Genomic DNA, 57061 nt, shown 5'->3' with positions numbered 1-57061 from the left:
GGTCGGTGCGGACTTCGCCGACTACCGCTCCTGGCTGGAGCGGCACGGCGTCGACTGCGGCTCGGTCTACACCAGCGAGGTCGCGCACACCGCGCGCTTCGTCTGCACCACGGACACCGAGATGAACCAGATCGCCTCGTTCTACGCGGGCGCGATGGCCGAGGCGCGCAACATCGAGCTGGCCCCGGTCGCGGAGCGCAACGGCGGCATCGACCTGGTGCTGGTCGGCGCGAACGACCCGGCCGCGATGGTCCGGCACTCCGAGGAGTGCCGGGAGCGCGGCATCCGGTTCGCCGCGGACCCGTCCCAGCAGCTCGCCCGGGTCGAGGGCGGCGACGTGCTGAAGCTGATCGAGGGCGCCGAGTTCCTCTTCACCAACGAGTACGAGAAGTCGCTGCTGGAGAGCAAGACCGGCCTCAGCGAGGCGCAGGTCCTGGACCACGTCAAGATCCAGGTCACCACGCTCGGCAAGGACGGCGCCCGGATCACCGGCCGCGACATCGCGCCGATCCACGTGCCGGTCGCCCGTGAGGTCGCGGCGTACGACCCGACCGGCGGCGGCGACGCGTTCCGGTCCGGCTTCTTCGCGGGTCTCACCTGGGGCCTCGGCCTGGAGCGGTCCGCGCAGATCGGCTCGCTGGTCGCCACCTACGTGCTGGAGACCGTCGGCACCCAGGAGTACGAGATCCGCCCCGACCAGTTCGTCAAGGCGCTCGGCGAGGCCTACGGCGACGCGGCGGCCGAGGACGTACGCCCGCACCTGATCCCGTGAGCACCGGCCCGGTGCTGATCGTCTTCGCCGGGCTGCCGGGGGTCGGCAAGAGCACGCTCGCCCGCCGGGTGGGCGCCGCGCTGCCGGCCCCGGTTCTTCCGGTCGACCCGATCGAGCGTGCCTACGGCTCCACCGGCCCCGAGGCCTACCGGGCGGTGGCCGCGCTGGCCGAACTGCAACTGGACCTCGGCCTCCCGGTGATCGTCGACGCGGTCAACCCGGTCGCCGAGTCCCGCGAGCTGTGGCTCGACCTCGCCGACCGGGCCACGGTGCCGCTGCGCGTGGTCGAGGTCTGGTGCGCGGACGAGGACGAGCACCGCCGCCGGATCGAGGCCCGGCAGGCCGCCGACCCGGCGTACGCGGACATCGACTGGATCCGGGTCCTGGAGCGCCGCGCCGAGTACCAGCCCTACGTCGGCCGCCGCGTGGTGGTCGACACCACGGTCCCGGGCGATCCGCTGGGATCCCTGCTCGACTACCTGCGCCCCTGAGGGTGCCGGGCCGGGCGCGTAGCGCACCGGGCGTAGCGCGCCGGTCTGCGCGAGCGGCGGAGCGACACGAGCGCGCGAGGCACGATGCGGCCTCGCGCGCCGTTCCGTTTCCCAGGCGGTCGGGCACCGACCGGGCTTCCGCACCGGTGATCTCTGGCTTCTCGTGTCTCGCTGCCTTCCTGCCGCAGGGCGTGGCTAACCCGCTGGATCCGGCTGGCCCACGCGGCTCGGCCGGCTTGCGGGACGTGGCTGGTCGGCGTGGCTCGGCTGACCAACGGGACGTGGCTGGTCTGCGCGGCGCGGCTGGCCCGCGGGGCGCCGCTGGCTTGCGGGGCCCGGCTCTCCCGCGGGACCGCGCTCTCCCGCGGGGCCCGGCTCTCCCGCGGGACCGCGCTCACCCGCGGGGACCGCGCTCACCCGCGGGGACCGGCTCATCCGCGGGACCGGGCTCGCCCGCGGGGCCCGGTGCGGTGACCGGGGGAGTGTGGCGGGCCGCGAGGTAGCAGAGCGCGGCCGCGGCCAGCGGGATCGCGCCGGCCAGGATCGCGGTGCGGACGCTGGTGGCGTCCGCGATCGCGGCGAGCACGATGCTGCCGGCCGCCCCGGCGGGCTGGGCGGCCATCGAGGCGAGCGACGCCACCGTGGTCCGGTTGCCCGCGTCCGACTGCCGGTGCAGCAGCCCCTTGAAGACCGGGTTCACGGCGCCGTGCAGCGCGTAGCAGACCAGGTAGGCCCCGAGCGCACCGGCCGGGCCGGCGAACAGGCCCATCGCCACCACCGCGAGCGCCTGGCCCAGCTGCAGCGTGACGCCGGACCGGGCCGGGCCGAGGCGCCGGACCAGCAGCGGCACCAGCGCGGCGCCGGCCGCGGACGCCAGCCACGCCACCGAGCCTGCCGGTCCCATGATCGTGCCGGCCGTGTCCGCCGAGCCGACCAGCTGGGCGAGCCGTACCGGGAAGAAGATCTCGAAGGTCATCATCCCGAACGCCCAGAACAGCTCGACCGCGACCAGCGCGGTCAGCACCCGGGAGCGGCGCAGCAACCGGGTCGCGTCCGCGATCACCGCGGGCACGGCGCGCAGCGAGGCGGCGACCGGCGGCCGGTCCGCCGTGGCCGTCCGCGGCTCGCGGAGCAGCAGCAGGATCGCGGCCACGGTCACCGCCTGCAGCGCCACGGCCGCCACCATCGGCGCGGTGAGCGCGCTCACCGCCGGGAACGGGTCCAGCGCGACCAGGCCGCCGGCGAGCAGCGCGCCGCCGCCGATAGCGCAGCCGACCACCACACCGGCCCGGCCCAGTCCGGTCTCGAAGCGCGCGTCCGGGTCCTCGGCCAGCACGGCGTCCACGTACCAGGAGTCGAGCGGCCCGCTGTCCAGCGCGCGGAACACCCCTTGCAGCGCGAAGACCAGCACGAACATCCAGAACGAGGTCGCGCCCACGAGCAGCGCCAGCGAGATCAGGTTGATCACGGCGGCGAGCAGCAGCACCGGGCGGCGGCCGAGCGTGTCGGCCAGGCCGCCGGTGGGCAGTTCCAGGCCCAGCACGACGAACCCCTGCGCTGCCGTGACCAGGCCGATCTGGGCGAGCGAGAGCCCGCGTTCCTGCGCCAGCAGCACGGTCACCGGGATCATCAGCCCGACCGGCAGCCAGCGCAGGCCGTTGAGGGTGAGGTAGCGCGTGGTGATCGTCATCGCCGGTCCCGCGGCATCGGGTGGTTCTCGTAGAAGACGATCACGGTCTCCGCGCCCTCCTCGGCCGGCAGCGACCGGTATCGCGCCATCAGCTCGTCGACCTCGCGGTTGAGCGCGCGGACCTGTTCCGGTGTCAGCTCCAGCAGGTAGTCGTTGGTGGTGACCGCGTCCCGCCACTCGGCCGGCCACTCCCTCTCCTCGGCCCTCCAGCGCGCGGTCCACCGGGCGTGCTCGGTGCGGTAGAACTCGCCCAGCCACTCCAGCGCGGCCTGCGCGTCCGCGTCGTCCGGCCCGAAGTCGCCGGCGACGATGCTGTGCCGGTCCTGGGCGGCCCGCCACCAGCGCTGCTTGCCGGAGCCGGGCCGGTCCTCCTCGATCACCAGCCCGGCCTCGGCGAGTTGCCGCAGGTGATAGCTGGTCGCGCCGGTGTTGGTGCCGAGCCGCTCGGCGAGCCGGGTCGCGGTCGCGGCGCCGTCCACCCGCAGCGCGGCCAGCAGCCGGGCCCGCAGCGGGTGGGCCAGCACGGTCAGCTGTCGCGCGTCGATCCGCACGCCGGTCCAGGGAGCATCGTCCATAGTTGCACAATAAGTGTGCATAGGAGTTGTGCACAAGAATTGTGTACGCGAAAGCCGGATTCGGCGGACGGGCTGGCAGATACTGAGGCCGCAAATCCGACGAAAGGCTCTCAAATGCGAAAGATGGTGCTTGTCGCGATCGCGGCGGCGCTCGCGGTGCTGTCCGCCGGGCCCGCGTCCGCCGCGCCGGTCGACCCGGAGCCGGTGCCGCCGGTGCTGCCGCCGCCGGTCAGCGACACGGACGGCCCGACCGTGGCGGAGGCCGCGCGGCTCGTGCCCGCGTGGGCCGTGCCCGCCGGCACCGTCAGCGGCGACGCGCTCTACTTCGCCGGCGCGGTCTACCACGCGGAGACGCGGGTCGGCGGTGCGGACCGGGTCGGCCTGGTCCGCCGGGACACCGGGACCGGCGACCGGCTGCCGTTCGCGGCGAAGGCCGTGCCCGGCTTCGACATCGCGACGCCGGTGACCGACGGCGACTCGGTTCTCACGATCACGCCGGGCGACGGTGTCGTGCGCGCCTACCGCCCGGACGGCCGGCCACGGTGGACCGCGACGATCCCCGGTGACCAGCGCGCGTCCTGGGTGCTGGCGACCGGCGGCCTGGTGCTGGCCGCGGCGGAGTTCCGGTGCGGCCACCACGAGGGCGACGTCTGCGAGCGGACCGTGCTGCACGCGTTCCGGGCCGGTACCGGCCGGCGGACGTGGACCCGGGAGATCGCCGGCGGCAGCCCGGTCGCGGTGGCGGCCGGTGACCGGATCGCGGTCCGCACCCGGCAGGACGACGACGCCCTGTACGGCGACGACGTCGTCGAGCCGGGCGAGGAGCCGCCGTCCTTCGTCGACGACTCCCCGTCGCTGGTCACCGTGCTGACGCGGACCGGCGAGCGGGTGTGGCGGAAGGCGGTCGCCGACGGCGGTGACCTCGCCGCGGACGCGCGGACCGTGCACGTGGCCGGCGAGCGGTTCTGCGCCTACCGGGCGCGGGACGGCAGGCGGCTCTGGTGCGCGCCGAAGGGCCACCGCCATCACGACGTGACCGTGGCGGACGGCCGGGTCTACGCCGGCGTCGACGATCTCACGGTGCCGGACGACCACCGGGTCGCGGCGTTCGACGCGCGGACCGGCCGGCGGCTGTGGACCGCGCCGGGCGCGTACCCGTACGGCCCGATCACGGTCGGGAACGGCGTCGTCTGGCTGCAGAGCAACACCGACATGCCGGTCACCGTGCTGCTCGGGCTGCGCGCCGACGACGGCCGTGAGCTGCGCCGGCTGCCGCTCGGCGAGTACAGCAGCGGCGGGGTCGCGCTCGGCGTCGGCCGCGTCTTCCTGCTCCGCGGCGGCGACACCGTCGCGGCGTTCCGCTAGCCGCCGGCGGTCCGTGAGCGATCGAGACGTCGTCCCGTGACGTGCACGACGTCTCGATCGCGTGGCGGCGGGTCCGCGCGGCGTGACCCCGCGTCACGCGGGTCTAGAGCCCGGTCTCCGCGCGCAGGGCGGCGACGATGCCGGGCAGCTCGGTCAGGAAGCGGTCCACGTCCGCCGCGGTGATGTCGCGGTGCAGCGACACGCGCACGTTGCCGTGCGACAGCACGCCCATCGCCTCGAGGACGTGGCTGGGCCGCAGCGTGGACGAGGTGCACGACGAGCCGGACGAGACCGCGAAGCCGCGCCGGTCCAGCGCGTGCAGCAGCGCCTCACCGTCCACGTAGAGGCAGGAGAACGTGACCAGATGCGGCAGCCGCTCGACCGGGTCGCCGACCACCTCCACGTCCGGCACCAGCCGCGGCACCTCGGTGCGGATGCGGTCGACCAGCGCGGACTGCCGTTTCGCCTCCGCGGCCGCGTCCGTGGTCACCGCCCGCAGCGCGGCCGCGGCACCGACGATCGCCGGAAGATCGATGGCGCCGGGGGTACGGGCATAGGGCCGCTCATCCTCCGGATAGGGCGAGACCCAGCGCATGCTCTTGCGGATCGCCAGCACGCCCACGCCGGACGGCCCGCCCCACTTGCGCGCGCTGCCGGACAGCAGCGACCAGCCCGGCGGCACGCCCATCCGCCCGATCGACTGCGCCGCGTCCACGTAGAGCGGCACGCCCGCCTCCGCGCAGATCTCCGCGGCCGCGGAGACCGGCTGCACGGTCCCGGCCTCGTGCGACGCGCTGATCAGCGCGGCCAGCGCCACGCCCGGCGCCCGCACCGCGGCCTCCCAGGCGGCCAGGTCGAGCCGGCCCTTCATGTTCACGCCGACGCTCGACGTGGGCACGCCCGCGGCCGTCGCGGCGTGCAGCACGGCGGAGTGCTCGATCGCGGAGTGCACAAAGGTCTGGCCGGCCCGGCGCCGCCCGGCCAGGCCGCCGAGTACGGCCGCGTGCGCCGCGGTCGTACCGCTGGAGGTGAAGAAGAGTTCCTCGCGGCGGACCGAGAGGCACTCCGCGACGGTGGCGCGCGCGGCCTCCACCAGGTGCCGGGCCTTGCGGGACTGGCTGTAGAGCTTGCCGGGGTCGGCCCAGCCGTCGGCGAGCGCGGCCATCATCGCCTGTTTGGCGACCGGATGCAGGGGAACCGCTGAGGCGGCGTCGAGGTATGCCGTCGAAGGTCCGGGTTGCGCGGTTGAGGACACGTGCCAAACGGTATCGTCCAGATGTTCGCCGTGATCACAAAGCGCCGGACACGCGGACCCCTGGGGCTTGCACCGAGGCCAGGTCGAGTAATCTGCGGTCGATGGTGCGGCCTGACCGGTGGCGCCTGACATGCGGGACCGGCCATGCGGGCCTGAAAGACCGACGCGGCCGGTTGTATCACACGGCGGTAAGGCATGGTGCGCGAATGAGCAACATGTACCGCGAAGGAGAGGCAGGAGCAGTGGTCGCAAAGGGTTCGGGCGTGCGCGCCTCGGACACGGGACGGGACAACGGCTCCCGCAACCGGCGGATCGCCGGACTCGGCTTCGGCGGCATGTTGCTGGTCGCCCTGCTGAGCGGCTGTGACGTCGGTGCGGCCTTCGGTGGCTTCGGCTGGCCGCAGGGCGGGATCACGCCCCAGAGCCAGCGGATGTACGACCTGTGGATCGGCTCCGTGGTCGCGGCCCTGGTGGTCGGCGTCTTCGTGTGGGGCCTGATCTTCTGGTGCGTCATCCGCTACCGGAAGCGTGGCGAGGAGCTGCCTCCGCAGACGCGGTTCAACATGCCGATGGAGGTGCTCTACACGGTCACGCCGGTGCTCGTGGTGTGCGTGCTCTTCTACTACACCGCCATCGTGCAGACCGATGTGGACCGGATCTCCAAGGACCCGGACGTCACCGTCGAGGTCGTCGCGTTCAAGTGGAACTGGCAGTTCAACTACCTGGCCGAGCCGGGTGAGGACGCCCAGGTGCTGGCGTCGACGATCGGCTCGACCGACGAGATCCCGCTGCTGGTCCTGCCGACCGGGCAGAAGATCCGGTTCGAGGAGACCAGCCGCGACGTGATCCACTCGTTCTGGGTGCCGGAGCTGCTGTTCAAGCGCGACGTGCTGCCGGGCAGCGCGCGCAACGTCTTCGAGGTCACGATCGACACCGAGGGCCGGTACGTCGGCCGGTGCGCCGAGCTGTGCGGCACGTACCACTCGATGATGAACTTCGAGCTGGTCTCCGTCTCGCCCGAGCGCTACCAGCAGTTCCTGGCCGCGAAGCAGGCCGGTCAGTCGACGCCCGAGGCGATGGCGACGATCGGCTTCACCGGTGACGACCGGTTCGCGGTCACCACGGAGCCGTTCGAGACCAAGCGCGACAACAACAACTTCAACGGCTCGCAGGCCGAGGGTACGGGGAGGTAGGGGTAAGCCATGAAGGCTGAATATCGGATGTTCGGCGGTGTCGCCCTCTTCCTCTTCGCCGCGGCCGCGCTCTACGGGTTCTGGACCCAGGGCGACTCGGACGCGGGCCAGCTGGAGTGGGTCGGCACGGTCGCGCTGATCCTCTCCGGACTGCTCTGCTCGATGTGCGCTGGCTTCTTCTGGTTCGTCTCGCGGCGCATCGACCCGCGCCCGGAGGACCGTCCGGACGCGGAGATCGCCGAGGGCGCGGGCGAGGTCGGCTTCTTCAGCCCGGGCAGCTACTGGCCGTTCGGCCTGGCGCTGTCCTGCGCGCTCACCGCGCTGGGCCTGGTCTTCTTCATGTGGTGGCTGATCGGCATCGGCCTGATCGCGGTCATCTTCTCCGCGTGCGGCCTGCTCTTCGAGTACTACTCCGGCACCCGCCGGCCGGTCGAGTTCTAGGAACCGGACAAGCGAGCGCCGCACCCCTCGGGGTGCGGCGCTTTCGCTGTCTCCGGGGTCTTTCCGAGGGTCAGGCGGCGCGGCGCTGGATGGGCGCGACCCGGTTGCCGGGCGTCCGCCGCCAGACCCGCATGGTGATCGGCTGCAGCACGATGGCGGCCCCGCAGCCGGTGCAGACCAGCTCGGGGCAGTCCTCGTGATCGTCCTCGCACGGCGGGATCTCGAACAGCATCTCCCGCTGGCAGATGACGCAGTGCATCTCTTTGTCTTCCACGGGTACCTCCTCGGGGAAGGGTGGGGAATTACCCGAATGTGATTCCAAAGTGCCACCGCCGGTCACGAAAAAGTGGGACCTCGACCCGGCGTGTCACAACAAAACGGACAAAATGAGTGGCAGTACGGCGAACATCACGCCGTACCCACGTGTGATTTTGATCTTGATAGGTGTGGCGCCCGGCTCCCGGGGGGAGGCGCGCCACGACACGGGCACGCCTCGACCCCGGTGATGCCTACTCCGCGGCCTTGGCGGCGGTGGCCGCGTCGACCCACCTGGCCAGCAGCGACTCCGTGGCGCCGGAGTCGACGGCCTCGGCGGCCCGCTTCAGGCCGTCGCTGAGCGCCTCCCGCACGTCACCCTGAAGTCCGGTCCGGGCGGCGAGGCCGGCGGCCGCGTTGAGCAGCACGGCGTCCCGGACCGGGCCGGTCTCGCCGGCGAAGAAGCGCCGGGCGGCCGCGCCGTTGAACGCGACGTCACCGCCGCGCAGGTCGCCCGGGGCCGAGCGGGGCAGACCCAGCTCCACCGCGTCGACGAGCTGCTCGGTGACGGTGCCGCCGGCCGCGACCCAGACCCGGGTCGGCGCGGCCGTGCTGAACTCGTCCAGCCCGTCCTCGCCGCGCATGACCAGCACCGAGTCGCCGCGGGCCGCGAACACGCCGGCCATCACCGGCGCCATCCGGGGGTCGAAGCAGCCGACCGCGCCCGAGGTCGGCCGCGCCGGGTTGGTCAGCGGGCCGAGGAAGTTGAACGCGGTCGGCACGCCGAGCTCGCGCCGCGGCGGGCCGACGAACCGGAAACCGGGGTGGAACCGCGCCGCGAAGCAGAAGCCGATGCCGGCCTCGCGCACGGTCCGGGCCACGCCCTCCGGTCCCAGGTCGAGCGGGATGCCGAGGTGTTCCAGCAGGTCGGCCGCGCCGCACGAGGACGACGCGGCGCGGTTGCCGTGCTTGACCACCGGCACGCCGGCCGCGGCCACCACGACCGCGGCCATCGTGGAGATGTTCACCGTGTGGGCGCGGTCACCGCCGGTGCCGACGATGTCCACCGCGCCGGTCCGGGTCTCCTCCGGCAGCGTCACCGGCACCGCGTTCGCCAGCATCGCGTCGACCAGGCCGGACAGCTCGGCCGGCGTCTCGCCCTTGGCCCGCAGTGCCACGGCGAAGCCGGCCACCTGCGCGGGCGTCGCGTTCCCGGTGACGATCTCGTTCATCGCCCACCAGGTGTCCTCGGTGGACAGCTCGTCGGCTCGCAGCAGTGCGGAGAGCAGATTCGGCCAGGTCCGTTCGCCCATCGTGGGCCTCCCGAGGATCTAGGGGATTATCGATTGTTATGCGCTGGTGACCTGCGGTGCCTTGCCGGAGCGGAGCATCGCCGCCACGGCCCGGCCGGTCTCCACCGGGTCGAGCGGGTGCACCAGGGTGGCGTCGACCTCGGCGAACGCGGCCAGCCAGCGGTCCGCCGCGCGGGCGATCACGACGATCACCGGCGGGGGAGTCTTGTACTCGTCCTTGACCTGCCGGGCGATGCCGAGACCGCCGGCCGGGGTGGCCTCGCCGTCCAGCACCATCAGGCTGATCTCGTAGTCGTCGACCAGCCGGCGGCACTCCTCCCAGCTGGCCGCGTCCGCGAACTCGACGGTCAGGCCGGGTGCGGGGCGGGTGCCGATCGCGAGGCGCATGTGGTCGCGCACCTTGGGGTCGTCGCTGTAGAGCAGCACCGTGTAGGTGCCCGCCTGCGGGTTGCTCTCGCCACTACTCATCGTCCGCTCCGCTCCGTGCCGTGGTCCGGGTGCGTGGTGCCGGCCGCGGCGCCTGTGAGGTGCGTCGCAGCCGTCGTGCGGATGCTACTCGTCAGCCGCCGGAAGGGGAGGCCCCGGCACGCCTGATCTCGTCCGTACCGGTGCCCGGATTGTCGTCTTCGGCGACCGCCGAGGCTGCCGAGGCCGCCGCTGCCTCCTCGCGGTCGAGCTGCCGGTCCACCCGGCGGGCCTCGCGTTCCTGCTGGCGGATCCACTGCAGGATCAGCACGCCGAGCATGGTGACACTGACGATCTCGCCGCCCGCCCACAGGATGCCGCCCGCGGTCTTCTGGTCCGTGTACGGATCGAGCCAGGTCAGCCCCAGGTTCGGGTACCAGTCGCCGCCGAGCAGCGTGGTGCTCTGCATGATCGTCAGGCCGAGCACGGTGTGGAACGGCACGGAGAGCAGCATCAGCAGCGCGCGACCCGGGTACGGCCAGCGGTTCGGCAGCGGGTCCAGGCCCAGCAGCGGCCAGAAGAACAGGCAGCCGGTCGCCAGGAAGTGCAGGTGGACCAGCTCGTGGACGAACGAGTTCTCCAGGCTGACCCGGTAGAGGCCGGTGAAGTAGAGGACGAACGGGTTGATGACGAAGATCGCGTACGCGTAGAGCGGGTGCGTCACCACCTTCGCCGGCCGGCTGTGCAGCACCGCCAGCAGCGTGGCCTTGGGTCGCTTGGGCAGCACCCGCAGCGCCAGCGTGACCGGCGCGCCCAGGGCCAGGAAGATCGGCGCCACCATCGACAGCACCATGTGCTGGACCATGTGGACCGAGATGACCGTGGTGTCGTACGCGTGCAGGCCGCTCAGCGTCACGACCGCGACCGAGCCGAAGCCGAGCGCGAGGAAGCAGAAGGTCCGTAGCGCCGGCCAGTGGTCGCCGCGCAGCCGCAGCCGATACACGCCGTAGAGGTAGAGCGCCGCGCCCACGACCAGGCCGGCGGCGAGCCAGCTGTCCACGCTGGCCTCGGTGAAGAACTTGCTCCCGGTCAGCGGCTCCACACCCGATGCTATCGGGTTAGCCGAGGTCGCGAGGGGATTCCGATCGACGTCAGGCACGTCACCGAGGCTATGCCCAACGCTCTGAACAGTGTCGTTCGCCCCGGCGAAGTGCTCGACACGCCCCAAGATTGCCACCCCGGCGTTCTTCGCCCCGCGTATAGGGCAATAATGACGGCGTGACTGCGGCAGCCATTGACAAGAGCCGGATCCATTCGCTGACCCGACCCAACATGGTCAGCGTCGGCACGATCGTGTGGCTCTCCAGCGAACTGATGTTCTTCGCGGCCCTCTTCGCGATGTACTTCTCCATCCGGGCCGCGGCGCCCGAGCAGTGGGAGCACCACACCGCGGAGCTGAACATCCCGTACGCGACGACGTTCACCGTGATCCTGGTCCTGTCGTCGATCACCTGCCAGATGGGCGTGTTCGCGGCGGAGCGCGGCGACGTGCACTCGCTGCGGCGCTGGTTCACCATCACGTTCGTGATGGGCCTGGTCTTCGTGCTCGGCCAGGTGAACGAGTACATCACGCTCGTCGGCCACGGCATCAAGATCAACGCCGACGGCTACGGGTCGATGTTCTACCTGACCACCGGCTTCCACGGGCTGCACGTCACCGGGGGTCTGATCGCGTTCATCATCTTCATGATCCGGACCACCATGGGCCGCTTCACCCCCGCGCAGGCCACCGCAGCGATCGTCGTGTCCTACTACTGGCACTTCGTCGACGTGGTGTGGATCGCCCTGTTCGGGATGATCTACTGGATCCAGTAGATCCCCAGCGTCACATTCCGGGCCACCGCCCCGTCCCTTGAGCACGAACGGTCTACCACCGCGTAAGGACTCCTTGCCATGACTTCTGATTCCCCCGCCCGGCGTGCGGGCCGCGGCGGTGGCTTCCGCTCGCGGTGGCGCCGTGGGCGTAACTCGCCGCCGAGCAAGCTCCGGCGCCGCGCCGGTGCCGCGGTGCGGATGGTCGCCGCGCTGATGCTGGCCGGAGGCGTCTACACGCTTCTCGCGCCGAGCGCCCAGGCGCAGGAGGACGTCGCGCTCTCCACCGCGGCTGCGCAGGGCAAGGAGATCTTCGACAACAGCTGCATCACCTGCCATGGCCGCAACGCCCAGGGCATCGAGGGCCGCGGCCCGAGCCTGATCGGCGTCGGCTCCGCCTCCGTCGAGTTCCAGGTCGAGACCGGGCGCATGCCCATGGTCCGCCAGGAGGCGCAGGCCGAGGAGAAGATGCCGCAGTTCAACGACGAGCAGGCACAGCAGCTCGCGCAGTACATCCAGGAGCTCGGCGGCGGCCCGGAGATCCCGGACGGCCCGCTGACCCACGACATCAACGCGGACCCGGACGCGCTCTCCCGCGGTGGCGAGCTGTTCCGGCTCAACTGCACCTCCTGCCACGGCTTCGGCGGCGGCGGCGGCGCGCTCTCGTCCGGCAAGTTCGCGCCGGCGCTCACCGACGTCAGCGAGCGGCACATCTACGCGGCCATGCTCTCCGGCCCGCAGAACATGCCGGTCTTCGGCGACAACCAGCTGACGCCGGACGAGAAGCGGGACATCATCACCTACATCACCGGCCAGCTGCAGGAGGGCGGCGACCCGGGCGGCTTCAACCTCGGCCGCTTCGGCCCGATCACCGAGGGGCTGGCCATCTTCCTGGTCGGCATCACGGCGCTGGTCTTCACGTGCCTCTGGATTGCGGGGAAGTCGTGAGCACTAAGACTCCGTCCACCTCCACGGAACCGGTGGACATCAACGACCCGAAGCTCTCCCGTTTCGAGATCATCCGTGAGGGTGCGCGGCGGGACGACATCGAGATCGTGCACTACGAGCCGCAGTTTCCGCCCGGCAGCAAGGCCGAGAAGCGGATGGTCCGGATCGTCGCCACGTTCTTCCTGATCACCGGCGTCGCCTCGCTCGCGTTCCTCGGCGTCTTCATCTTCTGGCCGTGGGAGTACGAGCACGGCGCGTACACGCTGAGCAAGTTCTACACGCCGCTGCTCGGCGTCACGCTCGGCATCGCGCTGCTCGGCATCGGCTTCGGCATCCTGACCTGGGCCAAGAAGCTGCTCCCGCACGAGATCTCGGTGCAGGACCGGCACGTCGGCACGGACCCGGAGTCGCAGAAGCTGACCGGCGAGACCGCGCTCTACATGCTCGACGAGCTGGGTCTCAAGCGCCGCCCGCTGCTGAAGGGCGCGATCGGCCTCGGCCTCGCGCCGGTCGCCGTGGTCGCGGCCGCCCCGCTGATCGGCGGTCTGATCAAGGACCCGCACGGCGAGGAGCGCCAGTCGATGTACAAGACCGGCTTCAACCCGGTCTACAACGACGGCAACCTGGTCCGGCTGGTCCAGCAGGACGGTTCGCCGGTCCGCCCGGAGGACGTCAGCGCGGGCGGCCAGATCACGGTCTTCCCGGGCATCGAGCACGGCAACACGAACGAGTGGGCTGACTCGCCCACGCTGCTGATCCACCTGCGTGAGGACGACGCGCGGAAGGCGGCGGCCGCGGCCGACGCCGACGAGATCAACCGTGGTGCGTACTACGGGAACTATGTCGCTTTTACCAAGATCTGTTCGCACGCCGGCTGCCCCGCCAGCCTCTACGAGCAGCAGACAAACCGGCTGCTGTGCCCCTGCCACCAGTCGCAGTTCCTTATCATTGACAACGCCCGGCCAGTGTTCGGCCCCGCGCACAAGCGGCTCGCGATGCTGCCGATCGACGTCGACAGCGAGGGCTTCTTCGTGGCGAAGTCGGACTACAAGGAGACCGTCGGGCCGGACTTCTGGGAGCGGCCATGAAACGCCGGAAGCTTGACCTCGGCGCCGTGCCCGGCAACGTGGCACGTGGCGCCGACGAGCGCCTGCAGGCCTCCACGCCTCTGCGCGGCCTGCTGAACAAGGTCTTCCCCGACCACTGGTCCTTCCTGCTGGGCGAGATCGCGCTGTTCTCGTTCGTCGTCCTGCTGCTGACCGGCGTGTTCCTGACCCTCTTCTTCGACCCGTCGATGCGCGAGGTCGTCTACAACGGCTCCTACCCGGGCCTGCGCGGGCAGCTGATGTCCGCGGCGTACGCGTCGTCGCTGGACATCTCGTTCGACGTCCGCGGTGGCCTGATCATGCGGCAGATGCACCACTGGGCCGCGCTCATGTTCATGGCCGCGATCGTCATCCACATGTTCCGGGTGTTCTTCACCGGCGCGTTCCGCAAGCCGCGCGAGACCAACTGGGTCATCGGCGTGTCGCTGTTCCTCCTGGGCTTCTTCGCCGGCTTCACCGGCTATTCCCTCCCGGACGACGGCCTCTCCGGCACCGGTCTCCGCATCGCCTCGGCGATCATGCTGTCCTTCCCGGTCATCGGCTCGTGGCTGTCCAGCTCAGTGTTCGGCGGCGAGTTCCCGGGCATGCTGATCATCCCGCGGTTCTTCATCGCCCACGTGCTGATCATCCCGGCGCTGCTGCTCGGCCTGATCGCGGCGCACCTCGGCCTGGTCTTCGCGCAGAAGCACACGCAGTGGCCCGGCCCGGGCCGGACCAACGAGAACGTGGTCGGCGAGCGCATGTTCCCGCGCTACGCGATGAAGCAGGGCGGCTTCTTCATGGCCGTCTTCGGTGTCATCGCGTTCATGGCCGGCGCCTTCCAGATCAACCCGATCTGGCTGTTCGGGCCGTACCGGGCGTCCGAGGTCTCCTCGGCCTCCCAGCCCGACTGGTACGTCATGTTCATGGACGGCCTGGTCCGCCTGATGCCGGACTGGGACATCTTCATCCCGCTGAAGATCGGTGGCGCCGAGGGCTACGTCATCCCGCCGATGTTCTGGCCGGCCGGCGTCCTGCTGATCGTGCTGATCCTGCTGCCGATGGTCTACCCGGCGATCGAGGCACGGCTCACCGGCGACAAGCGCATCCACAACCTGCTGGAGCGCCCGCGCGACAACCCGCACCGCACCGCGCTCGGCATGATGGCGGTCTCGTTCTACCTCATCGCCACCATCTCCGGCGGCAACGACGTGGTCGCGGACAAGTTCCACATCAGCCTGAACGCGATGACCTGGGTGGGCCGGATCGGTCTGCTGATCGTCCCGCCGATCGCGTACTGGGTGACGTACCGGATCTGCCTGGGCCTCCAGCAGCACGACCGCGAGGTGCTGGCGCACGGCGTGGAGACCGGCATCATCAAGCGGCTGCCGGACGGACGGTTCGTCGAGGTCCACCAGCCGCTGGCGGCGCCGGACGAGCACGGGCACACCCAGCTGGAGTACACGGGCTGGGTCGTGCCGAAGAAGATGAACCGGGTCGGCGCCCTCGGGCCGGCGATCAAGGGCTTCTTCTTCCCGATCGAGAAGCCGGTCGAGGCTCCGGTCTCGCCGGGGCACCCGCCGGTCGACCCCGCCTCGAAGCGCGAGGAAGTCGGCAGCAGCCACTGACGACACGTCCTGAAGAACCCGCCGGTCTCCGAGGAGGCCGGCGGGTTTTTCCGTCTCCTGGGTTGACTGTGCTCCGAGGACAGGGTTTGGGATGGGGTGAGCCGGTCGAAAGACCCACATTCAGGAGGCTCGGGTATGAATCGAAGTCGGAGCGTGGGCCTGGTGGCCCTGACGCTCGTCACGGCGGTCACCGCGTCGCTGGCCGCGGTGCCGGCCGTGGCCGCGGCGTCCCCGTCCCAGGTGAGCTGGGGAGCGTGCCCGGAGGACGTGGTGGCCGACGCCGCGCCCACGGTGCTGGAGTGCGGCACGGTGCCGGTGCCGCTGGACTACCGCGACCCGGACGGCAGACAGATCGACGTCATGGTGTCGCGGCTGGCGAGCACGGATCCGGCGAAGCGCCGCGGCATCCTGCTGACCAACCCGGGCGGGCCGGGCGGAACCGGGCTGGAGCTGCCCGGGCAGCTGGCCAACCTGGGCGCGCCGGCGAGCCTGCTGGACGCCTACGACATCATCGGGATGGACCCGCGCGGCGTCGGGCACTCCACGCCGCTGCTCTGCGGGCTCACCACGGACCTGGGCTACTGGGCGAACATCCCGCCGTACGCGGTGGACGAGGCGGCGGTGGACCGGCACGCCGCGACGTCCGAGGCCGTCGCGGAGCGGTGCGCGGCCACCGACACCGGCGGGCTGATACCGCACCTCACCACCGCGAACACGGCCCGCGACCTGGATCTGATCCGGATCGCGCTGGGCGAGGAGAAGGCCAGCTTCCTGGGCTACTCGTACGGGTCGGTGCTGGGCGCGGCATACGCGTCGATGTTCCCGGGGACCTCGGACCGGATCATCATCGACAGCAACGTCGGCGGCACCGCCCTCGACCATGACGCCCTGCGCCGGTTCGGGCTGGGCATGGAGCAGACGTTCGGGGACTTCGCGGCGTGGGCGGCGGCCCGGCACGACACCTACGGCATCGGCCGGACGGCGGCGGAGGTACGGCGGAACTACCTGACGCTCGCGGCCCGGCTCGACGAGGAACCGGTGGACGGCTACGACGGCGTCACGTTCCGGCTGCTGGCCTTCACGGCCATGTACGACTCGATCGTCTATCCGCTGCTGGCGGAGCTGTGGCAGGCGCTGCAGAACGGTGACGAGGCCGCGGTCGCGAAGCTGGCCGCCGAGGCCGGGGAGCCGGTCGCCGAGGAGAACGCCCTGTCCTCGTTCCTGGCCGTGACCTGCAACGACAGCGACTGGTCCGAGGACGTGGCGACGTACCGGAGGGCGGTCGCGAAGGACCGGAAACGCTACCCGCTGTTCGGCGCCGCGGCCGCGAACATCACGCCGTGCGCGTTCTGGCCGTACGAGCGGTACGAGCCGACCGTGAAGATCAACGACCGGGGCCCGCGCAACGTGCTGATCATGCAGAACCTGCGGGACCCGGCCACGCCGTACCGTGGGGGGCAGCTCGCCCGGGAGGCGTTCCGAAAGCGGTCCTCGCTGGTGACCGTGGACGGCAGCGGCCACGGCGTCTACGTCTTCGGCACGAACCCGTGCGCGCAGCGGGTCGGCACGGCATACCTGGTCGACGGCGTGATGCCGAGGGACCCCTACTGCGCGGCCGGGACGCCGGCCCCGGACGCGGACCCGCGGCGGCGGGCGGACCTCCTCAACCGGCTGTCGAACGGGTTCTGACCCGAGGTGGGTGGGCGGCCCGCGCGGCCGCCCACCCCGGTCAGTCCGTCTCGGGCAGGCCGATCGCGAACGCCTCCTCGAGGTCGTGCTGCGAGTAGGCCCGGAACGCGATGTGCGACTCCGTGCTGATCACGCCGGGGACCTTGGAGATGCTGCCCGCGATCACCTCGGCGATCTGCTCGAACTGCCGGACGCGGATGATCGCGATCAGGTCGACGTGGCCGGCGGTGGAGTAGACCTCGCTGACCCCCGGGAGTGCGGCCAGCGTCTCGGCCACCTCCGGGATCGAGTCGGTGGCACAGTCGATGAGGACGATCGCGGTGATCACCGGACGGCTCCCTTGATCAGCAGAATCGGGTCAGCTCATGCTAGCCGGGACGGTGAGGTCGTCGCCGACCCGGATCGCGGACGTGAGCGTCTCGCCCGCGCGCACGCGCCCGCCCGGCCAGACCACCGCGTCACGGACGTCGCCGTCGACGCGGGCACCCGCACCGATCACCGCGCGTTCCACCCGGCCGGTCACCACCGCGTCCGCGGCCACCAGCGACGCGCCCGCGGCGGCGTGCAGGTTCGCGGCCAGGTAGAGCGACGGCGTGCCGGTGTCCAGGTACGTCCCGGCGTAGGGCACCACGGTGAGCGCGCCCTCCCGCTCGGCCGGGCGCCACACCGACCGCACCACCTCGTGCTTGGCGTCCGGCAGCGACGCCACGAACCGCCACGGGATCAGCGAGAAGCCGGCGAAGTCGTACGCGCCGAACTCACCGCTGCCGGACGCCGCGGGCCGGCCCAGCATCCGCACGGACGTGCCGTCCCAGCCGTCGATCAGTGCGGCGATGTCCGGCCCCGGGCCGAGCGCGGGATCGTGCAGGTAGGCGTCCGCGTTGCCGAGCAGCACGCCGCGGCCGTCCACCCAGGAGCGCAGCCGGGCCAGGCCGCCGCCGGTACCGAGCGGGCCGTCCGGCTCCACCGAGACGTGCGCGCGGCCCTCCGCGTGCCGGGCCACGGCCTCGCCCAGGTAGGCCGCGTTCACGGCGGCCGGCAGGCCCAGCGCGTCGACCCGGGCCAGCGCGCGGTCCAGCAGCGGGACGTTGCCGACCGGGCAGAGCGCCTTCGGCGTGTCCAGGGTCAGCGGACGCAGCCGCTGTCCCTCGCCGGCGGCCAGGATGACCGCGGCTATGTCGCTCATCGGCGGGTGGGGATCGCGGGGACGGCACCGGGCGCGGCGGCCGGGCCGATGCCGAACATGCCGAGCAGCCGCCCGGTCGCGGGGGAGAGCTTCGGCAGGTCGTCCAGCGCGTACCAGCGCAGCTCCAGCACCTCCGCGCCGTCCGCGTGGACCGGCGCGGTCGAGGCCGGCACGAACGCGTGGTAGCACATGTCCACCCAGCCCTTCGCGTGCACGATCGCGTTCGGCGTGGCCGGGACCAGGTCCTCGCGGGTGAGCTTGAGCCCGGTCTCCTCGTGCAGTTCGCGCAGCGCGCCGTCGATCGGTGCCTCCCGGCGCTGGAGCAGGCCGGCGGGCAGCGTCCAGCTCACGCCCGGGGGCTGGCGGAGCAGCAGCAGGCGGCCGGGCGCGGGCGCCTCGGAGTCGTGCACGAACACCACGGAGCCGACGACGTACTTCGGCACGACCGCCCGGACTATGCGGCGTCGAAGGACCAACGGCAACCGGTAGAAGGTGCCGTAGGCGATGGCGCGGAGCGCGGTGGAGTGGCGGAGATTCACATTTGCAAGGCTAGTCTCAGTCCGGGTGATCGACGGAGGCGACCAGCTTCCGCGCGAGGTCGTCCGGGTCCAGCGTCCGATCGAAGACCGCCACCAGCAGCGTCTCCAGGTCGGGGTAGCCGAGCTGCTCGGCGAGACGCAGCAGCGGCCGCTCACTGGCCAGCCCGCGGTTGTGCGTGCGCAGCAGCGTCAGCCCGATCGTGGCGCGGCCCAGCCGGACCTTGTCCGTGATCGTCATGCCGGGCGCGTCCTTCTCCGCGAACCGGCGGTTGAGCTGCAGCTGCGCGTGCGACGTCTTGGCGTACTGCAGCCAGTCGCGGTGCGGGCCGCGGTGCAGCGGGTCGGAGTCGCCGTCGTCGTCCAGGAACAGCTCGACCACGTCACCCTCGGCCAGTTCGGAGAGGATCGGCGCGGTCCGCCCGTTGATCGTCACCGCCACGCAGCGCTCGCCCGCGTCCGTCCCCACCTCGTAGGCGAGGTCGACGGAGGTAGCACCGAGGGGCAGCATCACCGGCCGCCCCTCGCAGAAAACCTGGATCTGTGACTCGGCGAGCTCACATCGGAGCGAGTCGAGGAAGACCCCGGCGTCCTTCGCCTCCGGCTCCCAGTCGAGCACGCGATGCAGCCAGTCGAGCTGCTCCGCCCCCTCACCGTGGGCGACGAGCTTGGGGAACCGGTACGGCGCGGCCACACCGAACTCGGCGAGCCGGTGCATCGCCTCGGTGCGGATCAGCACCTCGACCGTGCGCCCCTGCGGGCCGGTGACCGTGGTGTGCAGCGAACGGTAGAGGTTGTTCTTCGGCGAGGCGATGAAGTCCTTGAACCGGCCGGCCACCGGGCGCCACTTCGTGTGGATCGCGCCGAGCGCCATGTAGCAGTCGGTGTCCGTGCCGTCGACCACGATCGCGATCCGGGGGAGGTCGAACGGCTCGGCGTAATCTCCGCGGACCGTGTCCTTCCAGATCGAGTACAGGTGCCGGGGGCGGGGCGTCACCGAGGCGGTGACCCGCTGGCGGCGCAGCGCGGCCCGGGACTGCTTGACCACGTCCTCGAGGTAGTCGTCCCAGCCGCGGCGGTTCGCCACGTACGTCGAGATGCGCTCGTGCGCGTCCGGCTGCAGGTGCAGCAGCACCACGTCGTCCAGCTCGCGCTTGAGCCACTGGATGCCCAGCTTGTCGCAGAGCGGGACCAGCACGTCCAGCGTGGCCTTGGCGATCCGCTCGCGGGAGGCGTTGGACCGCGCGCCCAGCGTGCGCATGTTGTGCACCCGGTCGGCCAGCTTGATGATCAGCACCCGGACGTCCTTGCCGGCCGCCACGATCATCTTGCGGATCGTCTCCGACTCGGCGGCCTTGCCGTAGAACGCCTTGTCGAACTTGGTCACGCCGTCGACCAGGTGGGCCACCTCGTCGCCGAAGTCACCCCGCAGCGCCTCCAGCGTGTACGACGTGTCCTCGACCGTGTCGTGCAGCAGCGCCGCGATCAGCGTGGTCGTGTCCATGCCCATCTCGGCCAGGATCTCCGCGACCGCGAGCGGATGCGTGATGTACGGATCGCCGCTCTTGCGCATCTGCCCCCGGTGACAGTTGTCCGCGACCCGGTAGGCGTGCCGAAGAACCGCGATGTCGCCGGACGGATGGACCGACTTGTGCATCTTGATCAGCTTCGTGACCGGGTCGTTAACCGGCGGCTGCCAGGAGAGCAGCGCACGCAGTCTCCGGGTCAAGGGCACGTCGGGGGAGGGCAGTGCACGTCCCAGTGCGGCGCCGTGGCCGGCGTCGACGTCCACCCGGACACCTCCTCAATAAGCCGCTTCTGCCCTAAAACGAGCGCGGCCCGGAACAGTGTTGCTCTACAGCCTATGCGAGGCCTCGTCATGCGAATGGTTACTTGCCTATGACCGAACGGCTGAGTTATTTGCCGACAAGGCCCCTTCCGCCCTGGCCAGGAGCTCGCCGAAGCGCGCGGCACCCCGCACGGGAGACGACCACGTGTCCGTCATCTCCACCAACCGGGTCTCCGGGCGTTCCAGCCACGCAAGGATGCGCTCCGTCTCCTCGGCGGTCGCGGCCGGGGTGGGTCCCGGGCCCGGCAGCACCGTCTCCGCGGTCAGCCGCAGCGACTCGATGGTCGGCCGCGGGTGCACCCGCGGGGGTGACACCCCGGCCGCGGCCAGCCGTCCGTGCCGGACGATCGCCAGGTCCCAGCCGCCGCCGGCGTGCGGCCGGGCCGCGACCAGCTCGGCCTGCGAGGTGAGCCCGGACAGCCGCTGCATGCGGATCAGCGCGCGCAGCAGCGCGGCCATCCGGCCCCGCAGCACCGCGGCCTCCTCGTACCGCTGGGACTCGGAGAGGCTCTCGATCCGGGCCATCAGCGCGTTGATCAGCGGGCCGGGGTCCGACGTCACCGCGGTCCGGAACGGCGTGGCGGCCATCGCGTCGTAATCGTCCACGGTGACCCGGTGCTCGCACGGCGCCGGGCACCGCCCCAGCTCGGCCAGCGCGCAGGCCGGCATCGGGATGCGCACGGACAGCCGGTGCCCGCACTGCCGGATCGGGATCGCGTCGTAGACGCCGGACGCGGCCAGCTCCGCCGCCCGCCGCGAGGAGAACGGGCCCAGGTAGGTGCCGCCGTCGTCGGCCAGCGCCCGGACCATGGACAACCGCGGGTACGCGTCCGTGGTCAACTTCAGCCAGACCACCCGTTCGGGGAACTTCGACCGGCGGTTGTACGGCGGGGCGTGCGCCGCGATCAGCCGTAGCTCGCGCACCTCCGCCTCCAGCCCGTGCGCGCACTCGATCGCCTCCACCCGGACCGCCGCGTTGAGCATCTCGGACATCCGCGCCCGCTTCTCCGCGGCCGTGAAGTAGCTGCGCACCCGGGTCGCGATGTCCACCGACGTGCCCACGTAGAGCGGGCGGTCGTCGGCGGCCCGGAACACGTACACCCCCGGGACCTTGGGCAGGCCCTCGGCCAGGTGCTTCTTGCGGCGCTGGGTGGGCGTCACCGCCTTCGCGAACTCGATGGCCTCGCCCAGCGTGGACACGTTGTGGCTGCCCAGCCGGTCGAACAGGCCGTGCAGCACGTCCACGGTGGCGCGTGCGTCGTCCAGCGCGCGGTGCGTCGGCGTGGTCTGCGCGCGGAAGAACGCGGCCAGCGTGCCGAGCTTCCGGTTCGGCACCTCGTCGCGGGTCAGCGCGCGCCGGGCCAGCGCGGCCGTGTCCAGCACCTTCACCGGCGGCCAGTCGTAGCCGAGCCGGGCGCAGGCCGCCTTCAGGAAACCCACGTCGTACGGCGCGTTGTGCGCGACCAGCACGGCACCCTTCACGAACTCCAGGAACGCGGGCAGCACCTCCTCGATCGGCGGCGCTGGTGCCAGCATCGCCTCGGTGATGCCGGTCAGCACCGTGATGAACGGCGGGATCGCCTCGCCCGGGTTGACCAGCGTGCCGAAGACGCCCAGCTCCTCGCCGCCGCGCACCTTCACCGCGCCGATCTCGGTGATCCCGATCGCGTTGCTGCCGTCCGGCTTGGCCGGGGCGCCACCGGTCGTCTCCAGGTCCACCACCACGAACGTCACCCCGGACAGCGGCATCGACCCGGGGTCGTCGTCGAGCAGCAGGCCCTGGACGAAGTTTTCGGTTTGTGCCACCAGGGCACGGTAGGCGGAGGGTCCGACACTTCTGCACCGGGTGACCCAGGAGTAGCCTGGGCGGACCAGGAGAGATCAAAAGCCGCTGTCGCGCGGTCGGGGGCCGGACGGTGGGAGACTTGTCGTATGTCCGTACCGGCGCCGCCCGACGACCGCTCCCCCGGGGAAGCGGCGCCGTCCCCTGCGATCATTCGGCTCCCCGAGTCCGTCGAGTCCCATGAGCTGGGCGAATCCGCCGAGCCGATCCTGCCCGAACAGGTCCGCCAGCGGGTGATCCAGCTCACCGCCACGCTGCTGCCGGGGCTGCCGTACGACGAGATCCCCGACGTGCTGCGCAAGGTGGCCCGGTTCGCGCCGAACCGGCGCGCCCGGCTCGGCGGCACCGCGATCGCCACCCAGCTCGCCGCGGACCCGCTCTTCCGCCAGCGGATCGGCCGGAAGGCCTCCGCCGAGGCCGGCGACCTCGGCACCGCGATCGCCGAGGGCACGGCCGTGGGCGCGGCCGACCCGGTCGAGGTCGCCGCCCTGGCCTACCTGGTCCGCCCGGCCGGCTGGTTCGACCTGGTCGCGGCCGCCGGTGAGGCGGTCCGCGCCGAGGCGGACAGCGCCGCGGTCAGCGAGGCGGTCCGCGCGGCCGAGCAGCGCGCCGCCCGCGCCGAGCACGACCGCGCGGTCGCCCGTGTCGAGGCGGACAAGCTGCGCGACGAGCTGGCCCGCGTCCGCGAGGAGCTCGGCCAGCTGCGCGAGGAGCACCGCACCACGGCCCGTGCGCTGCGCGAGACCCAGGCCCGCGAGCGCAAGGCGGCGGAGATGCTCGCCACCGAGAAGGGGCGGGCCAAGAGCGCGGCCGACCGGCACGATCAGGAGCTGCGGAAACTTCGGTCCAAGCTGGCCGACGCGGAGGCGGCGGCGAGCGGCGCCCGGTCCGCGGTCCGCGACTCGCGCGCGGCCGACGACGCCCGTCTCTGGCTGCTGCTGGAGACGATCGGGCAGGCCGCCAACGGGCTGCGCCGCGAGCTCGCGATCGGCCCGGCCGACCGGCTCCCGGCCGACCTGGTGGCGGCCGCCGCCGCGGACCGTCCCGAGGCGCCCGACCGGGTCGGCGCGCGCGCCACCGACAACGACGACCCGGCCCGCCTCGACCAGCTGCTCGCGCTGCCGAAGGCGCACCTGATCGTGGACGGCTACAACGTCACCAAGCGCGGCTGGTCCGAGATGTCGCTGGAACACCAGCGCAAACGCCTGATCACCGGCCTCGGCGGGATCGCGGCGCAGACCGGCGACGAGGTCACCGTGGTCTTCGACGGCGCGGAGCGGCAGCACGGCCTGCCCCCGGCGCCGCGCGGCGTGCGCGTGCTCTTCTCCCGCAAGGGCGAGACCGCGGACGAGGTGATCCGCCGCCTGGTGCGCGCGGAGCCGTCCGGACGCCCGGTGATCGTCGTCTCCTCGGACCGGGAGGTGGCGGACGGCGTGCGGCGGCACGGCGCCTACCCGCTGGCTGCGGATTCGCTCCTCCGAAGACTGTCTCGATCATAGACGCCGGTTTTTGTCATACCCCTCACCTAGCGTGTACGTGGTACCCGTGAGGAGGAGCGATGATCGTCGACTGCGACACCTGTGCCGTCCGTGGCACCGGCTGTGCCGACTGCGCCATCCACGTCCTGTTCCACGCCCCGCCGGAGATCGAGCGGCTCACGCCCGACGAGATCAACGCCATCGAGATGTTCGCCCGCGCCGGCCTCGAGCCCGAGGTCGTCGAGGTGCCGGACGAGTCCGCCGTCCCGCGCACGCCGCTGCGCCTGGTCCCGCTGCGCCGCGACGTGGCGTGAGACGTGGCGTCATCCGGGCCTGCGCCTAGGATGGGTCGCCATGACCCCTCGCTGGTGGGCCGTGCTCACCCTCGGCACGCTCGCCGTGGCACTGCTCGCCGTCGCGCTGCTGCTGATCCCGTGGCAGCGCCCGCCCGCTCCGCGCACCGACCAGGTGGCCGCGCTCGCCACGCTGCCCCAGGACCGGGTCGAGCGCGCCCGTGAGTTCCGGTCCACGCTGCGCCCGGCGACCTGGGGCGGCCTGGCGCTCGGCCTGGTCGTCGCGCTGCTGCTCGGCCTGACCCCGCTCGGCGCCCGCCTGGTCGAGTTGTGCGGCCGCCCGTTCGACGGCCACTGGGCCGCGCAGGCGCTGCTCGGCGGCTTCGCCGTGGTGCTGCTCGCCGACCTGCTCACGCTGCCGATCGGTGCCTGGCGGCACACCGTGCTGGTCCGGTACGGGCTCTCCACCCAGGGCTGGGGCGGCTGGGCCGCCGACCTCGCCAGGTCGTACGCGGTGAGTGCCGTCATCGGCGGCCTCGTCCTGCTCGGCTTCTACGCGCTGACCCGGTTCGCGCCGCAGTGGTGGTGGGCGTTCGGCGCGGCCGGCGCCGCCACGCTCGTCGCGCTGCTCTCGTTCGTGGTGCCGGTGCTGGTCGAGCCGGTCTTCAACCGGTTCACGCCGATGCCGGACGGTCCGCTGCGCACCGAGCTGATGCAGCTCGCCGCGCGCGACGGCGTCCCGGTCCGGGAGGTGCTGGTCGCGGACGCGTCCCGGCGCACCCGCGCGGTGAACGCCTACGTGTCCGGTCTCGGCCCGACCCGCCGGATCGTCGTCTACGACACGCTGCTCGAGGAGGCCACGCCCGGCGAGGTCACCTCCGTCGTCGCCCACGAGCTGGGCCACGCGAAGGACAACGACGTCCTGATCGGCACCGTGCTCGGCGCGCTCGGCGCGGCCGCCGCGGTCGTCACGCTCTACCTGCTCGGCTCGTGGACCGGTCTGCTCCGGGCGGCCGGGGCCGGCGACATCGGCGAGCCGCGCGCGATCGCGCTGGTCCTCGCGGTGATCACGGTCGCCGGCCTGGTCTCGTCGCCGGCCCAGGCGTTCGTCAGCCGCCGCATCGAGGCCCGGGCGGACGCGCACGCGCTCGCGCTCACCGGCGACCCGGCCACGTTCGAGGCCATGCAGGCCCGGCTGTCCACGGTCAATCTCGGCGATCCGGATCCGCCCCGCTGGGAGTATCTCTACGGTGCCACCCACCCCTCCACCGTGGAGCGGATGGCCGCGGCCCGCGCGTACGCACGAGGGGAGCGCTGACCGCGTTGACCAGGACCCTGCTGATCACGAACGACTTCCCGCCCCGCCCCGGCGGCATCCAGTCGTTCGTGCACAACCTCGCGATCCGCCAGCCGGCCGGCGGCGTGGTCGTCTACGCCTCCCGGTGGAAGGGCGCGGCCGAGTTCGACGCCGCCCAGCCGTTCGAGGTCGTCCGCGAGGACACGTCCGTGCTGCTGCCCACGCCCGCGGTCGCCCGCCGCGCCGCCGAGCTGGCCCGCGCGCACGACTGCGACACCGTCTGGTTCGGTGCCGCGGCCCCGCTCGGCCTGCTCGCCGACGGGCTGCGCCGCCGGGCCGGCATCGGCCGCGCGGTCGCGCTGACCCACGGCCACGAGGTCGGCTGGGCCGCGCTGCCCGGCGCCCGGGGCCTGCTCCGCCGCATCGCCCGCGGCAACGACGTGATCACCTACCTGGGGGAGTACACCCGGACCCGGCTGGACCGTGCGCTGCACGGCCTCACCGACCTGCAGCGGCTCGCGCCCGGCGTCGACGTCGACGCCTACCACCCGGACGCCGGCGGTGACGAGATCCGCGCCCGGCACGGGCTCACCGGCCGCCCGGTCCTGGTCTGCGTGTCCCGGCTGGTGGCCCGCAAGGGGCAGGACACGCTGATCCGCGCGTTCCCCGAGATCCGCCGCCGGGTGCCGGACGCGGCGCTGCTGCTGGTCGGCGGCGGGCCGTACCGGCCGACGCTGGAACGGCTGGCCCGCGAGCACGGCGTCGAGCGGGACGTGGTCCTCACCGGCAGCGTGCCGTGGGCGGAACTGCCCGCGCACTACGCGGCCGGTGACGTCTACGCCATGCCCTGCCGCACGCGCAACCGCGGGCTGGACGTCGAGGGCCTCGGCATCGTCTACCTGGAGGCCTCCGCCACCGGCCTGCCGGTCATCGCCGGCGACTCCGGTGGCGCGCCGGACGCGGTGCTCCACGGCGAGACCGGCTACGTCGTGCCCGGACTCGACCTCCCGGCGCTGACGGACCGCGCGGTCACGCTGCTGACCGACCGCGACCTCGCGCGCCGGCTCGGCGCCGCGGGCCGGGAGTGGGTGGCCAAGGAGTGGCGCTGGGAGCAGCAGGCCGCGCGGCTGAGCGCCCTGCTCGAACCCCGGCAGACCGAGGGGCCGGCCGCGTAGTACAGCAGCCGGAAGCCACGGCTCAGCGGCCGGAAGCCACGGCTCAGCGGCCCGGAGCCACGGTGCGACACCCGCGGAGCCGCTCGCGCGGCGGGCCGGGGCGTACTCACGCGGCGCCCAGATGATCGTCGATCGCGGACGGCGGGCCGGGGTGGCCGAAGTGCCAGCCCTGCGCGGAGTCGCAGCCGATCGCGCGCAGCCGGGCGGCCTGGCCGGCGGTCTCCACGTTCTCCGCGGTGACGGTCAGGTTCAGCGTGTGCGCGAGCGTCACCAGCGTCGCCATGATCTTCTCGTCGACCGGGGAGTCGCCGGTGCGCAGCCCCTCGACGAACGCGCCGGCCACCTTCAGCTCGCGGACCGGCAGGTGCCGCAGGTAGGCCAGGTTGGAGTAGCCGGTGCCGAAGTCGTCGATCGCCAGCCGGACACCCATCGAGGAGAGCGCGTCGAGCACGCCGACGTCCACCCCGGCCATCGCGTCGCTCTCGGTGATCTCCAGCTGCAACCGGTCCGGCGGCAGGCCGGTGCGCTCCAGCACCTCGGCGACCTCCGCGATCAGGCCGGGATCGCCGACCTGGCGGACCGCCAGGTTGACGCTGACGAACGGCGCGTCCGGGCTCGCGTCCAGCCAGCGGCGGGCCTGCGCGCACGCCTCGCCGAGCACCCAGGCGCCGAGCCGGACGATCAGCCCGGTCTCCTCGGCGAGCCCGACGAATGTGTCCGGCCGCAGCACGCCGAGGCTCGGGTGCCGCCAGCGGACCAGCGCCTCCACGCCGCGCAGCCGGCCGCCGGCCAGCGCGACCAGCGGCTGGTAGTCGACGAAGAACTCGCCGCGCTCCAGCGCGGCCGGCATCGACGAGGCCAGCGTGTACCGGGCGATCTCGTTGGCGTTGCGGTCCTCGTCGTAGAGCGCCCAGCGCCGCTTGCCGCTCTCCTTGGCCCAGTGCAGCGTGATGTCGGCCGCGCGCATCACGTCGCTGGGTGAGGAGCCGCCGGTCTCCCGTTCCACGATGCCGATGCTGGCCGAGACGGCGAGCCGCTGGCCGTCCACCTCGAGCGGCTCGTTGATCGCGTTCAGCGCCCCGTCCGCGACCTTGACCGCGTCCTCGGTGCTGGTGGTGCCCTCGATCAGGATGACGAACTCGTCGCCGCCGAGCCGCGCCACCAGGTGGTCGCCGACGCTGCGCCGCAACCGCCGGGCCACCTCGACCAGCAGCAGGTCGCCGGCGTGGTGGCCGAGCGAGTCGTTGACCATCTTGAACCCGTCCAGGTCCGCGAAGCAGACCGCGAGCCGCTGCGGCGGGCCGGCGAACGCGGTGTGCAGCCGGTCGGTGAACAGCGCCCGGTTCGGCAGGCCGGTCAGCGAGTCGTGGGTGGCCTGGTGCCGGAACCGCGACTCGCTCTTGCGCAGCGCGGCCTCGGCCTCCTCCCGGGACACCATCGCGGCCCGCCGGATCGACTCCTGCTCGTCCAGCGTGCGGTCGCGCAGCGCGCGGGCGTAGCCGGTCGCGACCGTGCCCAGCAGCCGGGCCATCCGCCCGCCGGTGTCGGTCAGGCCGAGGTCGCGCACGAAGCGCTGATCGAGGACCTCGACGGTACGGCCGAGCCCTTCCGCGGAGACCACGTGCGCGCGGACCAGCGCGCCGCCCACCCGGTAGCCACGCCGCAGGCTGAACGGCTCGGCCAGCAGCGCGTCACGGAGCTCCAGCGTGAGCGCGCAGAGCCGCTCCTCCAGCTCGCCCTGGCTCATCGGGAGGTAACTGGTGCCGGAGATCGCCTTCGCCCAGGCCCGGGCGAATGAGGCGACCCCCCTGTCCGGCTCGATCACGCAGGCCCCAGCCTGCCCACACCGCCGAGGAACACCACGCGCTCCGCGTCCTCCGTGTCGTCCGTCGGGTCGGGCCGCCACAGCGGCACCCACACCAGCCCCGGGTCGAGCAGCTCGAAGCCGTCGAACCAGGGCAGCAACGTGGCCCGGTCGCGGGCGCTCAGCGGGTTGTCGGTCTGCTGGTAGACCGCCCGGCCCTCGGCCCGCTCCTCCTCCGTGCGGCCCTCGTCGCTGGCCTGGGAGAGCACCAGGTAGCTGCCGGGGGCGAGCGCGTCCCGGAGCCGGGCGATCAGGCCGGCCGGGTCGTCGGAGTCCGGGATGAAGTGCGTGACGGCGACGATCAGCACCGCGATCGGCGCGTCGAAGTCGAGCAGCGCGCGGATGCCGGGATCGCGCACGATCCGCTCGGGCTCGCGCAGGTCGGCCTGGACGACCACGGTGCGGTCGTTGCCGGCCAGGATCTCCCGCGCGTGCGCCACCGCGATCGGGTCGATGTCCACGTAGGCCACCCGGGCGTCGGGCGGCGCGATCTCGTGCACGTTGCCCACGGTCGGGATGCCCGAGCCGATGTCCAGGAACTGCCGCACGCCCCGGGCCGCCAGGTAGCGCACGGCCCGGCGCATGAACGCGCGGTTCGCCTGGGCCATCAGCGGCGCCTCGGGAACGGCCGCGATCATCGCCTGCGCGGCGGAGCGGTCCACCGCGAAGTTGTGCGACCCGCCGAGATAGTAGTCGTACATCCGGGCGACGCTGGGCCGTTCGATGTCGATGGTCTCCGGTGCCCACTCGGGCCGATGCATGCACGCCCCTCAATGACGATGGCTGGGTCAAGGCCGCTGCTATTCTGCCCGTTCCGTGCCCGGCTATCCAGACCGTACGGAATATCCCTTCAGATGAAGATCAACATGGCGCGCCCGGGGGCAGGTGGGCGCGGGTGGCCGCAAAAAGCATCCACCGATCGGCTGAAAGGTGGCACCAAAAAGGCGAGCGCGCCTCATGAAAAAGGAGCGCCCGCCTGAATGGGAATGGGTCAGAACTTCGGTGCGTCCGGCGCCTCGAGAAGGCCGAGCCGGAGCGCGGTCATCAGTGCCTGGGCGCGATTGGCCGCGCCCAGCTTCTCGTACAGCTTGGAAATGTGCGTCTTGGCCGTGGACTCGCTGACGAACAGCTGCTTCGCGATGCCGGCGACGCTCATGCCGTCCGCGAGAAGGCGCAGCACCTGACCCTCGCGCGGGGACAGCTGCGGGCCGGACGGCGCGAGCCGGCGCTTCATCGCCTCGGCCAGATCGGCCGCGGTGAACGCGCTCGGCGCGGACGCGGCGTGCCGTGCGGCGGCCACCACCTCGTCGGCCGGTGCGGTCTTCGGCACGAACGCGGACGCGCCCGCCTCCAGTGCACCGAACAGCTGGTCGTCCCCCGCATACATGGTCAGGACCACGATGCCCATGGTGGAGCTGTTCTTCCGCAGCGCCCGGGTGGCCTCCAGGCCGCTGCCGTCCGGCAGGCGAAGGTCCATGATGACCACGTCGGGCTGGAGCGCGCCGGCCTGGCGGACCGCCTCGGCGGCCGTGGCGGCCTCACCGACCACCTCGAACTGCCGGTCGCGCTCGAATGCGTGCCGCAGTCCCTTTCGGATCAGGTCGTGATCATCGACAAGAAGGACCTTGGTGCGCGTCGTCGGCGCAGGGCTGGTCGACATAGCTCGGTTTACTCCCCTTCTAATGCGTTGCCGCTATCGCGCACGCTATCGCGTCGGGGCGAGGCTCCGAGCACCACCGCCACCGTCGTTCCACTCGGATTCCGCGGCCTAATCTCCAGGCGGCCACGGATACGTTCCGCTCTCTCATTCATGATCGCAAGACCGTAACGGCCGTCCGGTCGCTTATCCGCCATTCCCTGTCCATCGTCCGTCACCTCGATGCGGGCGTAAGGGGGGTCCACCTCGCAGGTGACCCACAGGTTCGAGGCGCCGGCGTGCTTGCGCGCGTTCGTGATCGCCTCCTGCGCGATGCGCAGCAGCTCCGCCTCGGTGGCGGCCGGCAGCCGGGCCGTGGACTCGTCCAGCGTGTAGTGCACGCGCAGACCCGCGGCGGAACCGACGGTCCGCGCGTACTCCGCGATCGCACCGGCCAGCCCGCCGTGCCGGTCGACCTCGGACCGCAGCTCGAACAGGGACAACCGTAGCTCGGTGATCACGCGAGTGACCTCGCCGCGCAGCGTGCGCAGCTCCTCCGCGGTCTCCTTCGCGTCCTCCGGCAGCGTGGCCAACGCGTTGTCGATTCCGTAGCCGACCATCACCAGCTCCTGGGCGACGCCGTCGTGGATCTCCCGGGCCAGGCGCTGCCGTTCCTCGTTGGTGGCCAGCGAGCGCACCTCGTCGAAGAGCAGCGCGGCCTCCAGGCGCAACGCGGCCGGGCCGGTCACCGAGGTCACCTTCGCCACCACCGGCGCCGGGTACGCCAGGCTGGTGTTGGTCTCCACCACCACCAGGCCGATCGACCGCACGCCCGCGACCAGCGGCACCACCAGCGCGGACACCTCCGCGCCGCGGTGCGAGCGGGACTGCGAGCGGCTCGCCGTGGCCGGCTGCTGGCTGGCCCACGCGTCCGCGATCGCGGAGTCCGCGTCCAACGTGGTCTCCCAGTCGACGCGCTCCATCGCGGACTGGGCCAGCACCACCAGCCGCCCGCCGCCGCTCGCGGTCAGCACGGCCGCGCGGTCCGCCGGCGCGACCGCGCGCAGCTCCTCCAGCAGGTGCTCGGCGATGCCGCCCGGGTCCAGCGTGGCGCCGGGCAGCTGACGGGCGACGCTGCGCAGCTGGGTGAGCAGGCGCGTCGCCTCCGCGTACGGCTGTGGCTTCGTCTCCCGCACCAGCATCCACCGCCTCAGCGTGTCGGCCGCGAACGTGCCCAGCCCGCCCAGGATGAGCCACTGCGCGCAGACCGCCATGTAACCGATCTGCGTGATCTGCGGCCCGCTCGGCGTCACGTTGACCGCGCCGCTGGCCAGCAGCGTGCCCGCGGCCGCGCCGAGCAGCACCGCGCCCTCGCGGGAGCGCCGTTGCAGCGCCGCGACCGTGAGCGGGACCGCCAGGTAGGGCAGGATCACCTCCGCGCCGACGCCCGGGCCGAGACTGCCGACCGCGCTGGCCGCGCCGGCGACGTCGCTGGCCGCCAGGCCGACGACCACGACCTCGGCGAACCGGGCGGCGGGCGCGAGGATGCGATGCCGCGGCGCGACCACACCGGGGATGCTGAGGAACAGCAACGCCACGATCCACCAGAGGCGGTCCGGGTCCCGGGTGATGATCAGTGTGAGCAGCGCGACGAGCGCCAGCATCACGAAGCGAGCCGCGACCGCCAATGGATGCGGACGTGGTGCGACGGGGGGTGAGGCGGCCACTCCGGGATGCTATCGCCTGCCCGGAGTTCCACCGTCACTTGGTGTAGATGGCGGCGATGTCGTCCGCGTACGTCTTGTGCACCACGTTGCGCTTGACCTTGAGCGACGGGGTCAGTTCGCCGGTCGCCTCGGTGAAGTCGCGGCCCAGGATCCGGAACACCTTGATGGCCTCCGCGCTGGACACGGCCTTGTTCGCCGCGTCCACCGCCTTCTGGATCTCGGCCCGCAGCGCGGGGTCGCCGGCCAGCGCGGCCACCGTGCTGTCGGCATCCCGACCGTTCGCCGCGAGCCAGCCCGGCCAGGCCTCCTCGTCGATCGTGATCAGCGCGGCGATGAACGGCTGCCGGTCGCCGACCAGCACGCTCTGGCTGATCAGCGGGTGCGCGCGGAGCCGGTCCTCGAGCACGGCCGGGGCGACGTTCTTGCCGCCCGCGGTCACGATGATCTCCTTCTTCCGGCCGGTGATCGTCAGGTAGCCGTCGTCGTCCAGCTCGCCCAGGTCACCGGTGCGGAACCAGCCCTCGTCCAGCACCTCGCGGGACGCGTCCGGGTTGTTCCAGTAGCCGCCGAACACGATGTCGCCCTGCACCAGGATCTCGCCGTCGTCCGCGATCCGGATCGTGACGCCGGGCAGCGGGCGCCCGACCGAGCCGATCCGGATCGCGCTCGGGATGTTCGCCGCGACGGCCGGCGAGGTCTCGGTCAGGCCGTAGCCCTCCATCACCAGCACGCCGACGCCGCGGAAGAAGTGCGCCAGCCGGGCGCCGAGCGGCGCGCCACCGGAAACCGCGTCCGTGCACCGGCCGCCCATCGCGGCGCGCAACTTGCCGTAGACCAGCCGGTCGAACAGCGCGTGCCGGGCGCGCAGCAGCAGACCCGGTCCGCCGGAGTCGAGCGCCTCGCTGTACGCGATCGCGGTCGCCTCGGCGCGCGCGAAGATCGCGCCCTTGCCGCCGGCCTCCGCCTTCGTCTTCGCGCCGGTGTAGACCTTCTCGAACACGCGCGGCACGGACAGCAGGAACGTCGGCTTCACCGCGGCCAGGTCGGGCAGCAGCGTGCGGGTGTCCGGCGAGTGCGCGAGCGTGGCGCGGGTGGTCACCACCGCGATCTGGATCAGCCGGGCGAACGCGTGCGCCAGCGGCAGGAACAGCAGCGTGCGGGACTCGCCCTTGAACAGGTGGTCGAACGCGACCACCGCGTTCAGCACCTCGGCCAGCAGGTTGCGGTGGGTCAGCGAGCAGCCCTTCGGGCGCCCGGTCGTACCGCTGGTGTAGATGATCGTGGCGACGTCCGCGGCGCGCGCGGCCCGGCGGCGCTCCTCGACCGCCTCCGCGTCGACCGGTTCGCCGGCCGCGGTCAGCGTGGCCAGGCCACCGGCGTCGATCTGCCACACCTCGCGCAGGTCGGCCAGGTCCGCGCGCAGGCCGGAGACGAGCAGCGCGTGCGCGGTCGTCTCGACGAACAGGGCGACCGCGCCGGAGTCGGCCAGGATCCAGGAGACCTGCTCGGCGCTGGAGGTCTCGTAGATCGGCACGGTGACGGCACCGGCCGCCCAGACGGCGTAGTCGATCAGCGTCCACTCGTACCGTGTCTTGCTCATCAGGGCGACCCGGTCGCCGGGCTGGACACCGGCCGCGATCAGGCCCCGGGCCACCGCGACCACCTCGGCGTGGAACTCGGCCGCGGTCACCGGCGACCAGGCGTCGGCGGTGGCGTCGGCACGGCGCAGGAACGACACGTTCTGTGGTGCGATGCGCGCGTTGTCCCATACCGCGTCGGTAAGGGTCGTGGTGTCGGCGATCGTGACGACCGGGGGGACGGAGAACTCGCGCACCTGACAGCTCCTCGGAGGTGGGGGCCCGTGTCACGGCCCTGATACAGCAGAAACGTACCGCCCGTGACGGTGATCCAACACATCCGCCCGGCTGCGTTCCGGCCGGAACCGACGCGCTGCTTCACCAACCCCCGCCGGAAGTGTCGGAGCCTCGCGGTAGCCTGCCCGCATGGCGGACTCCTCCACCCAGTCGATCGTTATCGCCGCACCGGCCGAGCGTGTGGCCGAGGTCGTCTCCGACTTCGGCAGCTACCCCCAGTGGGCCGACGCGTTCAAGCAGGTCGAGGTCCTCGAGGAGTACGAGGACGGATATGCCAGCCAGGTCCGGTTCGTCATCGACGCGGGCGTGCTGGCGGACGAATACACGTTGCAGTACGAGTACGCCGAGGACCTCTCCCGCATCGAGTGGCACCTGGTCGCGCCCTCGAAGATGCAGAAGGCGCAGCGCGGCTCCTACGACATCACGCCGAACGCCGACGGCGGCACCACCGTGACGTACACGCTGGAGGTGGATCTGTCGATCACCACGATCGGCATGATCCGGCGCAAGGCGGAGAAGCGCATCATGGATACGGCGCTCAAGGAGCTCAAGCGGCGGGTGGAGAGCCTGCCGGCCGGCTGACACACCGCACAGGGGGCTTGATCATGGCGACTCCGGACCCGTCCGGCACCGGCTCGGCACGCGAGGAGGCGGAGCGCCTGGTCGCGGCCGTGCTCGCCCGTGCATCCGAGGGAGCGAGCCAGGCCGCGTGGATGGCGCAGGGCGCGAAGTTCGCCGCCCGCGCCTCCGGCCACGAGACGACCAGCGCGGGCCTCGGCCTGCTCGGCGACGCGTTGCGCGGCGTCGCGAAGACCGCCTCCGGTTTCAGCGAGGACCTGCACAAACACTCCGAGGGTACGGCCGGCGGCCGCGCGACGGCCCGGCCACCGAAGGAACCCACGAGCGCCTCCGGACCGGCCGCCACCACCACGGCGGCCCCCCGCACCGCCTCGCCGGCGGCTCCCCACACCCAGCCGGCGTCTTCCGGCACCGGGCCGGCGTCTTCCGGCACCGGGCCGGCGTCTTCCCGCGCCGAGCCGGGGGCTTCCGGCGCCGGTCCGGACGCGCCCGGCGCGGTCCCGGCCGGCGACGCGAGCTCCGCCCGCGCGCGGGACGGCCGGGTCTTCGCGGCCGACGGCCCGCAGGCCTCGCACGCCGGGTGGGCCACCGGGAGCGCGGAGTGCTGTGTCTGCCCGGTCTGCCGCGCGATCACCATGGTCCGCAACCCCACGCCCGAGTTCGCCGAGCAGCTCGCCACCAGCGCCGGCGATCTCGCCGCCGGCGTGGCCGGCCTGCTCCGCGCGTTCTCCACCGCCGCCGCCGACCGCACCACCTGGTCCGCCACGGCCGACTCCGGTGCTGCGGCCGGCTCCGGCGCGGCCGGCTCCGGCGCGGCCGGCTCCGGTGCGGCCGGCTCCGGTGCGGCTGGCGCGGGCGCCGGCTCGGGCGGGACTAGCTCCGGCGTGGCCGGTTCGAGCACGGCCGGCACGGGCGCCGGTTCTGGCGCGGGCGGCTTCGGCGCGGCTGGCGCGGGCGCCGGTTCGGGCGGGACTAGCTCCGGCGTGGCCGGCTCGAGCATGGCCGGCACGGCCGGCACGGGCGTCGGCTCTGGCGCGGGCGCCGGTTCTGGTGCGGGCGGTTCCGAGGTGCCCGGTGGGGCGAAGGCGGGGGAGAAGGCGCCGCACGAGGACTCCGGCACCGGCTGGCCGGGGGACGACCCGTGGTCCGCCGCGACCCGTGCCGCGGCCGCCGGCAACGGCGGTGGTGACCCCGGCAGCAGTGGCGCGGCGGCGACCGGCGATCATGAGCGGGGGTCCCGCGGCACCGTCTAACGGGATGACGCGGTCTCAACCCGGCGCGCCACGCGTCGGCGGAGGATGGGGTCAGGTAGTGATCAAGCGGGCGCCGGCGGGTGTCCGCCGGTCGTACGTGCCCGGGATGGCGCGGGCACGTACTGGGTAACACACCCGGCACGGACGGTTATGAGGGGAGCGGCGGCGGTGACGCTGACCATCGGAGTCGACATCGGCGGCACGAAGGTGGCCGGTGGGGTCGTCGATCCCCACGGCGAGGTCCTGGCCCAGACGCGGCGGGAGACGCCGGCGGACGACGTCGCCGAGACCCGCGACGTGATCATCGACGTGGTGCGGGAGCTGGCCGCCGGGCACGCGATCACCGCGGTCGGCATCGGCGCGGCCGGTTTCGTGGACGCGGGCCGCTCGACCGTGCTGTTCGCGCCGAACCTGGCCTGGCGCGACGAGCCGCTGCAGAAGTACATCTCGGACGCGACCGGCCTGCCCGTCGTGGTGGAGAACGACGCGAACGTGGCGGCCTGGGCCGAGTTCCGGTTCGGCGCGGCCCGGCACGCGGACGCCTCGATGGTGATGTTCACGGTCGGCACCGGCATCGGCGGCGGCCTGGTCACCGGCGGCCGGCTGGTCCGCGGCACCCACGGCATCGCGGCCGAGCTGGGCCACATGACCGCGGTGCCGGACGGCCACCCGTGCGGCTGCGGCCGGCTCGGCTGCATCGAGCAGTACGCCAGCGGCACCGCGCTGGTCCGGTTCGCCCGGTCCGGCGCGCGGCAGGACCCGCACCGCGCGGCGGCGCTGCTCGCGCTGGCGGGCGGCGACGCGGACCGGATCACCGGCCCGATGGTCACCCAGGCCGCGCAGGCCGGCGACCCGGTCGCGGCCGAGGCGTTCGGCCAGATCGGCTACTGGCTCGGCACCGTGATGACCGACCTGGTGCAGATGCTGGACCCGCAGGTGCTGGTGGTCGGCGGCGGCGTGGCCGACGCCGGTGAGCTGCTGATGGCGCCGGTCCGGAAGGCGTACGCGGATTCGCTCGGTCAGCGCGGCCGCTTCCCGGTCGCGGAGCTGCGCCCGGCCGAGATGGGCAACACCGCCGGCGTGATCGGCGCCGCCGACCTCGCCCGCCTGGTCGAGTAGCCCGCGACGCTCTCCCCGTGATCCGGAACGACCGGGAAACCGACGCCCGGATCACCGCGGCGGCACGGCTCGGGCGGCACAGCGGTCCGGCCGGCACGGACGTGACAGCGAACGACGTGACAGCGAACGACGTGACAGCGAACGACGTGACAGCCAACGACGTGACAGCCAACGACGTGACAGTGACGTCAGGGAGGGGTCGGCGATGACGGAGGGCGCACTGCGCGTGCTCACCTACAACGTGCACGGGCAGCGGGACGACCGGGCCGCGCTGGCCGAGGTGGTCCGGGCCGTCGCCGCGGACGTGGTGATCGTGCAGGAGGGCCCGCGCCGGTTCGGCTGGCGGAACCGCACCGCGAACCTGGCCCGCGCGTTCGGCGCGGTGCTGGCCGTCGGCGGCCTGCCGTCGCTGGGCAACCTGATCCTGACCGACATGCGCGTCCACGTGCACCGCACCTGGACCACCCGATTCCCGCTGACGCCGGGCCGGCACATGCGCGGCGCCGCGTTCGCGGAGTGCTCGGTGGGCCGGCGGCGGTTCACGGTCGCCGGCACCCACCTGTCGCTGGACGCGGCCGAGCGGGCGAGTCAGGCCGAGCTGCTGCGCGCGGAGCTGTCCGCGGTACGGACGCCGGTGGTGATCGGCGCGGACGTGAACGAGACGTCCGGCGGCGCGGCCTGGCGCACGCTCGCGGACGGCCTGACCGACGCGGCGGTCGCGGCGGACGCCACGGACCGCTGCACGTTCCCGCTGCACGGCCCGACCGGCCGGATCGACGGGATCTTCACCGATCCGCGTATCGAGGTGGTCCGCTACGACGTGGTGGACACGCCGCTGACCCGGCGCGCCAGCGACCACTTCCCGGTCGTCGCGGACCTGATCGTTCCGGAGCTGCCCGGCACCTGACCGCGACAGCGAGCCGGCACCGGAACGCGGCGCAGCCGCGCCCCGTGCATGCGGGGAGGCCCACGGCGTACCCGCTGATGTTCTGATTTTTTGCTCCTGGGGTGGACAGGTATGGCGGAAATCGAGAGGATTTCGCGGTGCCCAGCTCCGCCGAGTTCGACAGTGCGACGCGTCCCGTCTATGACCGGGGGGACGACACGGTCTGTGTGATCGGTGCCGGGCTGAGCGGGCTCGCGGCCGTGAAGAACCTGAAGGAGCACGGGTTCGGCGTCGACTGCTACGAGCGGGAGACCACGGTCGGCGGCGCGTGGAACTGGCGGAACGACCGCAGCCCGATGTCCGCCAGAACCCACCTGATCTCGTCCCGGCCGATGTCGGAGTTCCCGGACTTCCCGATGCCGGACGACTGGCCGGACTATCCGGACCACGCCCGCTACCTGACCTATCTGGAGCGTTACGCCGACCACTTCGGCCTGCGCCCGCACGTCTGGTTCGGCACCGAGGTGGTCTCCGTGGAGCCGGCCGACGAGGCCGGTCGCTGGGACGTGACCACGCAGAGCACCGGCCGGGCCGGCGGCACCCGCACCCACCGCTACCTCGCGGTCGTGGTGGCGAACGGGCACAACTGGGCGCCGCGCATGCCGCGGATCGACGGTCTGGACGACTACCGCGGCAAGGTCATCCATGCGTCCGCCTACAAGGACCCGGCGGAGTTGCGCGGGCGCCGGGTGCTGGTGGTCGGCGGCGGCAACAGCGGCGTGGACATCGCGGTCGAGGCCGGCGCGCAGGCCGTGAAGACCTGGCACTCCACCCGGCGCGGTTACTGGTACACGCCGAAGTACCTGCTGGGCCGCCCGGCCGACCAGGTGCACGTGCGCGCCCAGGGTCTTCCGCTGCGGGTGCGGCAATGGCTGTACCGGCAGCTGGTCACGAGGACGCTCGGCGACCCGGTCCGGTTCGGGCTGCCGGCGCCGGACCACCGGCCCTACGAGTCGCACCCGGTGCTCAACAGCCAGTTGCTGCCCGCCATCGGGCACGGCGACGTCACGCCGGTGCCGGACGTGGCGCGGTTCCACCGCACCGAGGTGGAGCTGTCCGACGGCCGCACGATCGACCCGGACCTGGTGGTGCTCGCCACCGGCTACCAGCCGCGCTTCGAGTTCCTCGACCCGGCGCTGACCGGCACGGACGCGGACGGCCGGCCGCACCTGCTGCTGCACGCGTTCGCACCGCGGCATCCCACGCTCGCGGTCACCGGCCTGCTGCAGCCGGATTCCGGCATGGGCCCGCTGGTGCACTGGCAGACCGTGGCGTTCGCCCGCTGGCTGCGGCTGCGCGCCGCCGACCCGGACCGGGCGGCCGGCGTGTGGCAGCGGCTCCAGGCCGAGGCGGACCGGCCGCTCACCACGACCGGGACGACCGGCTCGCCGCGGCACTGGTTCGAGGTCAGCTACCGCAACTACCTGACGGCCCTGCAGCGGCTGCTGGACTCCACGGAGGTGCCGGCGTGAGGATCGACCGCTCGGCCGACTGGGCGGCTCCGATCCCGCCGGTGCGGCGCGAGGTGCTCAGCGCCACGCCCGAGACCGACGACGGCCGTCCGCCGCTGCTCTTCGTGCCCGGTTACGGCCACGGTGCCTGGCTCTTCGCGGAGCACTGGCTGGAGCACGCGGCCGGGCGCGGCTTCGGAGCGCACGCGCTCAGCCTGCGCGGGCACGGCCGGTCCGGTGACGCGCCCGGGGCCGGCCTGCGCGCCTACGCCCACGACGTGGTGCAGGTCGCGGCGTCGCTGCCGCGTCAGGCCGTGCTGATCGGGCACGGCGCCGGCGCGCTGGTCGTCGCGCACGCGCTGGCGCGATACTCCGCGCGGGCCGCGGTGCTGGTCGCGCCGGTGCTCGGCGGCTGGGGCACGCTCGGAGAGGCGCTCCGCCGGAACCCGGGCGGCACGCTCCCGGCGCTGGCCGGTGCCCGCCTGCGGGTCAGCCGCCGGCAGCTGTTCGGCCGGGAACTGCCGGACGACGTCGCGCGGGAGTACGCGTCCCGGGTGCGCTTCACCAGCCGCCGCGCGCAGTACCAGCTGATCACGCACCGCGCGCCGGAACCGCCGGCCGGGACGCCGCCGGTACTGGTGATCGGCAGTCAGCACGACGCGATCGTCTCCCCGGCCGCGCTGAACCGGGCCGCCCAGCGGTTCGGCAGCACGCCGCTGCTCTTCCCCGGCATGGGCCACGACCTGATGCTGGACACCCGCTGGCGCGAGCCGATCGACGCGATCCTGGACTGGCTGGAGAAGAACTAGGCCGTCAGCCGGTCGGCCAGCGTGCCGGTGTTCTCCAGCGCGGTCAGGTAGTCGCGGGCCCAGTCGCGGATGTCGTGGTCGCGCAGGTGGGTGCGCATCGCGCCCATCCGCTCGGCCCGCTCCGCCTTGGGGCAGTCGATCGCGTCGATCAACGACCGCTTCAGCCCCTCCAGGTCGTGCGGGTTGACCAGGAACGCGCGGTCCAGCTCGTCCGCCGCGCCGGCGAACTCGGAGAGCACCAGCACGCCGCCGCCGTCCATCCGGGCGGCCACGTACTCCTTCGCGACCAGGTTCATCCCGTCGCGCAGCGGCGTCACCACCATCACGTCCGCGGCCTGGTAGAGCGCGGCCAGCTCGGACCGGTCGAACTGCTGGTTCAGGTAGTGGATCGCGGGCTCGCCGACCCGGCCGAACTCGCCGTTGATCCGGCCGACCTCGCGCTCCACCCGGTCCCGCAGGATCGCGTAGTGCTCGACCCGCTCCCGGCTCGGCACCGCGACCTGCACCATCACCGTGTCCCGCACCTTGACCAGGCCGTCCTCCAGCAGTTCGCTGTACGCCTTCAGCCGGTGCTCGATGCCCTTCGTGTAGTCCAGCCGGTCCACGCTGAGCAGCACGTGCTTCGGATCGCCGAGATCGGTGCGGATCTGCCGGGCCCGGGCCTGCACGTCCGGCCGCCCGGACAGCGCCTCCATCTCGGCCACGTCGATCGAGACCGGGAACGCGCCGGTCCGGACGAACCGCTCGCCGACCGCGATCCGCCGGTCGGTGGCCGGCAGGCCCAGCACCTTCGTGCAGAGCTGCGCGAAGTTGTGCGCGGCCTGCGCGCGCTGGAAGCCCACCAGGTCCGCGCCGAGCAGCCCGCGCAGCAGCTCCGCCCGGCGCGGCAGCTGCATGAACAGCTCCGGCGGCGGGAACGGCACGTGCATGAAGAACCCGATCAGCAGGTCCGGCCGCATCTCGCGGAGCAGCGCCGGCACCAGCTGCAGGTGGTAGTCCTGGACCCAGACCACCGCGTTCTCCGCCGCGACCTCGGCCGTGGCCTCCGCGAAGTGCTGGTTGACCCGCTGGTACGCATCCCACCAGCTGCGGTGGTAGGTCGGCTGCTCGACCGCGTCGTGGTAGAGCGGCCAGAGCGTCGAGTTCGCGAAGCCCTCGTAGTAGTGCGCGAAGTCGTCGTCGGTGAGCGGGACCGGGCGCATGCTGATGCCGCCGATGTCCGGCAGCTCCGGCGCCGGGCCGGCCGTGCCGGACCAGCCCACCCACGTCGCGGTCGTGTGCTCGAGGATCGTGTGCAGCGCACTGACCAGCCCGCCCGGACTTCGCCGCCACTCGCAGGCCCCGTCCGGGGCGATGTTGTCGTCGACCGGCAGCCGGTTGGCCACCACCACGAGCGAGCTTTGACGCATCCGGGAGCCTCGTTTCGCGTTCACTGTCGCGGGAGCTGTGCGGATTGTGCGCATGAATCTAGGGGCGTCAGTATTTCTACTGACGCAAGGTTACATGTCTATTACCGGTCGCTGACCGTCATCAATGGGTCATCCGCCGATTACCGGGCAAAAAGCCCGACTGGGGCCCGTGAGCTCGGTCACGTGATCGCGTCAGACGACGGCGCCGTCGCCCGGGGTGTCGTCGTCGTCGCCGGTCCGCAGCCGCCAGACCAGCGTCACGAATCCCGCGATGATCCCGCCGAAGCCGATCAGCATCGCGTAGTTCCGCTGGATCGGCAGCACGCTCGGGAACACGAACAGCATGAAGCCGGCGAAGATCCCCAGTATGCCGAGCAGCGCCGGCGTCGAGATCCGCGGCATCGGCGGCGGTGGCGGCGGCACGTACCGCTCGTCGTCGCCCGGCAGACCGGCGCCGAACGTGTCCAGGCCGTCCAGCAGCGACGGTTCCTCCCGCGGCACCGTCACCCCGCTGAACTCGGTCGCCGAGGTCAGCCCGCGCCGCTTCTCCGGCGGCGGCGCCATCGGATCGTGGCCGTTCACCTTGTCGGTCTTGCGGCGGTTGCGCTCCTGCGGCTTGTCGGTGACGTTCTCCGACTCCGGCCACGGGGTCGACGCCGGGTCCACGGCCGTGTCGAAACCGGCCACGATCCGCGCCCACTCCGCGTCGACGTCCGGTTCCTTCTTCCCGGCCGGCTCCTCCGGCGTGATCGACTCACCGCCCGCCTCCGCGGACAGCTTCGCCAGGTACTCCCGCGCGAGGTCCAGGTGCGCCCGGTCCACGAACAGCCGGTCCGTCGGCCGGGACGGCAGGTTCGTGGTCCGCGTCACCGGATCAAGATCCGCGGAAGGCTGCAGGTAGGCGGCGATGCCACCGGCGGCGAGTACGTCCAGCAGGTGCTCACCGACCCGAGGGTCGACGTCGCCCGCGACGGCGTACTCCGCCACGTGCAGTCCGTTGTCCCGCCGCCCGCGACGGGCACCACCCGCTGACATTAGACTCACCCCCTGTTCTCACCGTGCTCTGAATGGTGACACGACGCAGGCCGGTTCGGGGAGTGCGTTGTGGCGTGCCGCTCGCGCTTCGTAGGCTCGGCATCGGCACCGACCGTCGGCGCCGGCACCCCTCGGAAGGACCTCGGTGCTCTACTGGCTGCTCAAATGGGTCTTCCTCGGCCCGCTGCTGCGCGTCGTCTTCCGCCCGCGCGTCGAGGGCCTGGCCAACGTGCCCGCCACCGGTCCGGTCATCCTGGCGAGCAATCACCTCTCCTTCTCCGACTCGATCTTCATGCCGTTGATCATGCGTCGGAAGGTGACGTTCGTCGCCAAGGCTGAGTACTTCACCGGCAAGGGCATCAAGGGCTGGTTCATGAAGGCCTTCTTCGCCGGCACCGGCACCATCCCGGTGGACCGCTCCGGTGGCCGCGCCGCCCGCGCCGCGCTCGACACCCAGCTGCGCGTCCTCCGCGCCGGCAACATCGCCGGCATCTACCCCGAGGGCACCCGCTCCCCGGACGGCCGCCTCTACCGCGGCAAGACCGGCGTGGCCCGGCTGGCCCTGGAGAGCGGTGCCCCGGTCGTCCCGATCGCCATGCTGAACACGGACGACATCCAGCCGACCGGCAAACTGATGTGGAAGATCCGCCGCGTCCGGATCAACGTGGGCGAGCCGCTGGAGTTCTCGCGGTACGCCGGGATGGCCGGCGACCGCTACGTCGAGCGGGCCATCACCGATCAGATCATGTACCGGATCATGGAGCTCAGCGGCCGCGAGTACGTCGACGTCTACGCCGCCAAACTGAAGACCGCGCCCACCGCCGCCGCGCCGTCCGAGACACCCGCGGCACCGGCCGCGCCCCCGGCGCCGGAGATCACCGCCTGAACTTCGCTGCCCACGTCCGCCGTGGTCGCCTCCCGGTGCTCCCGCGGGCACCGCTCGGCCGCGGGCGGCCTCCCTGCCGGTCCCGCGGCGGTTCGACCGGTGCGTCCCGGGTCCGGGCCGGCTCGTCGGATGAGCGGGCCGGCTCGGCAGGGGAGCTGGCCGGCTCGTCAGAGGGCCCGGCCAGCTCGTCAGGGGAGCGTTTCAGCGAGGCGGAGGAGGCCGGTCGGCTCGTCAGGGGAGCGGTTCGGCGAGGCGGAGGAGGCCGGGGGCGCTGTTGCGCTCGCTGAACGCGGTCAGCGGGGCGAGCGCCTCGGCCGCACCGGTGGGATCCCCCTCGGCGCGCAGCGTGCGGACCAGGGCCGCGCGGGACAGAGCCTGGTCGCTGACCGCGCCGATGTCGTCGAAGATGGTGAGCGCGGCCCGGTGCGCGGCGGATGTGCCGGTGCAGGTGAGGATGGCGGCGTCGACCCACGGCGTGCGGCGCGGTGAGCGTTCCAGCAGCGTGCGGATCTGGTCGGCGCGGGCCGGCCCGAGCAGCCACGCGGCGTAGGCGGCCGCGAACACCCATTCGGCGAACGCCAGCGTCCGGGAGTCGCCGTAGTCCGCGGCCAGCTCGTCGAGCAGCGCGCCGGCCTCCGCGGAGCGGCCCTGGAGCGCGCGGCAGAGCGCCGCGTGCGCGAGCGTGGACCGCAGCACCTTGTGGAAGCCGGAGCGCCGCGCGGTCCGGACCGCCTCCTCGACCGGGTCCTCGACCGGCGGCGAGTCCTCGCGGAGCACGCCCATCCAGCCGGCCTGCGCGACCCAGTGCAGGTCCCACTCGATCGTCGGCAGCCGCATGTGGTCGTCGGCGGCGCGCAGCATCGCGGCCCAGTCGCCGGCGAAGTACGCGCGGGCCGCACCGTCGACGAAGGCCGTCGCGAGCGTGAGCCCGCTGGCCGACTCGAGCGGTGTGAACTCGTCGATCAGTTTCTGCGAGCCGGTGATGTCACCCTCCTCCTGCATGGCGAAGCCCAGGTTGTGGATCGCCCGCCGGAGGCTGGTCAGCTGCTGTTCGCGGCAGTGCTGGGTGATCTTCTGCAGGCGGCGCAGGCCTTCCTGCTCGCCCTGCAGGTACTGCGCGACCGCCGAGGTGATCAACGCACTGGCCCGGACCTCGGCCAGCCCGAGCCGGTTCGCCGCCTCGGCCGCGGTCTCGGCGGCCGCGATCGCGGTCGCGGTCTCGTAGTCGATCATGTGGACGCGGGCGTACTCGAGCAGCGCGAGCGCGGCCTCCTCGCTCGGCGGCAGCTTCTCGTACAGCGCGATCGCCCGGGCGAGATAGGCCAGGCAGGCGGGCCGGTCGGCGCGGGACAGCGCGGCGCTGCCGAGCAGCGTCCAGGCGCGCCCGGCGCCGTCCAGCCGCCCGGAGTCCTGCAGCGTGTGTGCGAGGGCGGTGAGCCGTTCCTCGCCGCCGCCGTCCAGGAACGCGTCCGCGTCGCGGAAGAACGCCAGCTCGGACGCGAACAGCTCGACGGCCGGGTCGGGCGCGGCCAGCAGCGAGCTCGCGCGCCGGACCAGCTCCTGCGCGGCGTCCAGCGCGTGCAGCGAGTACGCCCGGCGCGCGGCCCGCAGCAGTGCCTCCCGGGCGGGTGCGGCGTACGGCCCCGGGTCGAGCCCGAGCGTGCGGGCGATCTCGTGGGCGGCCCACCGGTGGTTGGCGAGCACCTCGGCCAGGTCGGTCTGCCGGCCGTCCGAGACGCGCTCCAGCCAGTCCGCGGTGCGCTCGTGCCGGGCGACCCGTTCGGCGCGGGGGAGCCGCTGGTAGCAGACGTCGCGGACCAGCACGTGCCGGAACGCGTACTCCAGCTGTCCCGCCATGCTCGAGTTGCCGCGCTCCTCGACCAGGTCGCGCTGTTCGAGCCGGAGCAGCGTGCGCTCGACCTCCTCGACCGGCTGGCCGACCGCGGTGGCGACCGCGCCGGGCCAGAACTGCATGCCGACCACGGCCGCGGCCTGGAGCACGGCCCGGTCCGCGGGGTCGAGCAGGTCGAGGCGGTTCGCGATGACGGCGCGCACGTTGTCCGGCATCGGCGGTGCCTCGTGCGCGTCGAGCCGCCAGCCGGGGCCGCCGGTCGGCCGGAGGCTGCCGTGGTCGACGAGCATCCGCACGTACTCGTGGGCGTAGAGCGGGTTGCCGTCGGCCAGCTCGACCAGCGGCGCGAGCAGGTCGGGGGTGAACGCGGCCTTGCCGAACATCAGCGAGTACATGGTGCTGATGTCGCTCTCCCGCATCGGCGGCAGCGAGATCGACGTGGTGCCGGTCATCGCGCTGGTCCACTGCGGGTACCGCTCGCGCAGCTCGGGGCGGGCGGTGCAGACGATCAGCAGCGGGATGCGCCGGGTGGCCGCGCCGAGCGACTCGATGAACCGCAACATCGGCGCGTCCGCCCAGTGCAGGTCCTCGAAGACCAGCACGGTGGCCTGCCCGGAGCTGAACCGGACGATGAACCGCCGCCACGCGGACTCGGACTCGCCGGGGGTGAGCCGGGCGCCGGGCAGGCCGAGCAACGGGCCGAGCGCGTCGGCGAGCCGCTGCGCGTCCTCCGAGCTGGTCAGGCCGGCCAGCGCGTCGCCGAGCCGCTGCCGGGCGGTCGCCTCGTCGTCGGTGTCCAGGATGCCGGCCTGCGACTTGACGATGTCGGCGAGCGCGGCGTACGTGACGTTCTCACCGAACGGCCGGCACTGGCCGACCCGCCAGCACACCTGCTCGCCGGTGATCCGCCCGGCGTGCCGGGCCAGCTCGCGCAGCAGCCGGGACTTGCCGATGCCGGCCGAGCCGAAGATCGTCACGAGCTGCGGGGTACGGCTGCTCACGGTCCGGCGCAGCGCGTTGACCAGCAGCGCCAGCTCGTGCTCCCGGTCGACCATCGGGGTCTGTTCCCGCTCCGCGCCGGCCGGGCGGGGCGGGCGGGGCGCCACGGCCAGCCACACGTCGCTGGGCCGGGAGCGGCCGCGCAGCGTGGTGGTCGGCTGCGCCACGTACTCGATCTCGTTCTTGGTGGCCTGGTAGGTCTCGTCGTCCGTGAGCACGCCGTCGACCGGCGCGGCGGCCTGCAGCCGGGACGCCGTGTTGACCAGGTCGCCGGCCACGATCGCCTGACCGCCGTCGTGCGCGGCGGTGAGGTTGACCAGCGCCTCGCCGGTGGTGATGCCGACCCGGAAGCGCAGGCCGGCCTGCTGGGCGCGGCCCTGCTTCGGCAGCACCCGCTGCAGCTCCAGCCCGGCGCGCACGCTGCGCAGCGGGTCGGCCTCGGTGGCGACCGGCGCGCCGAACAGCACCATGACCGCGTCACCGATGTACTTCTCCACCACGCCGCCGTACTGCCGGACGATCCGCCGCACGGAGCTGAAGTAGTCGTTCTGCATGATCCGGACCTGCTCCGGGTCGATCCGCTCGGTGTACGGCGTGAACCCGACCAGGTCGATGAAGAGCACGCTGATCCGCCGGCGCTCCTCCTGCACGACCGGCTGCGCGTCGGTCAGCGGCCGCCCGCAGCCGGTGCAGTAGAGCACGCCGGCCTGGTGTGCCCGCCCGCAGTGGACGCAGGAGGTCTGAAGGCTCGCCCCGCAACCGCCACAGAATCGGTCGTCGGGCGCGGCGGCCCGTCCACAGGCGAGGCATACGGGTCCGATGGGGTGCTCCCGACTCATGAATGCTTCCAGCTATCGACGCAACCCATCGTCACGGACGGTCGTCCGGCGGTGCAAGGGCACGGCGGATGCCGTCGCTCACGTGACCCCCGGCCGGCCGTCACGCACCGCTGTCACCAGCGGATTGTCCGACCTGTACAGATGGCGACAACTGTCCTGACAGGACCGGGTGAGCGGTTAGAGTCGGCGCCAGTCAATGAGCCCTCCTCGGCCCGGCCGTTCGCGGTCCGGTCGCTGTTCCGGCGCGAGCATCCGTGGCCGGGCCGAGGATCGCTCTCTCGGACGCGAGTGGGAGGACCGACGGTGGACGTGAAGCTGACGGTCGCGTGGGTCGATCGAGCGGGGGTGCGGCACAGCGCCGGCGATGTCGTCGACGTCGACCCGATCACGCTCGCCGAGCTGGAGGAGCACCAGATGGTGGACCCGGAGCAGACGACGGACGGCAAGGGCGCGACCGCCCAGGACGGCTACATCGGTCCTGGCAAGGTGGAGAAGGCCGAGGACGGCTACATCGGTCCCGGCAAGGTGGACAAGGCGGAGCAGCCCGCGACGCAGGGCGACTACATCGGCCCCGGCAAGGTCGAGTAGCGGCGAACCGATCGCGTGGCCCCCGCACCGATGCCGGTGCGGGGGCCACGATCGTGTGCACCGCTACTTGTCGACCATCCCGGCGCGGCGGCGCAGCGCGGCCACGTCGGTCACCACGATCCGGCGCCCCTCGGTGCGCAGCCACCCCCGGCTGGCGAAGGACCCGATCGCCTGGTTGACGCTCTGCCGCGACCCGCCGGCCATCTCGGCCAGCTGGCTCTGGTTGAGCTCGATCGTGATCATCGGTGCCTGGCTCTCGCCGGCCAGCCGGACCAGCGTCTTCGCCACCCGACCGGGCAGGTCGAGGAAGACGTGATCCGCGTTCTGCTCGGTGAGCCGGCGGATCAGTGCCCCCAACGCCCGCATCACCGCGTCCAGGATTCGTGGATTGGAATGCACCAGCTCCATGAAGGCGGCCCGGGACAGCGCCAGTGCGGTGCAGTCCTCGATCGCCTCCGCGGAGGCGGAACGCCCGGAGCCGTCCAGCAGCGACAGCTCCCCGAGCACGTCGGGCGGCCGCACCACGGTCAGCACGGCCCGCTCGCCGGTCGGTGCGGTCCGGAAGACCGCGACGGCGCCCCGCTTGAGCACTATGAGTGACTCTCCGGGGTCGTTCTCCACGAACAGAATCTGACCTTTACGGTACGTGCGTGGGACCGCCGCGGCGATCACCCGCTGTCGTACCTCCTGCTCCAGGCCGGCGAACATCTCGACGCCCGTGAGCGCATCGCCGGGATCCGGCAGGCGAACCTCCACGGTCCAACCCCTCCCCGGTCGGCACCGGCGTCGCGCCCACCCCGCGCTCGGCCGGACCGACGTGACATAAAACGGTCAACGCTTCCGCTGCGCTGCCACCCAGATCATGGCCTGTGTGTCGCGCTCTGTACACCCCTGTGCCCGTGTTCGTGACTGTGCTGTCACAGTCGACGCCGGATGGTATACGCATTCGCCGTCGCCGTGTGTAACGACCCCTTAGTGGGAACGCCCGGCGATTCAGGCCGAAACCGGGACAGCCGCCGACACAATCGCGCAGTGCCATTCTCCAACCCGCACCGGGACGATCGGCGAGCAATGCCAAAACCGAAAGTCCTTCTCGCGACGGTACGCCGTGCGTGGCACCACCCGGTCGACGACATGCGCGCGATCTGCCGCGGGGTGCACGCGAGCAGCTGGGAGGCGACCGCCGGGGGAGACCGGTTCACGCTCACCCGCGCACCGGCCCGCGCCCGCGCCGCGCTGGAGGCCGGCCTGGGCGCGCTGGAGCGGCTGGCCGAGCGCGGCCTCGGCGCCGGGCCGGCCGAGCGCACCGTGCACGGCGCGCTGACCACCGAGACCGCGATCAGCGTGCTGGCGCTGGTCCGCCGCGCCGAGGGCCGGCCGCTGCACCCGGCCGACCCGGTCGACGCGCGCTGGTGGGGCGACCTGCTCGGCGCCGCGCACCGCGCGCTGGACGGCTTCGACCACCCCGGCCTGCAGCACCACCGTTCCGACTGGCACGGGCTGGACCCGGACGCGCCGCTCCTGCCGCCGGCGACCCGGGACGCGGTGGCCCGCGCGATCGCGGCCGTCACCCGTCTGTGTGTCACCGACCGGCTGACCTACGGCGTGCTGCACCGGGACCCGTCCGCGCCGCTGTTCCTGATCGACCCGGAGACCGGCCGGACCGGCGTGCTCGGCTGGGGCCCGGCCGGCACCGGCCCGCTCGTCTACGACCTGGCCGCCGCGGTCCTCGCCGCGGACGGTCCGGAGGTCGCGGCGGAGCTGGTCGACGCGTACGCGCGGGCCGGCCCGGTGCACCGCGACGAGATCGAGGCCGCGCTGCCGGTGCTGATCGAGCTGCGCCGGGCCGCGCTGGCCGCCCGGCGCCCGGTCATCCGCGCCTCATGACGCGCCTCATGAGAGGTGCGTCGCCAGCCACTGTGCCGTCGCGTCGATCGCGGTCTGCCGGGACGTGCGGGCCAGGAAGTCGTGGCCCTCGCCGGGCAGCAGCAGATAGTCGTGCGGCACGTCGTCGCGCCCGCGCAGCGCCTCCAGCACCTGCTCGGACTCGTACACCGGCACGTTGGTGTCGTTCGCGCCGTGCACCAGCAGCAGCGGCGCGCGCAGCCGGTCCATCCGGTGCAGCGGTGACAGGTCGCGCAGCAGCTCCCGGTCGTGCTCCGGGTGCCCGTACTTGCTGACCGCGGCGGCCGCGATCCACGGCTCGGTGCGCTCGTAGAACGACGCGAAGTCGGACATGCCGCACTCGCTCACCCCGGCCGCGAACAGCTCCGGGAACGTGGTCAGCGCGGTCAGCGTGAGGTACCCGCCGTACGACCGGCCGATGCACCCGATCCGGTCCGGGTCCGCGATCCCGCTGCTCACCAGGTACTCCACGCACGCGGCGACGTCCGCGATCGCGCCGTACCGCCCGGCCCGGTTGTCCGCGTCCACGAAGCTGCGCCCGAACCCGGTCGACCCGCGCACGTTCGGCGCGAACACGGCCAGCCCGCGCGCGAGCAGCGCCTGGAACAGCGGGTTGTGCGCCGGCCGCCACTGCCACTCCGGCCCGCCGTGCAGGCTGATCACGGTCGGCCACGGCCCGTCGTGCTCACCGTCGGGCCGGTAGAGCCACCCGGAGATCGCCAGCCCGTCGCCGGAGCGCAGGTCGCAGAGCTGCGGTGCGATCACCACCGGCCAGCTCGGCTCGCCCGGCACCGGGGTGGCCGGCGCGGTCGGGTCGTCGCCGAGCGCGTGGCCCTCGCCCAGCGCCGGGTCGATCAGCCAGATCGTCCGGGGCTGGATCGCGCTCTGCACCACCAGCGCCAGCAGCCCGCCGTCCCCGGCGAACGCGCAGCCCTCGAAGACGTCCCCGGCCGGCGGCGGCAGCGCCCGCTGCTCGCGCGTGGCCAGGTCCAGCAGCGCCAGCTCGCTCACGCCGCCGTACCGGTTCCAGAGCAGCGCGACCGCGCTCCGGTCCTGGGTGACCGCGAAGTCCTCCAGCTCCGCGTCCGGGCGCCGGGCCAGCTCGACCACCTCGCCGCCGGTCACCGCGACCAGCGTCGCCAGGTCGGAGTGCGCGTCGGTCCGGGCCAGCACGGTCGCCCCGCCGTCCGCGAACCACCCACGGTCGGTGTTGCCGCCGGTCAGCGGCAGCGGCTCGGCCTTGCCGGTCGCGACGTCCAGCACCTCCAGCCAGCGGGCGCTGCGCGGCCCACGGCGCAGCAGCGCCCGGGACTCGTCCGCGGTCACGTCCAGCAGGTAGAGCATCTCGCCGGTGCACAGCTCCCGCCGCGCGCCGGTGGCCACGTCCAGCACCATCGCGCACGCGGTCGCCCCGGTCTCCGTGACGGTCAGCCGCGAGGAGCCGGGGAGCCAGTCGCCGAGCAGCACGGTCGTACCGTCGAAGCCGGCGATCTGCCGGTTCTGCGTGCCGTCCGGGCGGATCGCCCAGGCCTCCGCCCGGGGCGCGCCACCCGGCGTCGACACGTAGACGATCCACTCGCCGTCCGGCGACCAGGTGACGCGCGTGACCGGTTCGTCGCCGGTGGGCAGGAGTATCGGGTCCGCGCCGGTCCGGGTGTCCCGCACCCAGACCCGCGGCGCGCCGCTGAGATCGGAGACGAACACCACCCGGCCGCCGTCCGGCGCCAGGCTCGGTGACCAGCTGTCACAGGTCGTCGGGGACCAGCCGGGTGGCATCGGCGCGGGGCCGCCGGGCGGCGGCACGGCCAGTGCGGGAACGACGGGTCCGGGCAGCGTGGTCGCGCCCCCGAGCTCAGCGGTCATCTACACCCCGATCCGCTGGAGCCAGAGCTCCAGCAATCCCAGTTGCCACAGCGCGTTCGAGCCGAGCGTGGTGCGCGCCTCGTTCGGCGCGTCGAGCAGCTCGGTCACGTACTCCTTGCGGAAGAGTCCCCGCTGGCGGGCGGCCGATGCGGAGAGGGCGTCCCGCACGTCGTCGAGCAGGGGGCCCGAGAGGTGGCGGATCGCCGGCACCGGGAAGTAACCCTTCGGCCGGTCGATCACCTCGTCCGGGACCACGCCCCGGGCGGCGGCCTTCAGGATGCCCTTGCCGCCGTCGGCGAGTTTGAGCTCTCCAGGCATGGCCGCCGCGAGTTCGACCACCTCGTGATCCAGGAAGGGTACGCGGGCCTCCAGCCCCCACGCCATAGTCATGTTGTCCACCCGTTTGACCGGATCGTCCACCAGCATGACCGTGCTGTCCTGGCGCAACGCCGCGTCCAGCGCGGTCTCCGCGCCGGGGCGGGCGAAGTGCGACCGCACGAACTCCAGACTGGCGTCCGTGCCCAACGCCCATTCGGGGGACAGCTGTTCCATCAACTCGGCGTGCCGGCGGTCGAAGAAGACCCGGGCGTACGCCTCGGCGGCCTGCTCCCGGGGTACCCCGGCGAGCGGCGGGTACCAGTCGTAGCCGGCCAGGATCTCGTCCGCGCCCTGCCCGGACTGGACCACCTTGATGTGCTTCGCGACCTCCTGGCTGAGCAGGAAGAACGCGACGCAGTCGTGGCTGACCATCGGCTCGCTCATCGCCGCGATCGTGTCGTGCACCGCGGGCTGGAACCGGTCCGCGCCTATCTTGATCTTGTGGTGCGTGGTGCCGAACCGGCGCGCCATCAGGTCGGAGTAGAAGAACTCGTCGCCGCTCTCGCCGCCGGCCGACTCGAAGCCGATGCTGAACGTGGTCAGCCCGGTCTGGCCCTGCTCGGCCAGCAGCGCCACGATCAGGCTGGAGTCCAGCCCACCGGAGAGCAGCACGCCGACCGGCACGTCCGCGACCATCCGCCGCTCGACCGCGGTGCGCAGCCGCGTCATCAGCGCGTCCTGCCACTCGTCCGGCGTCATGATCGAGGTCCGGGCGTGCACCGGCTCCCAGTAGACCGTGTCCGAGTGCCGGCCGTCCGAGGTGATCACCCGGACCGTGGCCGGCGGCAGCTTCCGGACGCCGCGCAGGATGGTCATCGGCGCCGGCACCACGGAGTGGAACGTCATGTAGTGGTGCAGCGCGACCGGGTCCAGCTCGGTGTTCACGCCGCCGGCCGCGAGCAGCGCCGGCAGCGTGGAGGCGAACCGCAGGCCGCCCGCGGTCTCGGCGTAGTAGAGCGGCTTGATGCCGAGCCGGTCGCGGCCGAGCACCAGCGTGCCGGTCTCCCGCTCGACGATCGCGAACGCGAACATGCCGTAGAAGCGCTCGACGCAGCGCACGCCCCACCGGTGGTACGCCTTCATGATCACCTCGGTGTCCGAGGTGGAGCGGAACGTGTAGCCCGCCTGTTGCAGCTCGGTACGCAGCTGCCGGTAGTTGTAGACACAACCGTTGAAGACCATGGCCAGGCCGAGTTCGTCGTCGACCATCGGCTGCGCGCCCTCGTCGGACAGATCGATGATCGCGAGGCGGCGGTGGCCGAGCGCGGCGGGTCCCTCGGCCCAGAGGCCCTCCCCGTCCGGGCCCCGGGACTCCAGGCACGGCAGCATGCGCCGGACCGCCTCAGGGCCCGGCGCGGTGCCGTCGTATCTGAATTCGCCACCTATTCCGCACATGACAGACCTCCCATACAGGTGATGGGCACCGCCACCGTGCGGCCGACCTGTCTAGATTGCGTAGACCGCATTACCGGAGTGTGACGGCACCGTAAATGGTCGAACACGCAGCGCAGCGTTGCCGCTGTTCAGAACGGTGCGTGTACCCGGGCCCGGACTCCGGCAGTCCGGTCTGTGAGCTGTTCCTCCCGATCCGTGAGCGTCACCCGAGCAGCCAGGTGTCCTTCGCGCCGCCGCCCCGGGACGAGTTGACGATCAGGCTGTCCTCCGGCGCCACCCGGGTCAGCGCGGCCGAGCCCACCTCGGCGCCCTCGCCGAGGAAGACGAACGCGCGCAGGTCCACGTGCCGCGGCGCGAGCCGGTGGCCGTCGAAGACCGGGTGGGTGGAGAGCGAGACCACCTCCTGCGCGATCCACCGGTGCGGCGCGGCCGTGACCTGCCGCCGCAGCGCGGTCAGCTCGCTGTCCGACGCGTAGGGGCCGATCACCACGCGGTCGCCGCCGTACCCGTCGACCGGCTTGACCACCAGCTCGCCGAGCCGGCGCAGGATCTCCTCGCACTGCTCCGGCACGCCGCCCAGATAGGTCGGCACGTCCGCGAGCAGCGGCTTCTCGCTCAGGTAGTACTCGATGAACTTCGGCACGTACGCGTAGATCGCCTTGTCGTCGCCGACGCCGTTGCCCAGCGCGTTCGCGACCGCGACCCGGCCGGTGTGCACCGCGGAGAGGATCGGCCAGCCCAGCGGCATGCCGTCCGCGCCCGGCGCGTGCAGCAGCTCGTCCTCGTCCATCCGCAGGTAGATCACGTCCACCCGCTGCCGCCGCCCCTGCTGGACCAGGATCACCCGGCCGTCCTCCACCTGCAGGTCCGTGCTGACCGCGGCCGGCACGCCCATCTCCAGCGCGAGCAGCCGGTGCTCGAACCACGCCGAGTCCTCCGGGCCCCGGCTCAGCACCACGATCGACGGGTCGTTGCCCGCGGCCGGCGGCGCGGCCGCGACCAGCGCGCGGCGCAGCATGGCCGGCGTGTCGTCCACCGGCAGCAGGTTGTCCGGCAGCGGCAGCTCCGGCAGCACGGAGAGGGTCAGGCGGCGGTTCTGGATCGCGTACCCGATGCCGGACGGCACCCGGAGGTTGTCCTCCAGCACGTGCCAGCCGGTCTGCCGGTCCTTGACCAGGTCCATGCCGGCCACCTGGACGCGGGTGGACTGCCGCCGCATCAGCGCGCCGGTCGGCTTCAGGCCGGGGGAGCCGTCCACCACCCAGGCCGGGATGATGCCGTCCTTGACCGCCCACCGCTCGTCGTAGACGTCGCGCAGGAACGCGTCCAGCGCGCGGGCGCGCTGGGTGAGCCCGGCGCGCAGCGTCGTCCACTCGTCCGCGGCGACCAGCCGCGGTACGAGATCAAAAGGGAACAACCGGGTGCTGGCCTCGCCGGCCACGCTGAACGTCACGCCGCGCGCCCGCTGCTCCTCGTCCCGGAGCTGCTCGCGCTGCCGCAGCTCCTGCGCGCCGAGCCGGTCCAGCGCGCCGACGATCTCGCGGTACGCCGCCGGCGGCCCGGTGTCCGGGAACATCTCGTCGGCCGCGCTCGCGTAGTCGGCCAGCCGCCCGGCCGGGGCGCTGGCCTCGCGCACCTGCTCGCCGCCGCGTGTCTCCGCCAGGATCAGGTCGACCACGTCCGCCAGCCGGCCGCGCCGGGTGAACGCGCGCCGCTGCCGGGCCGCCGCGCTGCTCTGCCGCAGCGCCCGCTCCAGCAGGTCGGTGACCTGGTCCCAGTCGCCGGCCTCCTCCAGGTAGGGCCGCAGGCCGGAGGTGAGCCGGCGCAGCGCCTCGGCCGCGGGCACCGGCTTCGGGCCGCGCGGCAGGTCGATCAGGTCGCCCTCCAGGCCGGAGCGCGCGGCCCGCCAGAGCGCGGCGCGCAGCACCGGCGGCCGGGCCGGCGTGTACGGCGTACCCGCGCGCACCCGGTCGATCTCCTGCCGGACCACGGCCCGGAACAGGCCGGCCAGCAGCACCACGGTCTCCACGTCCGAGCTGGCGTCGGTGATCCGCAGCTCGACCGTGGGCACGTGCGCGGACGGCCGGACGTCGAAGTAGATCATCGCGGGGTCGCTGATCGTCTCCGTCGCGATCAGCTCGCGGACCAGCGCGTCGTGGTCGGCCGCGCTGTTGACCTGCCCGGGGTCGCCGGCCGTGGGCCAGCGCTGCCAGACGAGCGAGCGGACGCTCGCGTACCCGCTGTCCTGCCCCATCCAGTACGGCGAGCTGGCGGAGAGCGCGAGCAGCGACGGCAGCACCGGCTGCACCCGCTGTGCCACGGCCACGGCCAGGTCGCGGTCGTCGATGCCGACGTGCACCTGGGCGCCGCAGATCAGCTGCTCCCGGGCGAGCATCTGGTACTCGTCGAGCATGTGCCGGAAGCGCGCGGTGGGCGTGATCTCCAGGTCGTCGCCGTTGAGCAGCGGCACGGTGCCGGCCGCGGCGATGCCGAGACCGGACGCGTCCGCCACGCCGACCGCGAGCCGGCGCAACCGGACGATCTCCTCCCGGAGGTCGTCGAGCGTGTGGGTGACCGCGGTGTTCGTCTCCACCACCGAGCGTTGCAGCTCGGCGGTGAACGAGTCGGACGGCAGCCGTTCCAGCAGCTCGCCGGCGCGTGGCACCAGCTCCCGGGTGTCCAGGTCGATGACGTGGAACTCCTCCTCGACCCCGAGCGTGAGGGCGTGCGAACCCGGCTTCGGGTCCGGCGGGGCAAGCGTCGTGGCGTCTTGCGGAGTATCGACCATTCTCGTTCCCACCTCGTGGTGCCGACTGTCCGGGAACTGTTCCCAGGGCACATGCCGACTGTGTTTCGGGCCGGTTAAGGTGCGCGACCCACTGGCCCTCTTTACCCGATCATGGGTCACCGCACGCACCCCTGGATGGGGTGCCACCATCAGCATGGGTGAGGATGGTGCGCGATGACATACCGCTACTTCTATGACTGTGAGTTCATCGAGGATGGTCGAACGATCGACCTGGTCTCGATCGGCGTGGTGGACGAGAACGGCCGCGAGTTCTACGCGATCTCCACGGAGTTCGACGGTACGCGGGCCACGCCCTGGGTGCGCCGCAACGTGCTCGACCGCCTCCCCTCCCCGGGTGACCCCGCCTGGAAGTCACGCGAACGGATCCGCGAGGAGCTCTACCAGTTCCTGGTCGAGCCGATCCGCGGCCGCACCGGCGAGCAACTCGACCTGTGGGCCTGGTTCGCCGCGTACGACCACGTGGTCCTGGCCCAGCTGTGGGGTGCGATGCCGGCGCTGCCGCGGGCCATCCCGCGCTTCACCAAGGATCTGCGCCAGCTCTGGGACGACAAGGGCCGTCCGCCCCTGCCCGACGCCGAGGCGGACCGCCACGATGCCCTGGTGGACGCGCGCCACAACCTTGCGCGGTGGAGAGCGATGACCGAACCGAACCTGTAGCGCGGATGACATCCGGGTGTAGCCGGGGTCTGCTTCCGGGCGGTTCAGTGACGCCGACTACAGTCTGCGATGGCGGCCCGCCCGCGCGGCAGCGTTGCCCGAGGCGGCCGAAAAGCTTGCACGTTGTGTGGAGGGACGAGCCAAGATGCGTATCGGTGTGCTCACCGGCGGCGGCGACTGCCCCGGTCTGAACGCGGTCATCCGCGCCGTGGTCCGCAAGGGTGTCACGGCCTACGGCCACGAGTTCGTGGGCTTCCGGGACGGCTGGAAGGGCCCGCTCGAGGGTCTGACCATGCCGCTCGGCATCCAGCAGGTCCGCGGCATCCTGCCGCGCGGCGGCACCATCCTCGGCTCGTCCCGGACCAACCTGTTCAAGATCGAGAACGGTGTCGAGCGGGTCAAGGAGAACCTCGCCGGCCTCGGCGTGGACGCGCTCATCGCGATCGGCGGCGAGGACACGCTGGGCGTCGCGACCAAGCTGTCCGACCTCGGGGTGAACGTCGTCGGTGTCCCGAAGACGATCGACAACGACCTGAACGGCACGGACTACACGT

At 72.6% G+C, this 57061-nt stretch carries 50 protein-coding genes (2 of these 50 running past the window's edge); 26 read left to right on the top strand and 24 right to left on the bottom strand.

The features are described 5' to 3' along the window. A protein-coding gene (locus J2S44_RS09650) for a carbohydrate kinase family protein (protein WP_310410890.1) crosses the window boundary here: on the top strand, positions 1-772 show its 3' portion. The gene continues 206 nt to the left of window position 1, outside the view; only the last 772 of its 978 coding nucleotides appear in the window; the start codon falls outside the window, past its left edge; it ends in the stop codon at positions 770-772. Beyond that, positions 769-1263, top strand: coding sequence for a P-loop nucleotide/nucleoside kinase family protein (locus J2S44_RS09645; protein WP_310410886.1), 495 nt, complete (start codon positions 769-771; stop codon positions 1261-1263). Before J2S44_RS09650 ends, J2S44_RS09645 begins: the two co-directional genes overlap by 4 nt. 394 nt (positions 1264-1657) lie before the next feature. On the opposite strand, the gene J2S44_RS09640 is transcribed toward J2S44_RS09645, so the two are convergent. Both J2S44_RS09640 and J2S44_RS09635 read right to left on the bottom strand, forming a co-directional pair. Further along, positions 1658-2953: an MFS transporter gene (locus tag J2S44_RS09640; protein WP_310410883.1), complete on the bottom strand. Its 1296-nt coding sequence runs from the start codon at positions 2951-2953 to the stop codon at positions 1658-1660. Further along, a complete protein-coding gene (locus tag J2S44_RS09635; RefSeq protein ID WP_310410880.1) occupies positions 2950-3528 on the bottom strand; it encodes a helix-turn-helix domain-containing protein in 579 nt (192 codons plus the stop codon). Before J2S44_RS09635 ends, J2S44_RS09640 begins: the two co-directional genes overlap by 4 nt. A gap of 123 nt (positions 3529-3651) precedes the next feature. Here J2S44_RS09635 and J2S44_RS09630 point away from each other — a divergent pair, with 123 nt between their 5' ends. Further along, on the top strand, positions 3652-4893 hold the full coding sequence (locus J2S44_RS09630; RefSeq protein ID WP_310410877.1) for an outer membrane protein assembly factor BamB family protein: 1242 nt from the start codon (positions 3652-3654) through the stop codon (positions 4891-4893). Positions 4894-4996: 103 nt separating this feature from the next. On the opposite strand, the gene J2S44_RS09625 is transcribed toward J2S44_RS09630, so the two are convergent. Beyond that, positions 4997-6148 (bottom strand): cysteine desulfurase family protein, encoded by a 1152-nt coding sequence (locus tag J2S44_RS09625; RefSeq protein ID WP_310410874.1) that lies wholly within the window; start codon positions 6146-6148, stop codon positions 4997-4999. A 215-nt stretch (positions 6149-6363) separates the two neighbouring features. Here J2S44_RS09625 and ctaC point away from each other — a divergent pair, with 215 nt between their 5' ends. Further along, entirely contained in the window at positions 6364-7341 is a 978-nt protein-coding gene (ctaC, locus tag J2S44_RS09620) for an aa3-type cytochrome oxidase subunit II (RefSeq protein ID WP_374727969.1), read from the top strand. A gap of 9 nt (positions 7342-7350) precedes the next feature. Further along, positions 7351-7782 carry a cytochrome c oxidase subunit 4 gene (locus tag J2S44_RS09615; RefSeq protein ID WP_310410871.1) on the top strand — a complete coding sequence of 144 codons (432 nt, stop codon included), beginning with the start codon at positions 7351-7353 and terminating at the stop codon, positions 7780-7782. 70 nt (positions 7783-7852) lie between these two features. Here the strand turns inward: J2S44_RS09615 and J2S44_RS09610 are convergent, their stop codons facing one another. From J2S44_RS09610 to J2S44_RS09595, 4 genes are all read right to left on the bottom strand, one after another. After that, positions 7853-8056: a hypothetical protein gene (locus tag J2S44_RS09610; RefSeq protein ID WP_310410868.1), complete on the bottom strand. Its 204-nt coding sequence runs from the start codon at positions 8054-8056 to the stop codon at positions 7853-7855. A gap of 235 nt (positions 8057-8291) precedes the next feature. Next, positions 8292-9350 carry an anthranilate phosphoribosyltransferase gene (gene trpD / locus J2S44_RS09605; protein WP_310410865.1) on the bottom strand — a complete coding sequence of 353 codons (1059 nt, stop codon included), beginning with the start codon at positions 9348-9350 and terminating at the stop codon, positions 8292-8294. A gap of 36 nt (positions 9351-9386) precedes the next feature. Continuing rightward, entirely contained in the window at positions 9387-9818 is a 432-nt protein-coding gene (locus J2S44_RS09600; RefSeq protein WP_310410862.1) for a hypothetical protein, read from the bottom strand. A gap of 91 nt (positions 9819-9909) precedes the next feature. Further along, positions 9910-10857 (bottom strand): cytochrome c oxidase assembly protein, encoded by a 948-nt coding sequence (locus tag J2S44_RS09595; RefSeq protein WP_310410860.1) that lies wholly within the window; start codon positions 10855-10857, stop codon positions 9910-9912. A 176-nt stretch (positions 10858-11033) separates the two neighbouring features. Between J2S44_RS09595 and ctaE the strand changes: the two genes are divergently transcribed. From ctaE to J2S44_RS09570, 5 genes are all read left to right on the top strand, one after another. Then, positions 11034-11630, top strand: coding sequence for an aa3-type cytochrome oxidase subunit III (gene ctaE / locus J2S44_RS09590; RefSeq protein WP_307238916.1), 597 nt, complete (start codon positions 11034-11036; stop codon positions 11628-11630). A gap of 78 nt (positions 11631-11708) precedes the next feature. After that, positions 11709-12575, top strand: a complete 867-nt coding sequence (gene qcrC, locus J2S44_RS09585; protein WP_310410857.1) for a cytochrome bc1 complex diheme cytochrome c subunit — start codon at positions 11709-11711, stop codon at positions 12573-12575. Next, positions 12572-13663, top strand: a complete 1092-nt coding sequence (gene qcrA, locus J2S44_RS09580) for a cytochrome bc1 complex Rieske iron-sulfur subunit (RefSeq protein WP_310410854.1) — start codon at positions 12572-12574, stop codon at positions 13661-13663. Before qcrC ends, qcrA begins: the two co-directional genes overlap by 4 nt. Continuing rightward, positions 13660-15288, top strand: a complete 1629-nt coding sequence (gene qcrB / locus J2S44_RS09575) for a cytochrome bc1 complex cytochrome b subunit (RefSeq protein ID WP_310410851.1) — start codon at positions 13660-13662, stop codon at positions 15286-15288. The genes qcrA and qcrB overlap by 4 nt, the downstream gene beginning before the upstream one ends. A 135-nt stretch (positions 15289-15423) precedes the next feature. Next, complete coding sequence (locus J2S44_RS09570) at positions 15424-16977, top strand: alpha/beta hydrolase (RefSeq protein ID WP_310410848.1); 1554 nt, start codon at positions 15424-15426, stop codon at positions 16975-16977. A gap of 40 nt (positions 16978-17017) precedes the next feature. On the opposite strand, the gene J2S44_RS09565 is transcribed toward J2S44_RS09570, so the two are convergent. From J2S44_RS09565 to J2S44_RS09545, 5 genes are all read right to left on the bottom strand, one after another. Then, positions 17018-17305 (bottom strand): Lrp/AsnC family transcriptional regulator, encoded by a 288-nt coding sequence (locus J2S44_RS09565; protein ID WP_310410845.1) that lies wholly within the window; start codon positions 17303-17305, stop codon positions 17018-17020. 30 nt (positions 17306-17335) lie between these two features. Beyond that, entirely contained in the window at positions 17336-18163 is an 828-nt protein-coding gene (locus tag J2S44_RS09560; protein WP_310410842.1) for an NTP transferase domain-containing protein, read from the bottom strand. Next, complete coding sequence (locus J2S44_RS09555; protein WP_310410839.1) at positions 18160-18702, bottom strand: NUDIX hydrolase; 543 nt, start codon at positions 18700-18702, stop codon at positions 18160-18162. Before J2S44_RS09555 ends, J2S44_RS09560 begins: the two co-directional genes overlap by 4 nt. 16 nt (positions 18703-18718) lie before the next feature. Beyond that, on the bottom strand, positions 18719-20491 hold the full coding sequence (locus J2S44_RS09550; protein ID WP_310410836.1) for a RelA/SpoT family protein: 1773 nt from the start codon (positions 20489-20491) through the stop codon (positions 18719-18721). Between the two features lie 105 nt (positions 20492-20596). Next, positions 20597-22297: a DEDD exonuclease domain-containing protein gene (locus tag J2S44_RS09545; RefSeq protein ID WP_310429552.1), complete on the bottom strand. Its 1701-nt coding sequence runs from the start codon at positions 22295-22297 to the stop codon at positions 20597-20599. 183 nt (positions 22298-22480) lie between these two features. Between J2S44_RS09545 and J2S44_RS09540 the strand changes: the two genes are divergently transcribed. The 4 genes from J2S44_RS09540 to J2S44_RS09525 are packed head-to-tail and all read left to right on the top strand — an operon-like array spanning position 22481 to position 26634. Beyond that, entirely contained in the window at positions 22481-23890 is a 1410-nt protein-coding gene (locus tag J2S44_RS09540; protein WP_310410833.1) for an NYN domain-containing protein, read from the top strand. Between the two features lie 59 nt (positions 23891-23949). Beyond that, the gene (locus J2S44_RS09535) at positions 23950-24183 is read left to right on the top strand and encodes a hypothetical protein (RefSeq protein WP_310410830.1); all 234 of its coding nucleotides are present in this window, start codon (positions 23950-23952) and stop codon (positions 24181-24183) included. A gap of 40 nt (positions 24184-24223) precedes the next feature. Then, a complete protein-coding gene (locus J2S44_RS09530; protein WP_310410827.1) occupies positions 24224-25480 on the top strand; it encodes a M48 family metallopeptidase in 1257 nt (418 codons plus the stop codon). 5 nt (positions 25481-25485) lie between these two features. Then, entirely contained in the window at positions 25486-26634 is a 1149-nt protein-coding gene (locus tag J2S44_RS09525; protein ID WP_310410825.1) for a glycosyltransferase family 4 protein, read from the top strand. Positions 26635-26740: 106 nt separating this feature from the next. Here J2S44_RS09525 and J2S44_RS09520 read toward each other — a convergent pair whose 3' ends face one another. The 5 genes from J2S44_RS09520 to J2S44_RS09500 form a co-directional block, all read right to left on the bottom strand. Then, positions 26741-28381, bottom strand: coding sequence for a putative bifunctional diguanylate cyclase/phosphodiesterase (locus tag J2S44_RS09520; RefSeq protein ID WP_310429551.1), 1641 nt, complete (start codon positions 28379-28381; stop codon positions 26741-26743). A gap of 74 nt (positions 28382-28455) precedes the next feature. Next, a complete protein-coding gene (locus J2S44_RS09515) occupies positions 28456-29259 on the bottom strand; it encodes an SAM-dependent methyltransferase (RefSeq protein ID WP_310410823.1) in 804 nt (267 codons plus the stop codon). Positions 29260-29489: 230 nt separating this feature from the next. Continuing rightward, entirely contained in the window at positions 29490-30158 is a 669-nt protein-coding gene (locus tag J2S44_RS09510; protein ID WP_033341223.1) for a response regulator transcription factor, read from the bottom strand. Between the two features lie 8 nt (positions 30159-30166). Continuing rightward, positions 30167-31798: a sensor histidine kinase gene (locus tag J2S44_RS09505; RefSeq protein WP_374727968.1), complete on the bottom strand. Its 1632-nt coding sequence runs from the start codon at positions 31796-31798 to the stop codon at positions 30167-30169. A gap of 97 nt (positions 31799-31895) precedes the next feature. Beyond that, positions 31896-33695: an AMP-dependent synthetase/ligase gene (locus J2S44_RS09500; RefSeq protein ID WP_310410819.1), complete on the bottom strand. Its 1800-nt coding sequence runs from the start codon at positions 33693-33695 to the stop codon at positions 31896-31898. Between the two features lie 169 nt (positions 33696-33864). Between J2S44_RS09500 and J2S44_RS09495 the strand changes: the two genes are divergently transcribed. From J2S44_RS09495 to J2S44_RS09465, 7 genes are all read left to right on the top strand, one after another. Further along, positions 33865-34317, top strand: a complete 453-nt coding sequence (locus J2S44_RS09495; RefSeq protein WP_310410815.1) for an SRPBCC family protein — start codon at positions 33865-33867, stop codon at positions 34315-34317. 23 nt (positions 34318-34340) lie between these two features. Beyond that, complete coding sequence (locus J2S44_RS09490; RefSeq protein WP_310430163.1) at positions 34341-35567, top strand: hypothetical protein; 1227 nt, start codon at positions 34341-34343, stop codon at positions 35565-35567. A 168-nt stretch (positions 35568-35735) separates the two neighbouring features. Next, the gene (locus tag J2S44_RS09485; RefSeq protein WP_310410812.1) at positions 35736-36686 is read left to right on the top strand and encodes an ROK family glucokinase; all 951 of its coding nucleotides are present in this window, start codon (positions 35736-35738) and stop codon (positions 36684-36686) included. Positions 36687-36703: 17 nt separating this feature from the next. Next, positions 36704-36895, top strand: a complete 192-nt coding sequence (locus tag J2S44_RS09480; protein WP_310410809.1) for a hypothetical protein — start codon at positions 36704-36706, stop codon at positions 36893-36895. Beyond that, positions 36892-37593, top strand: a complete 702-nt coding sequence (locus tag J2S44_RS09475) for an endonuclease/exonuclease/phosphatase family protein (protein WP_310410806.1) — start codon at positions 36892-36894, stop codon at positions 37591-37593. Before J2S44_RS09480 ends, J2S44_RS09475 begins: the two co-directional genes overlap by 4 nt. A gap of 137 nt (positions 37594-37730) precedes the next feature. Further along, entirely contained in the window at positions 37731-39104 is a 1374-nt protein-coding gene (locus J2S44_RS09470) for a flavin-containing monooxygenase (RefSeq protein WP_310410804.1), read from the top strand. Then, positions 39101-39892, top strand: coding sequence for an alpha/beta hydrolase (locus tag J2S44_RS09465; protein WP_310410802.1), 792 nt, complete (start codon positions 39101-39103; stop codon positions 39890-39892). The genes J2S44_RS09470 and J2S44_RS09465 overlap by 4 nt, the downstream gene beginning before the upstream one ends. Here J2S44_RS09465 and J2S44_RS09460 read toward each other — a convergent pair. After that, positions 39889-41301, bottom strand: a complete 1413-nt coding sequence (locus tag J2S44_RS09460) for an alpha,alpha-trehalose-phosphate synthase (UDP-forming) (protein ID WP_310410800.1) — start codon at positions 41299-41301, stop codon at positions 39889-39891. The genes J2S44_RS09465 and J2S44_RS09460 overlap by 4 nt on opposite strands. A gap of 192 nt (positions 41302-41493) precedes the next feature. Next, the gene (locus tag J2S44_RS09455) at positions 41494-42336 is read right to left on the bottom strand and encodes a DUF308 domain-containing protein (RefSeq protein WP_310410798.1); all 843 of its coding nucleotides are present in this window, start codon (positions 42334-42336) and stop codon (positions 41494-41496) included. A 145-nt stretch (positions 42337-42481) separates the two neighbouring features. Between J2S44_RS09455 and J2S44_RS09450 the strand changes: the two genes are divergently transcribed. Continuing rightward, a complete protein-coding gene (locus J2S44_RS09450) occupies positions 42482-43222 on the top strand; it encodes a lysophospholipid acyltransferase family protein (RefSeq protein ID WP_310410795.1) in 741 nt (246 codons plus the stop codon). 231 nt (positions 43223-43453) lie between these two features. Here J2S44_RS09450 and J2S44_RS09445 read toward each other — a convergent pair whose 3' ends face one another. Next, entirely contained in the window at positions 43454-46912 is a 3459-nt protein-coding gene (locus tag J2S44_RS09445; RefSeq protein WP_374727824.1) for an AAA family ATPase, read from the bottom strand. Between the two features lie 303 nt (positions 46913-47215). Between J2S44_RS09445 and J2S44_RS09440 the strand changes: the two genes are divergently transcribed. Continuing rightward, positions 47216-47500, top strand: coding sequence for a hypothetical protein (locus tag J2S44_RS09440; protein WP_310410791.1), 285 nt, complete (start codon positions 47216-47218; stop codon positions 47498-47500). 63 nt (positions 47501-47563) lie between these two features. Here the strand turns inward: J2S44_RS09440 and J2S44_RS09435 are convergent, their stop codons facing one another. Beyond that, positions 47564-48256 (bottom strand): Crp/Fnr family transcriptional regulator, encoded by a 693-nt coding sequence (locus tag J2S44_RS09435; RefSeq protein WP_306826808.1) that lies wholly within the window; start codon positions 48254-48256, stop codon positions 47564-47566. Between the two features lie 378 nt (positions 48257-48634). On the opposite strand from J2S44_RS09435, the gene J2S44_RS09430 reads away from it, so the two are divergent. Further along, on the top strand, positions 48635-49387 hold the full coding sequence (locus J2S44_RS09430; protein WP_310410789.1) for a phosphotransferase enzyme family protein: 753 nt from the start codon (positions 48635-48637) through the stop codon (positions 49385-49387). A gap of 6 nt (positions 49388-49393) precedes the next feature. Here J2S44_RS09430 and J2S44_RS09425 read toward each other — a convergent pair whose 3' ends face one another. From J2S44_RS09425 to J2S44_RS09415, 3 genes are all read right to left on the bottom strand, one after another. Further along, positions 49394-51268, bottom strand: a complete 1875-nt coding sequence (locus J2S44_RS09425) for a S9 family peptidase (RefSeq protein ID WP_310410787.1) — start codon at positions 51266-51268, stop codon at positions 49394-49396. Further along, positions 51269-53041 (bottom strand): N-acetylglutaminylglutamine amidotransferase, encoded by a 1773-nt coding sequence (locus J2S44_RS09420; RefSeq protein WP_310410785.1) that lies wholly within the window; start codon positions 53039-53041, stop codon positions 51269-51271. Positions 53042-53243: 202 nt separating this feature from the next. Continuing rightward, complete coding sequence (locus J2S44_RS09415; RefSeq protein ID WP_310410783.1) at positions 53244-55829, bottom strand: glutamate--cysteine ligase; 2586 nt, start codon at positions 55827-55829, stop codon at positions 53244-53246. A gap of 174 nt (positions 55830-56003) precedes the next feature. On the opposite strand from J2S44_RS09415, the gene J2S44_RS09410 reads away from it, so the two are divergent. Beyond that, positions 56004-56507, top strand: coding sequence for a polyadenylate-specific 3'-exoribonuclease AS (locus J2S44_RS09410; RefSeq protein WP_310410781.1), 504 nt, complete (start codon positions 56004-56006; stop codon positions 56505-56507). 145 nt (positions 56508-56652) lie between these two features. After that, positions 56653-57061 carry the start of a 6-phosphofructokinase gene (locus tag J2S44_RS09405; RefSeq protein ID WP_310410779.1) on the top strand. It continues 620 nt past the right edge of the window, so the window shows 409 of its 1029 coding nt (coding positions 1-409); the start codon lies at positions 56653-56655; its stop codon lies beyond the right edge, outside the window.

Origin of the sequence: Catenuloplanes niger, from assembly GCF_031458255.1 — a bacterium.
Lineage (GTDB): Bacteria > Actinomycetota > Actinomycetes > Mycobacteriales > Micromonosporaceae > Catenuloplanes > Catenuloplanes niger.
This window is presented reverse-complemented; position numbering and strand designations above follow the sequence as displayed.

What these genes read in the sequence shown, in the direction of transcription:
- J2S44_RS09640 (WP_310410883.1), bottom strand. Translation starts at nt 2,953, where the DNA reads ATGACGATCACCACGCGCTACCTCACCCTCAACGGCCTGCGCTGGCTG.
- J2S44_RS09635 (WP_310410880.1), bottom strand. Translation starts at nt 3,528, where the DNA reads ATGGACGATGCTCCCTGGACCGGCGTGCGGATCGACGCGCGACAGCTG.
- J2S44_RS09630 (WP_310410877.1), top strand. Translation starts at nt 3,652, where the DNA reads ATGGTGCTTGTCGCGATCGCGGCGGCGCTCGCGGTGCTGTCCGCCGGG.
- ctaC (WP_374727969.1), top strand. Translation starts at nt 6,364, where the DNA reads ATGTACCGCGAAGGAGAGGCAGGAGCAGTGGTCGCAAAGGGTTCGGGC.
- J2S44_RS09615 (WP_310410871.1), top strand. Translation starts at nt 7,351, where the DNA reads ATGAAGGCTGAATATCGGATGTTCGGCGGTGTCGCCCTCTTCCTCTTC.
- trpD (WP_310410865.1), bottom strand. Translation starts at nt 9,350, where the DNA reads ATGGGCGAACGGACCTGGCCGAATCTGCTCTCCGCACTGCTGCGAGCC.
- J2S44_RS09600 (WP_310410862.1), bottom strand. Translation starts at nt 9,818, where the DNA reads ATGAGTAGTGGCGAGAGCAACCCGCAGGCGGGCACCTACACGGTGCTG.
- qcrC (WP_310410857.1), top strand. Translation starts at nt 11,709, where the DNA reads ATGACTTCTGATTCCCCCGCCCGGCGTGCGGGCCGCGGCGGTGGCTTC.
- qcrB (WP_310410851.1), top strand. Translation starts at nt 13,660, where the DNA reads ATGAAACGCCGGAAGCTTGACCTCGGCGCCGTGCCCGGCAACGTGGCA.
- J2S44_RS09570 (WP_310410848.1), top strand. Translation starts at nt 15,424, where the DNA reads ATGAATCGAAGTCGGAGCGTGGGCCTGGTGGCCCTGACGCTCGTCACG.
- J2S44_RS09560 (WP_310410842.1), bottom strand. Translation starts at nt 18,163, where the DNA reads ATGAGCGACATAGCCGCGGTCATCCTGGCCGCCGGCGAGGGACAGCGG.
- J2S44_RS09545 (WP_310429552.1), bottom strand. Translation starts at nt 22,297, where the DNA reads ATGCCGCTGTCCGGGGTGACGTTCGTGGTGGTGGACCTGGAGACGACC.
- J2S44_RS09540 (WP_310410833.1), top strand. Translation starts at nt 22,481, where the DNA reads ATGTCCGTACCGGCGCCGCCCGACGACCGCTCCCCCGGGGAAGCGGCG.
- J2S44_RS09535 (WP_310410830.1), top strand. Translation starts at nt 23,950, where the DNA reads ATGATCGTCGACTGCGACACCTGTGCCGTCCGTGGCACCGGCTGTGCC.
- J2S44_RS09530 (WP_310410827.1), top strand. Translation starts at nt 24,224, where the DNA reads ATGACCCCTCGCTGGTGGGCCGTGCTCACCCTCGGCACGCTCGCCGTG.
- J2S44_RS09520 (WP_310429551.1), bottom strand. Translation starts at nt 28,381, where the DNA reads ATGAGCCAGGGCGAGCTGGAGGAGCGGCTCTGCGCGCTCACGCTGGAG.
- J2S44_RS09515 (WP_310410823.1), bottom strand. Translation starts at nt 29,259, where the DNA reads ATGCATCGGCCCGAGTGGGCACCGGAGACCATCGACATCGAACGGCCC.
- J2S44_RS09510 (WP_033341223.1), bottom strand. Translation starts at nt 30,158, where the DNA reads ATGTCGACCAGCCCTGCGCCGACGACGCGCACCAAGGTCCTTCTTGTC.
- J2S44_RS09505 (WP_374727968.1), bottom strand. Translation starts at nt 31,798, where the DNA reads ATGCTGGCGCTCGTCGCGCTGCTCACACTGATCATCACCCGGGACCCG.
- J2S44_RS09495 (WP_310410815.1), top strand. Translation starts at nt 33,865, where the DNA reads ATGGCGGACTCCTCCACCCAGTCGATCGTTATCGCCGCACCGGCCGAG.
- J2S44_RS09490 (WP_310430163.1), top strand. Translation starts at nt 34,341, where the DNA reads ATGGCGACTCCGGACCCGTCCGGCACCGGCTCGGCACGCGAGGAGGCG.
- J2S44_RS09475 (WP_310410806.1), top strand. Translation starts at nt 36,892, where the DNA reads ATGACGGAGGGCGCACTGCGCGTGCTCACCTACAACGTGCACGGGCAG.
- J2S44_RS09460 (WP_310410800.1), bottom strand. Translation starts at nt 41,301, where the DNA reads ATGCGTCAAAGCTCGCTCGTGGTGGTGGCCAACCGGCTGCCGGTCGAC.
- J2S44_RS09455 (WP_310410798.1), bottom strand. Translation starts at nt 42,336, where the DNA reads ATGTCAGCGGGTGGTGCCCGTCGCGGGCGGCGGGACAACGGACTGCAC.
- J2S44_RS09445 (WP_374727824.1), bottom strand. Translation starts at nt 46,912, where the DNA reads ATGAGTCGGGAGCACCCCATCGGACCCGTATGCCTCGCCTGTGGACGG.
- J2S44_RS09430 (WP_310410789.1), top strand. Translation starts at nt 48,635, where the DNA reads ATGCGCGCGATCTGCCGCGGGGTGCACGCGAGCAGCTGGGAGGCGACC.
- J2S44_RS09425 (WP_310410787.1), bottom strand. Translation starts at nt 51,268, where the DNA reads ATGACCGCTGAGCTCGGGGGCGCGACCACGCTGCCCGGACCCGTCGTT.
- J2S44_RS09420 (WP_310410785.1), bottom strand. Translation starts at nt 53,041, where the DNA reads ATGTGCGGAATAGGTGGCGAATTCAGATACGACGGCACCGCGCCGGGC.
- J2S44_RS09415 (WP_310410783.1), bottom strand. Translation starts at nt 55,829, where the DNA reads ATGGTCGATACTCCGCAAGACGCCACGACGCTTGCCCCGCCGGACCCG.
- J2S44_RS09410 (WP_310410781.1), top strand. Translation starts at nt 56,004, where the DNA reads ATGACATACCGCTACTTCTATGACTGTGAGTTCATCGAGGATGGTCGA.